The sequence below is a fragment of the Glycomyces lechevalierae genome (assembly GCF_027622945.1).
In the GTDB taxonomy this organism is placed as follows: Bacteria; Actinomycetota; Actinomycetes; order Mycobacteriales; family Micromonosporaceae; genus Glycomyces; species Glycomyces rutgersensis.
This window is the reverse complement of sequence record NZ_JAPZVQ010000002.1, coordinates 1-41203: the sequence shown is the minus strand read 5'-3', so window position 1 is coordinate 41203 and position 41203 is coordinate 1. Positions and strand designations below refer to the sequence as shown.

Sequence of the window (41203 nt, the reverse complement as noted above, 5' to 3'; positions counted from 1 at the left end):
CGCCCCCTCGGCGCCGCCCCGCCCCCCCGGCCTCCTGCCGCCCCCGCGGCCCCCCGCGGCCGTTGCTTACGAGTGAGCTTAGTCGCGACCGGCGTGAGGCGGAAGGCCTAACCGCCGTAGGGGGCCTGCGGCGGCTGCTGACCCTGCTGGCCGTAGCCCGGAGGCGGCGGCGGGTACGCGCCCGGCTGCTGCTGGGGCTGCTGCGGACCGGGCTGGCCGTAGCCGGCGGGCGGCTGCTGGCCGTACGGCTGCTGCGGGTACCCCGCCGGCGGGTAGCCGCCGGCCATGGCCGGGGCGCCCTTGATGTAGTCCTTGACGGCCTGGTCCTTGAAGTAGATGAAGGACGCGTAGCCCAGGGTGCCGGCGAGGATGAGGCTCTGGATGAGCGAGACCGCGCCGGCAGCCGGCACGAGCGCCATGGTCGCGAACGACGTGAAGAGCCCGATGATCGAGAACCCCGCGCCGATCATGATGAAGACGATGCCGGTCATGCGCAGGCCGCCCGAGGTGATCGCGCCCTTCGGCAGGAACCAGCCGTACGCGCCCCACACGAGGGCGAGCAGGATGCCGACCACCGAGAAGCCCGCGCCGAGCGGGTACATCGCGATGGAGACGATGTTGGCGAGCACGCCCACGCCCGCGGCGATGAGCACCATCAGGCCGATGCGCTTGATGCCGTCGGGCGCTTCACCCTGCGGCACACCCGGTTGCGGCTGCGGGAAGCCGGGCTGCTGCTGGGGCGGCGGGCCCGGGAACGGCTGCGGCTGCTGGCCGTACGGCTGCTGCGGCTGCGGGATCGGGCCGCTGCCGAGCGGGTTCTGCTGCGGGGGCTGCGAAGCCGGCTGGAAGCCGGTCTGCGAACCGCCCTGCTGCGGCATGACCGTGGTCTCCGCGAAGGAGGCGACGTTCGGGTCCGCCGGACCGGTCGGGTTGCCGAGCGGCGACGGCGGCGGCGGCGGAGTCGAGGCGCCCGCGGGGGCGCCTCCCTGCCGCTGGATCTTCATCGTGCGGTCGAGACCGGACTCGTCGGCCGGCGCCGGCGCGGGTGCGCCGCCCGCCGGGCCTGCGGCGCCGGGCTTCAGCTTGAAGGTGCCGCCGTCCTCGTCGTCAGGTCGTTCGTTCTCTGGGGGAGTCATTGCATCCACGCTCCACGGGCCGGATCGGTTGTGACTGCTCTCGCCTTCACCATACCGACCGAGGCTGAAGGCCGGGGAAACCCGTCCAGCCCGGAGCGTGATCGTCACGCGCCCACAGGGATCGCTACGAGCAGGACGCCGCCCGCTCAGAAGCGCCCGTGTCCGTCAGGTGCTTGACGAGCACCGCCCGGTGCGTCGGCTTGGCCGCCTCGAACCGCTCGCGGCCCGAAGGGGTGAGCATGAGGAAGTTGGCGCGGCGGTCGAAGTCGCACGCGGCGCGCGTCACGAGCCCCGCCTTCTCCAAGCGGGTGACGGTGCGGGACAAGGCGCTCTGACTGAGGTACATCTCGGCCTCGATGTCCTTCATCTTCGCCTTCCCCTCTGCCTGGTCGCCGCACGTGCGGCCCAGGATCAGCAGCACCTCGAACTCGCTCAGCCCCAGCTCGTGGCGGGACTGCAGCTCGTTCTCGAGCTCGCAGGACGTGTTGTGGTACACGCGGAGTGTTTCAGACCACTTGGCGCATACGTCGACTTCAGATTCAGCCTCCATGACCAGGAGATTACCATGTCAAGACATTTAATGTCCACTCATTAGATGCGTTGACATCCAATGCGCGTGCATGTATGGTTCTCGGCATGACGATCACCGAAACCCAACCCCGCACCGACGACACCACCCCCGGCACCCCCGATCCCGAACCACATGCCCCGAGCAGATGGGGACCCAAGCTCTGGGCGGTCCTCTTCGTCGCCGGCCTCGCGATGTTCCTGGACGCGCTCGACGTCTCCATGGTCGGCGTCGCGCTCCCCTCCATCGGCGCCGAACTCGGCCTCGAGACCAGCTCGCTGCAGTGGATCGTCAACGGCTACATCCTCGGCTACGGCGGGCTCCTCCTCCTGGGCGGACGCATGGCCGACCTGCTCGGACGCCGCAAGGTCTTCCTGAGCGCACTCGTCGTCTTCGGCGTCGCCTCCCTCGTCGGCGGCCTCGTCGACCACGAGGGCCTGCTCATCGCCTCGCGCATCGTCAAGGGCGTCGCCGCCGCGTTCACCGCCCCGGCCGCGCTCTCGATCATCACCACCACCTTCAAGGAAGGCCACGACCGCAACAAGGCGCTGTCCTTCTTCACCGTCTTCGGCGCCACCGGCTACGCCTCGGGCCTCATCGTCTCGGGCGTGCTCACCGGCATCGACTGGCGACTGACGTTCTACGTGCCCACGGTCCTCGTGGTCGGCGTGATCATCCTGGCCTTCTTCGTGGTCCCCAAGAGCGAAGGCGAGCACGGCCGCATCGACTTCGGCGGCGCCGCGCTCCTCACCGGCGGCATGCTCGCCGCGGTCTACACCATCGTCACGGTCCCTGAGACCGGCTTCACGCCCGTCACCATCGCCACCACGGCCGCCGCCGTCGTCCTCATCGCCTCGTTCCTGGTGGTGGAGAACAAGATCCGCGAGCCGTTGATCCGGCTCGGCATCCTGAGGGTCAAGTCGATCGTGCGGGCGAACCTCGCCGCGATGGCGATCTTCGGCTCCTACATCTCCTTCCAGACGATCGTGTCCCTGTACCTGCAGAACACGCTCGAATGGGGCCCGCTCCAGATGGCGCTCGCGCTGGCTCCCACCGGTGTCATCGTCGCGATCCTGTCCCCGCAGGCCGGCAAGGTCATCGACCGCTTCGGCACCACCCCTATGATCATCGCCTCGATGACCTCGTTCGTCCTCGGCTACCTCTGGTTCATCCTCCGCGCCGGCGACCCGACCCCCGCGTACTTCGTGGACTACCTGCCCGCGTTCCTGCTGCTGGGCCTCGGCTTCGCCATCGGCTTCTCGGCCACCATGGTGCAGGCCACCGAAGGCATCGCGGACGACGAGCAGGGCCTGGCCTCCGGCCTCGTCCAGACCTCCGGCCAGATCGGCGGCGCGGTCGTCCTGGCCATCGCCACCGGCCTGATCTCCGGCGGCGTCGCCACGAACCTCGACCAGTACCGCCCCGGCCTCTACCTCGTCACGGTCGTCGCGATCGTCGGCCTGGTCGCCAGCGCCACCGCGCTGCTGGGCCGCCGCGCGGCCATCGAAGCCGCCTAACTCCATAAGCACCGTCAACACCCACACACCGTGGGGGCCACCGATCTCGGTGGCCCCCACGGTGTTTCCCGGTTCCCTGGATTTCAGTCGACGGCCGCCAGCAGCATCGTCGGCGGCACCTGCAATGCCTGGCGGGTGGGGATCGCGACGGCGGCGTACGCGATGAAGGTGGTGATCACGGCGACCGCGGGGATCACCCACAGCGGGCCCTGCGGCCACGGCCGCCCCATGAAGCCGATGCCCAGCAAGGACATCGGGAGCACGGAGATGAGCAGGCCCGCGCCGACGGCGATCGCGGCGGTGATCGCGGCCTCCCGGCGGACCATGTGGCGGATCTGGTGCGGGGTCGCGCCGATGACGCGCAGCGCCGCGAACTCGCCGCGCCGCCTGGTGGTGGCGGCGGCGAGGCTGTTGCCGACGCCGAGGAGCACGTACCCGGTCATGGCGAACATGACCAGGAGGTTGATCCACTGGTCGGGGCTGAACCCGGTGGGGGCGCGCAGCGCGGTGTCGCCCGCGGCGGCGCTCACGCCCGGTTGCGTTGCGGCCCAGGCGGTCGCGGCCTCGGTGTCGCCGTCGACGAGGACGGTGTCGTAGAGGCGCGGTCCGCTGTGCGCGGCGAGGAGGTCGGTGGAGGCGATGAGCCCGCCGAACCCGAAGCCGCGTTCGTAGACGGCGACGACGGCGGCTTCGGCGGTCGCGCCGTCGGCGAGCACGAGTTCGAGCCGGTCGCCGACGCCCACGTCCCAGAGGCCCGCGGTGGCGGTGCTGACGGCGACGGTGTCGCCGCGCAGGTCGGCGAGGCTGCCTTCCGTGACGCCGGGGTCGATGACGCGGTCGGCGCCGGGCCCGAGCGCGAGCGTCGGGGTGACCTCGGCTTCGGTGTCGCCCATGACGTCGTACTCGCGGATCACGGTGGTCGCGACGAGCGGCACGGCGGCGTCGACGCCGTTCTGCGTGGCGAGGTCGGCGATGTCGTCGGCGGTGACCGGGCCGGTGACGGTGGCGTCCGCGGCGGTCCCGGCCGCGAGTTCCCCGGCGATGGTCCGCGAGAGCGTGGTCTGGCTGTACAGCTGGGTGGTCGTGAGCCCGATGGCGAGCGCCAGGACCGTGACCTGCCCGGCGGTGCGCAGCGAGAACGCGTGGCTGTTGTTGACCGCCAACCAGATCGGCGCGGGCGTGGCCCCGGTGAGGCGCTTGCGGACGACGCCCGTGACGCCGCGGACGATCACCGGTCCGGCCAGGGCCAAGCCGATGACGGCCATCATCGTCGCGGTGGCGGCTGAGATGAACGCGGCCTCGTTGCGCACGAACAGCGGCAGCGCCGACTGCGCGAGCGCGATGCCCAGCAGGGCGAAACCGGCGACGGTGCGGCCCGCGCCGGGGCGGCGCGGTTCGGCGCGGGACTCGGCGACGGCTTCGGTCGCGGACATCTTCGAGGCCCGCCGGGAGGCGCCGCGCGCCGCGAGCTGGACGGTGACGAGCAGCAGGACCGCGGCGGCGACGCCGCTGATCGGGCTGAGCGCCAAGGGAAGCGAGTTCGGGACGATCCCGGCTTCGGTGAGGACCGCGATGAAGCGTTCCGCGACGACGTAGCCGAGGGCGACGCCGGGAACGAGCGCGACGAGCGCCGCGGCGCTGGCCTGCGTGGCGATGAGCCGCCGGACTTGGCGCGGGGTGGCGCCGACGGCGCGCAGGAGCGCGAGGTCGCGGCGCTGGTTGGCGACCGAGACGGAGAGCGCGCCGGCGGTGATGAAGCCGACGAGGAGCACGACGGTGCCGCTGAGGGCCCCGGCGAGGGCGATGAGTTCGGCGAGGGCGGTGCCGCCCGCGATGGTCTCGGCGTCGCCGATCGCGTCGCCGGTGATCACGTTGACGCCTCGGCCCGCAAGGGCTTCGCGGAGGTCCGCGGCGACGGTGTCGAGGTCGCCGTCGACGGTGACGGCGATGAGGTCGACCCCGCCGCCGGGATGCGCGGCGAGCGCGGTCGCGGTCGCGGGGTCGAAGTGGACGCCGGGCGCGTCGACGAGGCCGGTGACGGCGTAGTCGCCGGTGTCGGACGCGGTGGTCACGGTGACCGTGTCGCCGACCGCGAGGTCCTGCGCTGCGGCCGTCTCGGTGTCGAGCGCGAGCTCGCCGGGCCCGTCCGGGGCCTCGCCGTCCACAGGGTCTGTGGACGAGGTCTGCCAGTTGTGGCCTTCGAGCGTCGAGCCGCCGAGGTCGACCGTGAAGGAGAGGTCAGGGACGGCCGAGGCGACGCCCGGCACGGCCGCGGCCTGCGCCGCGAGGTCGGCCGGGACGGGCACGCGCTCGCCGAACGGCAGGTCGGGGTTCTCGGGCAGCGGGTAGGCCTGGTCGGCCGCGATGATGAGATCGGCGGCGGCGAGCCGGTCGGCGGGCAGGTGTGAGGACACGCCGGTCTCGGCGAGGACCGCCGTGGCGGTCACCATCGCCGCCCCGCCCATGACGGCGCAGGCGACGGCGATGAGGCCGCCGATCCGCTTGCGGGCCATCGAGAGTGAGGGGCCGAGCATCGGGAAGGCGGGCGAGGCCTTCCGGGGTTCGCGTCGAGTGGTCGGCACGGTTCAGCGCTTCCGCAACCCGGCCAGGAGCGCCGCGAGGTCTTCGGCGCCGGCGCCGGGCAGGTAGTGCTCGATGCGGCCGTCCGCGACCACGGCCGTCGCGTGCGCGCGGGCCGCCGCGGCCGGGTCGTGGGTGACCATGACCACGGTCTGTCCCGAGTCGTCCACGAGCTCGCGCAGCAGGTCGAGCACCTCGGCGGCGGTGTCCAGGTCGAGCGCCCCCGTCGGCTCGTCCGCGAACACCACCTCCGGGCGCGCCGCCAGCGAACGCGCGATCGCCGCCCGCTGCTGCTGGCCGCCCGAGAGCTCCCCGGGCCGGCGGTGCAGCAGATGCGCGATGCCCACGCGCTCAACGAGGTCCAGGAGCCAGCGGCGGTCCGCCGGCGTCCCGGCGAGGCGCAGCGGCAGCGTCAGGTTCTCCTCCACCGTCAACGACGGCAGCAGGTTGTACGACTGGAACACGAACCCGATCCGGCTGCGCCGCAACCGGGTCCGCTGGTTCTCGCCGAGCTTCGCGATCGCGGTCCCGCCGATCAGCACCTCCCCGGAGGTCGGCGTGTCGAGCCCGGCCGCGCAGTGCAGCAGCGTCGACTTCCCCGACCCCGAAGGGCCCATGATCGCGAGGAACGAGCCGCGCCGCACCTCCAGCGAGACCCGGTCGAGTGCGTGGTGCGCCCCGTCGTACGTCTTGGTGACCTCGCGCAGCAGCAGCGCCGGCGGGCGGCCCGTGTCGGTGCGCAGGTCGGGGCGAGGGGCGGTGAGCATGCTCATCGGCGTCCCCGCATCTTCACGGCCCGCACGATGAGCGCGATGCCGCAGGCCACGGCGACCGCCCCGAACGGGACGGCCACGAGCGGCAGCCCCACGGCCTGCAGGCCGGTGTTGAGGACGGCGCCGGCGACGACGCCGATCCACAGCACGACGGTCATGATCGTGAAGTGCCCGACCGCCTGCTGTTGCGGCGGCGTCTCGGTGATGCGGTACTGGTCGTTCATGATGGTTCCCCCCAACGGGATCGGTTGAGGAGAACGCTATGGCGAAACGGCCTCCCGCCCAATGCGGCTGGCTTGCCGATCGCAGGTGGGGCCTGGTGCAGGCCCGGTGGTACAGCCAGCTCTACCGACGATCCGGGCGGCGCCGGGTAGCTTTCAGAGTCGACCGGACGACCTGGGAAAGGGGGCGTGGATGATCCGCGAGCGGATGCGGCGGGCCAAGGCCTGGATCGACGCGCAGGTGCGCCCCGAAGGCGAGGCCGCGGACCTGTGGGCGCTGCTCCTCGCGGCCCTGCGCGCCACCGGGTACGGCATCGTCGGCGCCGGCTTCGCGTTCCTCGCGCTGTACACGATCCCCCTGCTCCTGCTCACCACCGTGCTCGCGTTCCTCGGCATCGGCCGGTTCCTCATCCGCCCCATGGCCCGCTGGGTGCGCACCGTCGCGGGGCTCGAACGCGCCCGCCTGCGCCGCCTCGGCCACGAGGTCAAGACCCCCTACCTCGGGCCCTACATCGACACGCCGCGCACGTTCCGCGAGCTCAGGGCCGACCCGAGCGTGCGCCGCGACCTCACCTGGCTCGCCATCCACGGCACCTGGGGCCTCATCCTCGGCGCGCTGCTCCTCCAGATGCCCTTCACCGCCGTCCACGACGTCACCTACCCGCTGTGGTGGGTCTTCGCCCCCGACTCCGAGCAGAACATCCTCAACGGCCTGGTCTCCGCCGACACCGCGACCGCCGCGCTCCTCGGCTGCGCGACCGGCGTTGCCGTGTTCGCCCTCTGGATCCTCTACGGCACCAAGATCCTCGACCTCCAGGCCCGCCCCGGCGTCGCGTTCCTCGGCCCCGACCCCGGCATGGACCTCTCCGAGAAGGTCGCGCGCCTCACCGCCACCCGCGCCGCCGCCCTCGACGCGCACGCCGTCGAACTGCGCCGCATCGAACGGGCCCTGCACGACGGCGCGCAGAACCGCATCGTCGGCGTCAACGTCCTCATCGGCGCGGCCCGCCGCGAGATCGAACGCGACCCGAAACGCGCCGACCAGATCCTCGAACGCGCCCAGGACACCGTCGAAGGCGCGCTCGCCGAACTGCGCGCCGTCGTCCGCTCGATCCTCCCGCCCGTCCTCGAGGACCGCGGCCTCGCCGGAGCGCTCAGCGCGCTGGCCTCCGACTGCGCGGTGCCGTGCACGCTCGAGGTCGACGTGGAGGGCCGCTGCCCGGCGAGCGTCGAGGCCACCGCGTACTTCGTGGTCGCCGAGTCCCTGACGAACGTGGCCAAGCACTCCCGTGCGTCCAGTGCCTCGGTGGAGGTGCGGCGCAAGGGGAATACGCTCACGGTCACCGTGTCCGACGACGGCCGCGGCGGCGCCGACGCCGCCGGAGGCTCCGGCCTCGCGGGCATCGCGCGGCGCGTCGAAGCGCTCGACGGGACCGTGGCCGTCCAGAGCCCCGCCGGCGGGCCGACCGAGATCAGAGTGGAGCTGCCATGCGGATCGTGATCGCCGAGGACGACTTCCTCCTGCGCGAGGGCCTGAACCTCGTCCTCCAAGGCGAGGGCTTCGAGGTCGTCGCCACCGTCGGCGGGCCCGAGGAGTTCCTCGCCGCCGTCGAGGAGCACCGGCCCGAGATCGCGGTCGTGGACGTGCGGATGCCGCCGACCCACACCGATGAGGGCATCAAAGCGGCCGTCGCCGCCCGCCGCGCCCACCCGGGCCTCGCGGTCCTCGTCCTCTCCGCCTACGTGGAGCAGAGCTTCGCCACGGACCTCCTCGCGGACGGCGCGCGCAGCGTCGGCTACCTCCTGAAGGAACGCGTCGGCCGCGTCGACGCCTTCGTCGAGGCGCTCCACCGTGTCGCCAAGGGCGGCACCGCGATCGACCCCGAGGTCGTGGCCCAGCTGTTCGCGCAGCGCCGCGCCGACGACCCGATCGAGCGGTTGACGCCGCGCGAGAAGGAGGTCCTCTCGGTCATGGCCGAAGGCCTCGGCAACCAGGCGATCGCCCAGCGCCTCTTCATCACCGAGAACGCCGTCCACAAGCACATCCGCAACATCTTCCTCAAGCTCGACCTCACCCCGGACGACCAGACCGACCGCCGCGTCGCCGCCGTCCTCCACTATCTCGAACGCGCCTGACCAGGCCGTACCGACCACGGGCGACTCGGTGACTTCATGGGCGCATTGGAGTTCGATGAGATCGAAAGCCTGGATCGAGCGCTGCTGCTCAAGCTCGGCCTGTCCTGACCGGGGGCCGGCGGCTGCGCATTCGTTGTCATAGCGCTGTTCTCCGGGGGCACGCCGCTCGACCACGTGCGGGTGTTCCTCGTCGCGTCGCTCGTCGGCGGCATCATCGCGGCGGCGGTGCAGCCGTGGCTGTACGCCCGCGACCGTCGGAGTGCAGGAGCCGGCGACCTCCGAAGCCTGACGAACGCGAACGCGGGCGCTCCCTTTCCTCAAGGGAGCGCCCGCGTTCGCGCGTGCGTCAGTCGTGGGCCTTGGAGGCCCACATGCCGCGCCGCTCGGCCTTCGCCAGCTTCTCCGCCTTGCGCAGCGTGTCGCCGATGACGAGTTCCTGGTGGCGCAGGATGTACGTGTGCGCCATGCCCTCCGCGACCGCGAGGACCGCGTAGTTCATGCCGTTCTCCATGACCACGTGCATGAGGAGGCGGTCGTACTGGTCGTAGGCCGGGTCGCCCGGGTCGGTGAAGAGGTGCACGGTGCGGCCCTCGAGCTTGTTGCGCGCGTAGACCTTCGCCTCGGCGCCCCAGTCCTCCTCCTCGCGGAAGCCGCCGGACTCGGGGGAGTTGATCCCCATGATGCGCACGCGGACCTTCTCGCCGTCGATGACCGCGCGGAACGTGTCCCCGTCGACCACGTCGACCACGTCGACCGTCGCGTAGAAGTCGCCCGGACCTTCCATGTGCTGCCTCCTCCCGGCCGGCCCCAGTAGCCGGACGTTCGATTGCCATCCTCGCATTCCGAAGCCGTGGACGGGAACCGTCCTCCACGTGCCCGGCTGTGACAGACTGGTCGGCGTGGAGCGACGACCGAACCGACGCCCTGGCAGAGCAGGGTCCGCACAGCGGGACACCGTGCCGATCGACGGCTCGCAAGCGTCGCCGAAGGGGCGCATCAGCGACCCCCGCCGCGCGGACGGTGCGGCCGTGGACGCCCCGCCGCGCGGCCGCACGGCCCCCACCGAAGTCGTCGACACCGCCGCATACGCCAAGCGCACCAGGCCGAAACGCCCGCGAGCGCTCTTCGCGTCCGCGCTCGCCACGACCGTCTGGGCCGCCACGGTGGTCTTCACGCCGATCCTCGTGATCGTCATCCTCGGCTGGTGGCAGGCCGGCGCCGAAGGGTCCGTCGCCTCCGTCGCGGCCGCCGCCGGGATCGCCTGGCTCTCCGGGCACGGCGTGCCCGTCGACATCGGACCGCTCCACCTCAGCGTCGCCCCGCTCGCACTGACCCTGGTCGTGTTCTGGCGGCTCGCCAAGGCCGCCGCCGGGACCACCCGCGCCATCGGCGGCCGCGACGCCGCCGCCGTGCGCGCCGCCGCGGGACTCATCACGATCCTCTACACCGGACTCGTCGCCGGCGCGGCAGCCCTCTCCACCACCGGGCCTTTCGAAGTCGACCTGGTGACGGCGCTGCTGCACGCCGTGCCGCTCATCGTCGCCGCCACCGCGTTCGGCTCCGCCCGCGAAGCCGGGGTCCTCCCGTGGGACGCCGCCTCGGTGTGGATGCGGCGCGGCCTGCGCACCGGCATGATCACCGCCGGGGCGCTCCTCGCCTGCGGCGCCGCCGCGACCGGCGCCGCGATCGCGGTGCGGGGCCCGGTCGTCGCGGACACCTTGGGGCTCTACGGATCCGAGTCCTGGATCGTCGCGGTCCTCAGCCTGCTCTACCTGCCCAACTGCGCCGTCTGGGCCGCCGCGTACATCACCGGGCCCGGCTTCGCCGTCGGCGCGGGCACCGCCGTCCAGGCCTCCATGGTCGAACTCGGGCCGCTCCCGGCCTTCCCCGTCTTCGCGGCCGTCCCCGGCGGGCCGCTGCCCTCCTACGCGACCATCCTCATCGGACTCCCGCTGATGCTCGCGGCCGTCTTCGGCGTCATCCTCACCTACCGCTCCCCGGACCTGCGCGTCCCGCGCGTCACCACCGCCGGGATCGTCGCCGCCGGGACCGCCGCGGCCGTCCTCGGCGTCCTCTCCTATCTCTCCGGGGGCGCGGCCGGGGCGAACCTCATGGCCGACCTCGGGCCGGACCCGCTCGCGGTCGCCGGCATCGCCGCCGTCCAGTTCCTCATCGGCCTCGTCGGCGCGGCCCTCATCGCCCGCCTCTTCGCCGTCCACCGCCGCGCCGCCGAGGCCGAGCTGGTGCGGAGGGACACGGTGGTCATCCCCGAACCCGCGCCGAACCGCGACGACGCGTTACCGTACTCACGTGACCACTGCGCACGCTGCCCCGAAGCGACTCGTCGTCCTCGTCTCCGGCTCCGGCTCGAACCTCCAGGCCCTCATCGACGCCTGCGCCGACCCCGCCTACGGGGCCGAAGTCGTGGCCGTCGGCGCCGACCGGGACGGCACCTACGGCGCCGAACGCGCCGAGAAGGCCGGCATCCCCCAATTCGTTCACCGCGTCAAGGACTACCCCGACCGCGACGCCTGGGACCAGGCCCTCACCGAGGACGTCGCCTCCTACGAGCCCGACCTCGTCGTCTCCGCCGGGTTCCTCAAGCTCTGCGGCCCCCGCTTCCTCGCGGCCTTCCCCGGCCGCTACATCAACACCCACAACTCGCTGCTCCCGGCCTTCCCCGGCATGAACGGCCCGGGCGAAGCCCTCGCCGCCGGCGTCAAACTCGCGGGCGCGACCCTCTTCATCTGCGACGCGGGCGTCGACACCGGCCCGATCATCGCCCAGTGCGCGGTCCCGGTCGAGGACGACGACACCGTCGACACCCTCACCGAGCGCATCAAGGAAGCCGAACGCGCCCAGCTCGTCGCCTCCGTCGGCCGCATGGTCCGCGACGGCTGGAAGGTCGAAGGCACCCGGGTCCGCCTCGGCTGACCTGCACCGCTGATCGCCCTGGGCGAGCGGGCCGGGCTCGGCTAGGGTTCCGGGCATGACCCCTCCGCTTTCGATCAACGCGCTCGAGACGACGACCGTCCTGGCCTCGATCGCGCTGGTGCCGTTGGGGTTGCTCACCGCCTGGCTCCTCGCGTCCGTCCGGACCGGGCGCGGCGTCCCGCGCCGTTCCGCCTGGCGGTACTCCGTCGCGGAGGTCGGCGCCGTCGCCGGGACCTTGCCGTGGCTGTTCCTCGTGCTCACGCCGCGAGGCGGGGACGGCGGGCTGCAGCTCGTCCCGTTCGCCGACCTGCTCGAACTCGCCGGCGCGGACCCCCGCACGATCGTCGAGCAGCTGGTCGGGAACCTCCTGCTGTGCTTCCTCGCCGGGGTCTTCGTCCCGCTGCGCTTCCGCGTCGGGCTCCTCGCGGTGTTCCTCGGCGGGGCCGCGGGCGCGGCGCTGGTCGAGGCCGCGCAGTTCGCGTTCGGGACCGGCCGGGTCGCGTCGATCGACGACGTCCTGCTGAACGCCCTGGGCGCGCTGCTCGGCGCCCTCGCGTCCCGCCGCTGGTGGCGGTCCTCACCGGCGCGTTCGGTCGCGGAGGCGGACAGCGGAGCGGCCGTGTTACGCTCGGCTGGTCGCGACTGGCGAGTGACGTCTTTCGAGGTTTCCCGTGGCACGGACCGGGCAGCTCGTTGTTGAGGGGGGACCTTCTGAGACGTTCGCAGGTGGAGCACCACCAGGGAGCGGCACTGCTGAACCTGTTACTGCGGTCGAACGCCTGGGCCGCAGTCATTAGACCATCAGGAGCAGTGCATTCATGTCCGAGCGGAAGCGCATTCAGCGAGCCCTCATCTCAGTGTTCGACAAGACCGGCATCGTCGAACTCGCCGCAGACCTCCACAAGGCGGGCGTCCAGCTCGTCTCGACCGGCTCGACCGCCGCGCGGATCGCCGAGGCCGGGATCCCCGTCACCAAGGTCGAAGACCTCACGGGCTTCCCCGAGATCCTCGACGACCGCGTGAAGACCCTCCACCCGAAGGTCCACGCCGGGATGCTCGCGGACGTGCGCCGCGAATCCCACCGCCAGCAGCTCGACGAGCTCGGCATCGAGGCGTTCGACCTGTTCGTGGGCAACCTCTACCCGTTCCAGGACACCGTCGCCTCCGGCGCGGGCTTCGACGACATCGTCGAGAAGATCGACGTCGGCGGGCCCTCCATGACCCGCGGCGCCGCCAAGAACCACGCGAACGTCGCGGTCGTCGTCGACCCCGCCGACTACGACCTCGTGCGCACCGCCGCCGTCGAGGGCACCACCGCCGCCGAGCGGCTCCGCCTGGCCGCCAAGGCCTTCGCGCACCTCGCGACCTACGACGCGGCCGTCGCCACCTGGCTCTCTCAACAAATTGACGGCTCCGCAGGCTCCGCCGAAGCGGGGCAGTCCACTGAGGACGCACTGCCGGACTTCCAGGCCGTCCCGATGACGAAGCTCGCGGACCTCCGCTACGGCGAGAACCCGCACCAGGCCGCCGCCGTCTACGCCGCGCCGGGCGCGGCCGGGCTCGCGCAGGCCGAGCAGCTGCACGGCAAGGCCATGAGCTTCAACAACTACACCGACGCGGACGCCGCCTGGCGCGCCGCGCACGACTTCACCGAGCCGTGCGTCGCGATCATCAAGCACGCCAACCCGTGCGGCATCGCCGTCGGCGACTCGATCGCCGCCGCGCACCGCGCCGCCCACGAATGCGACCCGGTGAGCGCCTTCGGCGGCGTCATCGCCGCCAACGGCGAGATCGACGCGCAGGCCGCCGCGCAGATCGCCGAGATCTTCACCGAGGTCGTCGTCGCGCCGTCGTTCACCGAGGAAGCGCTGACGATCCTCTCGGCGAAGAAGAACATCCGCCTGCTCCGCGCCCCCGAATGGGTCCCGGCCGAGCTCGAGCTCAAGCCGATCTCCGGCGGCGTGCTCGCGCAGCGCCCCGACCGCATCGACGCCGGCGGCGACGACCCGGCCAACTGGACCCTCGCCACGGGCGATGCCGCCGACGACGCGACCCTCGCCGACCTCGCCTTCGCTTGGCGCGCCGTGCGTTCGGTGAAGTCGAACGCGATCCTGCTCGCCTCCGGCGGCGCCTCGGTCGGTGTCGGCATGGGCCAGGTCAACCGCGTCGACTCCGCGAAGCTCGCGGTCGAGCGCGCCGGCGAGCGGGCGGCCGGCTCGGTCGCCTCCTCCGACGCGTTCTTCCCGTTCGCCGACGGCCTCCAGATCCTCATCGACGGCGGCGTCAAGGCCGTCGTGCAGCCGGGCGGATCGGTCCGCGACGAAGAGGTCATCGCCGCGGCCAAGGAAGCCGGGATCACGATGTACCTGACCGGAACGCGGCACTTCACGCACTAGTCGCGCGCGCAGCACGCGCCAGTGACCTGCAACTCGTTGGCGGGCAAGGAATTACCACGATTCCCTGCCCGCCTGCGGCATCTTCGCCGACGGTAGCGGGCGTACGGGAAGGGAGAACCTTCGTACAGAAAGGCGTTCCCATGCGCAGAAGAGCGTTCGCCGCGGCCTCGGCCACCGCCCTCGCAGGAGTCGTCGGCGGCCTGGCCACCGCGTCCTCGGCCTCCGCCGACAACGGCTTCCCGGCCCAGCCGGCCGCCAGTCCGGACCTTCACGCGACCCAGACGCCGGTCGTCACCAACACGTACGGCCCGGGCGGCGAGGTCCACTACGACGTCGAACCCGTGAACCTGGTCCTGGGCGAGTTCAGCACCGGCGCCCAGCTCGAATGGGTCCAGTGGGGCCCCGATGTCGCCATCGCGACCGGGACCCTCCGGGGCCGGTGGATCGAGAACGAGGAGGGCCGGTACGACGGCGTCACGGTCACCCTCTTCAACGTCCAGGACGGCCACTTCACCGAGTGGTGGGCGACCGGCCCGTTCGAGCAGCCCGAGTACACGATGGACCGCACGCACGGGTACCTCCCCGGCTTCCTCGGCTAGTGCCCGGCCGGCCGCCGGGGCTTCCGGCGGCCGGCCCTCCCGCTCAGGCAGCCCAGGTCACGCAGGCGCACGTACCCGCCCGTCGCCCGCACCGTCGACACACGCCCGCCGACCGGCAGTCTCGCCGCAGGCGGTGAACGCCGCGCAGCGATGAGCGCCACCGTCATTCGTTGCACGCCATTTCAATTGCATTGGCGGGGAATGCCCGCATCAGGACGACGCCCGCATGCACTCCGAGCCGCCGTCGACCGCCGGACGCGATTCGTCGGGTTTCTTCCGCGAAGCCCCCCACCTGAGAGAACTCACAGGTGGAGAGCCCGGTTGTGGTTGGGCATCCAAGCGCGATTCACGATAGGTTGTTGTCATGATGCAGATGATCTGTCCGAAATGTCAGAACCCGATGCACCAGTACGAACGCAACGGCGTGGTCGTAGAGCAGTGCTCCGAATGCAAGGGCATCTTCCTCGACCGCGGCGAGCTCGAGCACTTGATGAAGTTCGAGCAGTCGTTCAACGCGGGTCCCGGTGCTCCCGTCGCCGCCGCGCCCGCCGGCCCGCCCCCGCGCGATCCCCGCTACGACGACCGCCGCCACGATGACCGCCGCCACGACGACCGTCGCTTCGACGACCGCCGTTACGACGACGACCACCGCCGGGACCACCACGGCGACCACCACCGCAAGGACGACTACTACTACAAGAAGAAGAAGCGCAAGAGCGTCTTCGAAGACCTCTTCGACTTCTGACCCGAAGCGGCACAGTGAAAGGACCGAGCGGCACGCCGCCCGGTCCCTGCCGTCTCCCCCTTCGCCGTCCTCTCCGGGGGCCGCTCCCGAGGTCCGCCACGCTGCGGTTTCGCCTGCCGCGCTTACACGTCCGCGGGCTTCGTGCTGCGGGCGTTTCGAGCGGAGCTCGGGTATCTTTTGACTGGTTACCCCACCGGCACAGGACTGGAGATGCGATGGCTGCGGGTTATCCGGACACGAACGCGATCAGCGAGATGCTCGGCCAGGCGATCGAGGCTGCGAAGGAAGGCCAACGCGCCCAAGAGGACGCGGCGGGCCAGACCGTGGAGAAAGAGGCCGCCAACGGGCAGGTCCGCGCCACCGCGACGCTCGCCGGCAACGTCACCGTCCAGATCGTCGACCCCCGGGCGATCCGGCTCGGCGCCGAAGTGCTCGGCGAGGAGATCACGAAGGCGGTCAACGAGGCGCTGACCGCGGCCCGTGAGCAGGCCGGCCTGCCGGGCGCCATCGACCTCGGCGGTCTCGCGGAGAAGGCCGAGGAGATCCAGAAGCAGTCCGTGGCGCAGTTGCGCTCGTTCATGACGAGCCTCACCGAGGCCCACACCAGGGTCATCCAGTCCACTGACGACGGCCGCGATGTCGATGAGGAGCGCCGCTGATGAGCCAGTTGGACATCGACCCGGAGGGCCTGGATTCCTCCGGCTCGCAGATCGAAGGGGTCGCCGAGCGCTTCTTCAGCGCGCTCGAGCAGTTCAGCGCCAAGATCGAGGGATTCAGCGACGCCTCCGGCGGCGATGAGATCGGAGGACTCATCGGGATGGCCCACCAAGAGGTGTTCGCCGCCGCCCAGGAGTGCTTCACCGAAGCGGCCCAGTCGATCGCCGACGCGGGATACGACCTGCGCGATTTCGCCAAGCAGCACACCGACGTCGACGACGAGATCGCGGCGATCTTCGCGAAGCTGGAATCCGACCTCGGCGGGGGTGCCTGATGGCGCTCATGCTGCCGAGCGAACTGGCGTCGCTGCTGGGCATCCTGGGTTTCGACTGGCCGGAGTCGAATGAGGACGCGCTCATGGAGGTCGGGCAGGCCTGGCTCGACTTCGGGCAGGAGCTCGGCGACATCGCGGAGGAGGCGACGGGCGGGGCCGCCTCCGCCTGGACCGCCCAGATCGGCAAGGACATCGACGCGTTCAAGACCTGGTGGGAGTCCGAGGACGGCCCGCAGCACATCATGAACTCGGGCTCGATCGGCGCGATGATCGCCGGGGCCGGCATGATGGTCTGCTCGGTGATCGTCCTCGTTCTGAAGGTCGCGGTCATCGCGCAGCTCATCTGGCTGGCGGTGCAGATCGCCCTCGCGATCGCCGAAGCGGCCGTGACGTTCGGCGCCTCGCTGCTCCAGATTCCCATCGTGCAGCAGTTGATCCGCACGATCGTCGGCAACCTCTTCCAGGAAGCCGTCTTCAAACTCCTCGAAGCGTAACGGCAGGGCAGAACATTGGCTACCTCTCGCACTGCGAGGAACAACATCGTGCGCGCCGCGATCGGCAAGTTCGTGCGCTCGACCAAGCGACGCAATCGCGGCCGGCCCGGCGTGAACCGGCGCCCCGGACCGCACAGCACCAATACGACTCCGGCGGAGACCATCAATCCGCTGACCAACAAGAACAAGTTGCGCAAGGACCCGCCCCCGGTCTACAACGGCGGTTCCTACAAGGACTTGAAAGGGTCGGACGGGAAGAACATTCCCGGAACGCAGATCAACCACATTCCGCCCTGCGACACGATGAAGCAGATTCCGGGCTGGAAGTACGACGCCGGCGGTGCCATGCAAATGGACTACATCGACCACCGCGCCGTGCACAGCACGGGCAGTGCCGCGGACTCGCTGCTCCACCGCGCCCACCAGAACCAGCTCGTCGCCAACGGGCAGATCAGGGACGCGATCGCGCTCGACATCCAGGACATCACGCGCCGCTTCCCCGGCAAGTACGACGATTCGCTCCGGGAGATGATCGACAAGTGCTATCCCGAATACGGCGACCTCAAGGACATGCTGAATTAAGGACGCCGGCGCGGCGCCGCGATTCGGTGATTCTGATTGGGGCGCACGGAATTCGCGATCATATGGGAGAAACGACGCACGTGATAGGATCGGCCCATGTTTGAGTTTCCCATTCGACTGATTCCCGGAGTCGGCATCGACGGCGCCCACTTCGGTGAGCCCCGCAGTGCTCACCGGGAATCGCTCGGCGATTTCGACAGCTTCAGGCGCGGGAATCCCGAGGTGCTCGTCGACATTTATGTGCCGAGCATGGTCACGCTCGAATACGACGAGAACGACAATCTCAAGTACCTCCAGATCGCCAACAACCAGGCCCAGGTCTACTGGGAGGACGTGCAGCTCTCCGACGAGCCGGTCGAGCAGGTGCGGGCGGCGATGCGGGCCCGGGGCCACGAGCCGGTGACCGTCGTCAACGTGGACTTCTATCCGAAGCTCGGTCTCCGTCTCGGTGTGGAGTGGACCGACTTGGGCGGCCCGAACGAGGACCGCGAAGGCGAGCTCGTCCGCGAGATCAGCCTCATCAAGGAGGAGACGGAGCTCGCGGAGCTGCAGCGCAAGATCCGCGAGATGGGCGCCTGAGCCGCTGACGCGACGAGAACGAATCGAGGGGCCGACGCCCGGCGTCGGCCCCTTCCTCGTCTCATGCGCGCGACAGCGGGAACGTCGCCTTCGGGGTCCACGGGATCGGGGCTCCGGCCAGGGTCTCCCCGGTCCACGCCCCCGGGCTCGGGTGCGTGTAGAGCGTGAAGGCCTCGACGCGGAACTTCGCCTCGAAGCCGGACATGCTGGTGAACGCCGCGTCGAGCGCGGCGTGCGGCACGTTCTGCGCGATCGTGATGTGCGGGTGGTACGGGAACGAGCGCTCGCGCTGCGTCGGGCCGGTGCGGATCGCCGACTCGAGCTGCTCGCAGACGGCGATGCCCTCGGCGACCGCCACGAAGACCACGTCGGTGACCGGCCGGAAGGACCCGGTGCCGCGCAGGTGCAGGTCGAACACCGGGCAGGCCGCGGCGACCGCCGCGAGGTGCGCCTTGAACGCGTCCAGGGCGGCGGCCGGGATCTCGGTGGGGCCCAGCAGGGTCAGGTGGGCGGGGACGATGCCCCCGAGGGGGTCGCCGGAGGCGATGCGGGCGTCGTCGAGGACCTCGCGCCACGGCGAGGGCACGGGGATGGCGACGCCGACGGTGACGGCCCGGGCGGGGCGGTCCACTAAAGCGCCACCGGCGGGTAGAAGCCGACCTTCTTGTAGGCCTTGGTGATCGTGCGGGCGGCGAGGTGGCGGGCCTTCTCGGCGCCGGCGGTGAGGATGCGGTCGAGCTCGGCCTTGTCGGCCAGGAACTCCTTGGTGCGGGCGGCGATCGGGCCGAGCCTGTCCGCCACGACCTCGGCGAGGTCGCCCTTGAAGTCGCCGTAGCCCTTCCCGGCGTACTCGGCCTCGAGCTTCTCGATGCTGGTGTTGCCGAGGGCGGTGTAGATGTTCATCAGGTTCGACACCCCCGCCTTGTGCTCGGGGTCGTAGCGGACCTCGGCCTCGGAGTCGGTGACGGCGCTCTTGATCTTCTTGCGCATCTGGTTCGGCTCGTCGAGGAGGTAGAGGCACCCGCGCGGGGACGTGGAGGACTTCGACATCTTCTTCTCGGGCTCGGCGAGGTCCTTGATCGTCGCGGTCTCCTTGACGATGTAGGGCTCGGGCACGACGAACGTCTGGCCGTACGTGGTGTTGAACCGGCCCGCGAGGTCGCGGGAGAGCTCGAGGTGCTGGCGCTGGTCCTCGCCGACGGGGACCTGGTCGGTCTGGTACAGCAGGATGTCCGCGGCCATGAGGATCGGGTAGGTGAAGAGCCCCACCGTTGTGCGTTCTTGTTTGGCCGACTTGTCCTTGAACTGGGTCATGCGCGACGCTTCGCCCATACCGGTCTCGGTGCCGAGGATCCACGCCAGCATCGCGTGCTCGGGCACCTGGGACTGGATGAACAGGGTGCACCGCTCGGGGTCGACGCCCAGTGCCAGGAGTTGAGCGGCGCTCACGCGTGAGCGCTGGTGCAATACCTTTGGGTCGTGATCGACGGTGATCGCGTGTTGGTCGACGACGCAGTACAGCGCGTCCGTGGAGTCCTGCATCGCCACCCACTGCCGCAGCGCGCCCAGGTAGTTCCCAAGGTGGAAGGAGTCCGAGGTGGGCTGGATCCCCGAGAAGACGCGGGGTTTGCGGTCGGCAGTGCTCATGGACCGATTCTGACATCCGGGCGGAGAAGGCGGCCACCCGGTATTGCGGCCCCGCCGATCCTGATGTTTAATTGTGTTGGATCTTGAGCTTTATGGCTCTCGAAACATGAGGAGGCGGCATGCTGGCGCAGCAGCGACAGAGCCGGATCGCCGAACGCGTCCACCGGACCGGCGCGGTCCGAGTGGCGGAACTGGTCGAGGAGTTCGGCGTGTCCGACATGACCATCCGCCGCGACCTCGAGACCCTCGCCGACCGCGGCCTCGTCGCCAAGGTCCACGGCGGCGCGACCGCCGTCGACTTCGGCTCCACCACCGAACCCGGCTTCGCCGTCAAGCAGGTCCGCCAGGAAGCCGAGAAGCAGGCCATCGCCGACGCCGCCGCGACCCTCGTCGGCCCCGGCCAGGCCATCGCCCTCTCCGCCGGCACCACGACCTGGACCCTCGCCCACAAGCTCACCGACGTCCCCGACCTCACGGTGGTCACGAACTCGGTCCCCGTCGCCGACGTCTTCTACCGCGCCGGGCGCACCGACCAGACCGTCATCCTCACCGGCGGCGTCCGCACCCCCTCCGACGCGCTCGTCGGGCCCTTCGCCGTCGCCTCCCTCGAGCGGGTGAACGTCGACACCGTCTTCCTCGGCGTCCACGGCATGTCCCTCCGCGCCGGGTTCACCACCCCGAACCTCCTCGAAGCCGAGACCGTCGCCCACCTCGCCTCCAAGGGCCGCCGCCTCGTGGTCGTCGCCGACCACACGAAGTTCGACGTCGTCGGCATCGCCACGATCGCGTCCCTCGACGACGCCGACGTCATCGTCACCGATTCCCTCCTCGACGAGGAGGCCCGGCGCCAACTGCGCGAACACGTCGACCAGGTCGTGCTCGCACCGGTCCCGGCGGCCGCACCCGGCCCCGGAAAGCAACGCACTACCGAGAAGAGACCATGAGCGCGTTCCACATGGAGTCCGGCAGCCTCGCCGACGGCCGCCAGATCCTCTACTACTCGACCGAGCCCGAAGCCGGCCGCGCCGGCTACGCCGACAAGCGCGACCTCGGCGAACGCGGCCGCGCCGGGCAGGTCCGCTACGACCGGCTCCGCGACGAATGGGTGGCCGTCTCGGCCGGGCGCTCCGCCCGCCCGCAGCTCCCCGTCGCCTGCCCGCTGTGCCCCTCCGAAGGGGACGAGCTCACCGAGATCCCCGCCCCGGACTACGAGGTCGCGGTCTTCGAGAACCGCTTCCCGAGCTTCGGGGGCTTCGACGAGCCCGGCCCGCTCGCCCCGACCGAGGTCGGACCTGAAATGGAGATCGCCGTCCCGGCCTCGGGCCGCTGCGAGGTCGTCTGCTTCTCCGACGACCACGACTCCGCGCTCGTCGACCTCAGCCCCGAACGCGTCGAGCTCGTCGTCAAGGCCCTCGCCCAGCGCACCGCCGAGCTCTCCGCGCGCGGCGACATCGCCCAGGTCTTCTGCTTCGAGAACCGCGGCGTCGAGATCGGCGTGACCCTCCACCACCCGCACGGCCAGATCTACGGCTACCCGTACGTCACCCCGCAGACCCGCAAGTTCCTCGCGGCCGCCAAGCGCCACAAGGAGACCACGGGCCGCGACCTCTACGAGGACATCCTCGAGTCGGAGTCGAACGGCCCGCGCGTCATCGCCGAGAACGAGCACTGGATCGCCTTCACGCCGTACGCGGCGCGCTGGCCCTTCGAGGTGCACGTCTACCCGAAGGAGCGCTTCGCCGACCTCGCCGAGCTGCCCGAGGAGCACATCGCCTCCTTCGCGCCGCTCTACCTCGAGGTCCTCAAGCGCTGCGACCTGGCGTTCCCGGGCGAGCCGATGCCGTACATGTCCGGCTGGCACCAGGCGCCCGTCGGCGAGGGCCGCGAATGGGGCCGCCTGCGCCTCGAGCTCGTCTCGATCCGCCGCGGCCCCGGCAAGGTCAAGTTCCTGGCGTCCTCGGAGTCCGTCATGGGCGGATGGGTCCACGACCTCGGCCCCGAGACGTCGGCAGACATTCTCAAAGGAGCACTGTGAAGTACCTCGTCACCGGCGGCGCCGGTTACATCGGCTCGATCGTCGCCACGATGCTGCTCGAGGCCGGCCACGAAGTGGTCGTGCTCGACAACTGCTCGACCGGCGCCGCCGAGCGCGTCCCCGCCGGGGCGACCTTGGTGCGCAAGGACATCCGCGACGCCCGCGAGGTCCTGGACGCGACCTTCGACGGGGTCCTGCACTTCGCGGGCCTCATCGCCGCCGGCGAGTCGATGGCGAAGCCGGACCTCTACTGGGAGGCCAACACGGCCGGCACGTTCGCGCTCCTCGACGCCATGCGCGAGGCGAACGTGAAGACCCTCGTGTTCTCCTCCACGGCCGCCGTCTACGGCAACCCGCTCGAGGTGCCCATCAAGGAAGACGCCGTCAAGGCCCCCACCTCCACGTACGGCGCCACGAAGCTCTCGAGCGACATGGCGATCGCCTCCGAGGTCACCGCCTACGGCCTCGCCGCGGTCTCCCTGCGCTACTTCAACGTCGTGGGCGCCTACCAGGACCAGGCCGGCGTGTGGCACGGCGAGAACCACGAGCCCGAGACGCACATCATCCCGATCGCGTTCGACGCCGCCGCCGGCAAGCGCGCGTCCTTCGGCCTCTTCGGCGAGGACTACCCGACCCCGGACGGCACCTGCATCCGCGACTACATCCACGTCGCCGACCTCGCCGAGGCGCACCTGCTGGCCCTCGCGGCCGCCGAGTCGGGCGAGCACAAGATCTACAACCTCGGCAACGGCAACGGCTTCTCCAACAAGGAGGTCGTGGCCACCGTCAAGCGCGTCACCGGGGTGGACTTCCCGGTGGAGATCGGGCCCCGCCGCCCCGGGGACCCGGCCGAACTCGTCGCCTCCTCGGAGCGCGCGAAGACCGAACTCGGCTGGAAGCCCAGCCGGGACAGCCTCGACCGCATGGTCGCCGACGCCTGGAAGTACTACCAGCATGCCCACTCCTGACCTGCACGCCGTCGAGCTCGCCGAGACCGCCGCGGCAGCCTTCCGCGAGGTGTTCGGCGCCGAGCCCGAAGGCCTCTGGGCCGCCCCCGGCCGCGTGAACCTCATCGGCGAGCACACCGACTACAACGAGGGCTTCGTGATGCCCTTCGCGCTGCCGTTCTACGCGGCGGTCGCGGTCGCCAAGTCGGAGACCTGGGAGTTCCACTCCACGTACGGCGAGGGCTCGACGGTCCGCGCCGACGCCCTCGAAGGGGTCGAAGGCTGGGCCGCCTACCTCGCCGGGACCGCCTGGGCGCTCAACGAGTCCGGCTACCCGGTCGGCCCGGTGCGCGTCGCCGTGCACTCGGACGTGCCGCACGGCGCGGGCCTCTCGTCCTCGGCCGCGCTCGAGTGCGCGGTCCTCATCGCGCTCGCGGACCTGTACGGCCACGAGATCGACCGGGCCGAGGCCGCGCGGATCGCGCAGAAGGCCGAGAACGAGTACGTGGGCGCGCCCACGGGCGTGCTCGACCAGTCGGCCTCGCTGCTGTGCACCGAAGGCAACGTCATGTTCCTCGACTGCCGGGACTTCTCGCGCGAGCAGGTGCCGTTCGACCTGGCCGCCGAGGACCTGGTGATGCTGGTGATCGACACGCAGGCCCCGCACCGGCACGTCGACGGCGAGTACGGCGCGCGCCGCGCCGACTGCGAGGAGGCGGCCCGCCGGCTCGGCGTCCCGTTCCTGCGCGACGCGCCGAAGGACGCGACGCTCGACGACGAGCGCCTGAACCGCCGCATGCGCCACATCCTCACCGAGAACGACCGCGTCCTCGAGACCGTGGCGATCCTCAAGCGCGGCAACGTGGCCGGGATCGGCGACCTGCTCACCGCCTCGCACGTCTCCCTACGCGACGACTACGAGGTCTCCTCGGTCGAGCTCGACTCGGCCGTGGACGCCGCACTCGGCGCGGGCGCCCTGGGCGCCCGCATGACCGGCGGCGGCTTCGGCGGCAGCGCCATCGCCCTCGTCGAAGCGGCCGCGGCCGCGAAAGTGGAGGCCGCAGTGGTCGAAGCCGCAGCGGACAAGGGCCTCCCGACCCCGCGCGTCTTCTTCGCCCGCGCCGCCGCGGGGGCGCACCGCGTCATCTGAGCAAGCGCGAACGGCCGGGCCCTTCGAGGCCCGGCCGTTCGCGTGCGCCGTCCGACGCGCACCATGCGCGCATGGCCGCGGTGCTCACGCCCATGATCGCGAGCACGTGGAGGGCGATGCCGAGGAGGCCGTGCCCGCTGCTCAGGACCGGGACGTCCGCACCCGGGAGCAGCGGGTCCGCGGCCAGGTACACGCAGAAGGTGATCGCTCCGGCCTCGAGCGCCACCACGCCTTTCCGGGCCCAGCCGCGCTGCCACCGCAGATGCAGTGCGAGCACCACGTGCAGCACCGTGGCCGTCCCGAGAGCGGCGCAGTAGCCCGCGCTGCGGGCGATCTGGTCGGACGGGACGTCCACTGAGGCCAGGTCGAAGGCCAGGATCGCCGCGGTGACGACGAAGCCGGCGCAGAGCGCGGTCGCGAGGAGCCACAGCACGGCCGTGACGAGCCTCCCTTCGAGCGGCATCGCCATGGGCGCGTAGTCGTCCTCTTCGGGCTCGACCTCGCCCGGCGCCGCGGCCTCGTACTCGTCCGGCCCGCCGTCGGGCGCGGCTTCGAAGGACGGCGCCGGTTCGGGAGCGCCGCTGTCGGGGGTGCCGCTGTCGGGAGGTGCGAGTTCGGGCATCGGATGCTCCTCGGGGGTGGGGTCCGATCAGGATATCGAGGCGGCCGCTCATCTGCGGTCCTCAGCTGTGACCGGGACCCCGGACGGGCCGCTCGCTCGAGCCCGGTCCCGCTCTCTGGAATACTCCGCGGCATGGACTTCGTTCACCTGCTGCTGCGCTACCTCCACCTGCTCGGTTTCGCGGCCGTCTTCGGCGGCTGGCTCGTCTCCCTGCTCTCCAAGCGGTTCAACTTCAACGCGGCGATGCTCTACGGCATCGCGACCCAGCTCGCCACCGGGATCGTCCTCTACGGGATCGTCGCGGCGGACGGCGACGCCAACCACGCCAAGCTCGGCGTGAAGTTCCTGCTCGCCCTGCTGCTGGGCGTCATGATCGCGATCCCGGTCTGGAAGAAGCGTGAGAAGGTCGCCGCGGGGCACTTCTACGCGACCGGCGCGCTCATCGCGGCGACCGCCGCCGTGGCCGTGTTCTGGACGTAGGACCGGCCCGGGGATTCACTCACTTGCGATCCGTTTCGGGCTCCCGGAGCTGCAACCGCGCCGTAGCCCGAGTGAAACACCAGTTCACCGCTGATCTCAGTCATAGGATGTTTCGGTAACGAAATAGTCAAGGTGAGTGTCAAAGGCCATGCAGTGCGGCCATGATTATGCGGGTATCGACTTACCCCCTTGAAACGTCAAAGGAGACCGAGATGGCTGTCAAGCCGTTCAAGCTGGCCCTGGCGGGCTTCTCCGCCGTCGGCCTCGCCGCCCTCGCCGCTTGCGGCGAGGCACCGTCCGACTCGAACGGCGGCGACAACGCCGACGCGTCGTTCCTCGCGTGCATGGTCACCGACTCCGGTGGCGTGGACGACAAGTCCTTCAACGAGTCCTCCTGGGCGGGCATGGAAGCGGCCGCCAAGGCGAACGACGACATCGAAGTCCAGGTCAAGGAGTCCAGCTCCGAGACCGACTACGACCCGAACCTCCAGGCCACGGTCGACGACGGCTGCAACTTCATCGTCGGCGTCGGCGGGCTCATGACCGAGAACGTCAACACCATCGCCACCGCGAACCCGGACATCCCGTTCGCCACGGTCGACGGCTTCTCCGAGGTCGAGAACGTCTACTCGATCCAGTTCGACACCGCCCAGTCCGCGTACCTCGCCGGGTACGTCGCGGCCGCCCAGACCAAGACCGGCAAGGTCGCCACCTGGGGCGGCATCCAGATCCCGCCGGTGACCATCTTCATGGACGGCTTCGCCGAGGGCATCGCCAAGCACAACGAGGACAAGGGCACCAACGTCGAGCTCCTCGGCTGGGATGAAGAGGCCCAGACCGGCACCTTCATCAACGGCTTCGAGGACGCCGCCGCCGGCAAGAGCACTTCGGACACCTTCATCACGCAGGGCGCCGACATCCTCTTCCCGGTCGCCGGCCCCGCCGGCATCGGCGCGCTGACCGCCGCCTCCGAGAACGACGACGTCTCCGCGATCTGGGTCGACACCGACGGCTTCGTGTCCACCGAGTACGGCGCCGAGATCCTCACCTCCGCCGAGAAGGGCCTCGAGACCGCCGTCAAGGACGCCGTGGACGCCGCTTACAAGGCCGCCAACGGCGGCGACGCCATCACCGGCTCGTACGTCGGCACGCTCGAGAACGGCGGCGTCGCGCTCGCCCCGTTCCACGACTTCGACTCCGCCGTCTCCGCCGAGACCAAGGCCGAGATCGAGGCGCTGACCCAGCAGATCATCGACGGCACCATCGTCGTCGAGTCCCCGGCCAGCCCCGCCGCCTCCTAGTCGGGCGGAACGAAGCTAAGGACCAGAATTGCGACTCGAACTGAAGGGCCTGACGAAGAAGTTCGGCTCGTTCACCGCTGACGACGACATCGACCTCGTGGTCGAGCCCGGCCAGATCCACGCCATCCTCGGCGAGAACGGCGCGGGCAAGTCGACGCTCATGAACATGCTCTACGGGATCCTGACGCCCACCAGCGGCGAGATCCTCATCGACGAGGAGCCGGTCTCCTTCAACGGTCCGGGCGACGCGATCGCCGCCGGGATCGGGATGGTGCACCAGCACTTCAAGCTCGTCGGGCCCTTCAGCGTCGCTGACAACGTGCAGCTGGGCCGGGAGCACACCCAGGGAATGGGGGTGCTCTCGGCCAAGGCCGCGCGGAACGCCGTACGCCAGGTTTCGGAGGAGTACGGCCTCAAGCTCGACCCCGACGCGATCTGCGAGGAACTGCCCGTGGGCGTCCAGCAGCGCGTCGAGATCGTCAAGGCCCTCTCGGGGCCGAAGACGGAACTGCTCATCCTCGACGAGCCGACCGCGGTGCTCACGCCCGCGGAGATCACCGAGCTCCTGCAGATCATGCGGAACCTCGCGGCCGCCGGCACGTCGATCCTGTTCATCTCCCACAAGCTCAAAGAGGTCCAGGCCGTCGCGGACACCATCACGGTGATCCGCCGCGGCAAGGTCGTCGCCGAGCTGGAGCCGACCGCCTCGGAGGCCGAGATGGCCTCCGCGATGGTCGGCCGGGCCGTGACCCTCCAGGTCGACAAGACCCCGGCCGAGCCGGGCGAGGCGCGCCTGGAGGTCAAGGACCTCACCGTCGTCTCCGACGCCGGCGTGAAGGTCCTCGACGGCCTCGGCCTCACCGTCCACTCCGGAGAGATCGTGGGCCTGGCGGGCGTGGAGGGCAACGGCCAGACCGAGCTCGCCCGCTCGATCCTCGGGCTCGTCAAGCCCGACGAGGGCCACATCTCGATCGACGGCAAGGACATGCACGGCACGAGCCCGGCCGCCCGCATCGCGCACGGCCTGGGCTACATCCCCGAGGACCGCGGCCGCGACGGCCTCGTCGCCGAGTTCTCGGTCGCCGAGAACCTCGTCCTCAACCAGTACCGCGAGACGCCGTTCAGCAAGCGCGGCGCGGTGAACGCGGGCGCGGTGCGCAAGCGCGCCGTCGACTCGATCGCCGAGTTCGACATCCGCACCCAGTCCCCGGAGGAGCCCGCCTCGGCGCTCTCCGGCGGCAACCAGCAGAAGGTCATCATCGCCCGCGAGTTCTCCCGGCCCCGCCGGTTCCTCGTCGCGGCGCAGCCGACCCGCGGGGTCGACGTGGGCGCGACCGAGTTCATCCACTCGCGCCTCATCGCCGAGCGCGACACCGGCACCGGCGTCCTGCTCATCTCCTCCGAACTGGACGAGATCTACGCGCTCGCCGACCGCATCGCGGTGATCTACAACGGCCGCATCGTCGGCGAGGTCGCCCCGGACACGCCCCGCGAGGTGATCGGCCGACTCATGGTGGGCGGCGACATCGCCGCCCCGGACGACGCGCCCGCGGCTCCTGAAGCCGAGGCCCCCGAAGCCCCCGAGACCGATGCCCCTGAGACCGACGAGGAAGCCAACGGAGGTGACCGATGAGCACGGATACGAAAGCCCCGGCCGCCGACCAGCCTGATGCGGGCGAGACCCCCGAAGCGAAGCCGAGCTTCATGCGGCTCTTCGGCCGCTACCTGACCGAGGCCAACTCGGTCATGGTCACGATCTACTCGCTCATCCTGGCGTTCCTCATCGGCGCGATCCTCCTCATCGTCTCCGACGAGTACGTGCGCTCCACCTACACGTACTTCTTCGCCCGCCCCCAGGACGCCCTGTCCGCCTCCTGGTACCTCGTGCGCGACTCCTACATCGCGCTGTTCGAGGGCGCCGTCCTCAACCTGAACACGCTCGACCGGTTCGCCGCCGGGACCGCCGAGTTCGGCGACCTGCTGCGGCCGCTGTCCGAGACGCTCACGTACGCGACCCCGCTGATCTTCACCGGCCTCGCCGTCGGCCTCGCGTTCCGCGCCGGGCTGTTCAACATCGGCGCCCAGGGCCAGATGATCTTCGGCATGCTCGGCGCGCTCATCATCGGCTTCAGCTTCAGCCTCCCGGCCGTGATCCACCTGCCGCTGGCGATCATCGCCGGCGCGATCGCGGGCGCCGCGTTCGGCGCCGTGCCCGGCGTCCTCAAGGCGACGACGGGCGCGCACGAGGTCATCTCCTCGATCATGCTGAACAACATCGCGGGCCTGTTCCTGGTGTGGGCCATCGGGACCGGCTTCCTCCACTCGGAGACGAAGTCGGACCTCATCACCAAGCCCGTCGACGAGTCGGCGGTCATGCCGAAGCTCCTGTCGGGCCTCAGCGAGAGCCTGCGCGTCAACTGGGCGCTGCCGCTCGGCATCGCCGCGGCGGTCTTCACCTGGTGGCTGCTCTCGCGCTCCACGTTCGGCTTCCGCATCCGCGCCGTCGGCTTCAACGAGCACGCCTCCGCGACCGCCGGCATGCGCATCGGCTCGACCTACGTGACCACGATGGCCGTCGCCGGCGGTCTCGCCGGCCTGGCCGGCGCGGCCCTGTCGCTCGGCGTCGGCTCCTCCGGCATCACCACGAACACGGCCCTCGAATACGGGTTCGACGGCATCACCGTCGCGCTCCTGGGCCGCGCCAACCCCGGCGGCATCGTCGCGGCGGCGATCCTGTTCGGCGCGCTCAAGGCCGGGGCCCTCTCGGCCCAGCCGGACGTGCCGGTCGACATCTCGACGCTGCTGCAGGCGATCATCGTGCTCTTCATCGCCGCACCGGCCCTGGTCAAGGCGATCCTGCACCTGCGCACGCCGCGCGGCGGCCTGGTCACCCTCGAAGCGAAAGGCTGGTGAGCCCCATGGCAGTGGACACCATGACCTCCTCACCGGCGGTCGTCGACGAGAGCGTCCCGACCCGGTTCATCAAGCCCGGCACCGCCTTCAGCGTGCTCGGCCTGCTCCTGATCGTCATCGCTTTCGCGGTGGTCTCCACGGGCGACACGACCACGATCGCGTTCGACCGGACCCTCACCGACGTCGAATGGGCCCTGCCCACGACGGCGTGCGTAGCGGTCCTCGGCGCGATCGCGGCCGCCGCGGGCGCCTGGATGCTCGTCGGGCTCCCCAAGCGCCGTTTGAAGCTCGTCTCCGCCGTCGCGGTGACCGCGTTCGTCCTGGGCCTGCTGTTCTGGGCCTACTCGCAGCCGGGCACCGTGTTCCGCGCCGAGTCGATCCTCGCCGGGGCCCTGTTCCTCTCGCTCCCTTACCTGTTCGGTGCGCTCTCGGGCGTCGTGTGCGAGCGCTCGGGCGTCATCAACATCGGCATCGAGGGCCAGTTCCTCATGGGCGCCTTCACCGGCGTCCTGGTCGCGAACGTGACCGGGAACGTCTACGCCGGCATGGTCGGCGCGATGATCGCCGGTCTCCTCTCGACCATGCTGCTGGCCCTGCTGGCCACGAAGTACCAGGTCAACCAGGTCGTCGTGGGCGTCATCCTCAACCTGCTGGCGCTCGGTTTCACCAGTTTCATGTACGACCAGCTCAAGAAGGCCGAGGGGCTCAACAGCGCCTTCTCGGTGCCGACGCTCTCGTGGGGCCCGCTCGCGGACATCCCCGTGCTCGGCCCGGTCCTGTTCCAGCAGAAGATCTTCGTCTACATCGGACTCGCGCTGGTGTTCGTGGTGTGGTTCCTGCTCTACCGCACCCGCTGGGGCCTGCGCACCCGCGCGGTCGGCGAGCACCCGGCCGCCGCGGACTCCATGGGCGTCAACGTCAACCGCCTGCGGTTCTGGAACGTGACCCTCGCCGGCCTCATCTCCGGCTTCGGCGGCGCCTGGTTCACCATCGCGAACTCCCTGGCCTTCGGCAAGAACATGACCGCCGGGCTCGGCTTCGTGGCGCTAGCGGTCATGATCGTGGGCCGCTGGAACCCGCTCGGCGTGCTCGCCGGCGCGCTCATCTTCGGCTTCACCACCCAGGTCGCCCGCGACCTGGACGCCTCGGGCGGCTCGGTCGTCCCCGGCGAGTTCCTGCAGATGCTGCCGTACGTGGTCACGCTCGTGGTCGTCGCCGGACTCATCGGCAAGGCCAAGGCGCCCGCCGCGGACGGCGTGCCGTACAACCCGGGGGATAAGTAGCCATGACCGACATCGACTGGGACACGTTGCGGGACAAGGCCCGCGAGGCCATGGGCCACGCTTACGCCCCCTACTCGAAGTTCCCGGTCGGTGTCGCCGGCCTCGTCGACGACGGCCGGATCGTCTCCGGCTGCAACGTCGAGAACGCCTCCTTCGGCCTGACCCTCTGCGCCGAGTGCGGCATGGTCTCCGAGCTCGCCGCCACCGGCGGCGGGCGTCTGGTCGCCGTCGCATGCGTCGACCGCGCGGGGGAACCCCTCACCCCCTGCGGCCGCTGCCGCCAACTGCTCTACGAGCACGGCGGCGCCGAGTGCCTGGTGGACGCCGCGCCGGAGCCGACCACCGTGGGAGCCCTGCTCCCGGGCGCGTTCGGCCCCGAATACCTGTAGGGCGAGGGTGGGACACAGTGTCAATTTATGGCTCGCAAGCAGCGCCAAGAGTGTCCCGCCCTCCTCGAATTCCATTGTCTGTGAGGGAAACCCAATGATCACCGCTGTAGACGTCATCCGCACCAAGCGCGACGGCGGCGAACTCTCGACCGCCCAGATCGACTGGGTCATCGACGCCTACACCAAGGGCGTCGTCGCCGACGAGCAGATGTCGGCCCTCGCCATGGCGATCTTCCTCAACGGGGCGAAGCCGCGCGAGATCGCCGACTGGACGGCCGCGATGATCCACTCCGGTATCACCCTTGACCTCTCCGAGGTCGGGAAGCCGTGCGTGGACAAGCACTCCACCGGCGGTGTGGGCGACAAGATCACCCTGCCGCTGGCGCCGCTCGTCGCCGTCTTCGACGTCGCGGTCCCGCAGCTCTCGGGCCGCGGCCTCGGCCACACCGGCGGCACGCTCGACAAGCTCGAGTCGATCCCGGGATTCCAGGTCGACATGACCGAATCCGCTGTCGTCGACCAGCTCAAGCGCATCGGCGCGGTCATCTGCGCCGCCACCGGCGACCTCGCGCCCGCGGACAAGAAGCTGTACGCGCTGCGCGACATCACTTCCACCGTGGAGGCGATCCCGCTCATCGCCTCCTCGATCATGTGCAAGAAGATCGCCGAGGGCGCTGACGCGATCGTGCTCGACGTCAAGGTCGGCTCGGGCGCGTTCATGAAGGACTTCGCCCAGGCCCGCGAACTCGCCGAGACGATGGTCCGCCTCGGCAAGGACCACGACGTCGACACTCGCGCGCTGCTCACCGACATGTCGATCCCCTTGGGTCGCACTGCGGGCAACGCCCTCGAAGTGCGCGAATCCATCGAGGTCCTCGCCGGCGGCGGCCCTGAAGACGTCGTGGAGCTCACGGTGGAGCTGGCCAAGGAGATGCTCGCCGCCGCGGGCCGGATGGACGTCGACCCGGCGGCCGCTCTGAAGGACGGTCGCGCGATGGACGTCTGGCGCAAGATGATCGAGGCCCAGGGCGGCGAGGTCGACGCGCCGCTGCCGACCGGTCTCGAGTTCGAGGAGATCAAGGCCGACGTCGGCGGCTATGTCTCGGAGATGGACGCCTACGCGGTGGGCGTCGCCGCTTGGCGCCTCGGCGCGGGCCGCGAACGCCAGGGCGAGCCGGTCCAGTTCGGTGCGGGCATCGAGATCCTCAAGACCGTCGGCGAGCCGGTCAGGGCCGGAGACACGGTCTTCCGCCTCCACACCGACACCCCCGCCCGCTTCCACGCGGCCATGGAGACCCTTGAGGGCCAGTGGAAGATCGGCGCGGAGCCCGCAAAGCGAGGCCCGATCATCCTGGATCGCATCGTCTGAGACCCATCGTCTGAGACCGCATCATCTGAGCCGGACGAACGGGCAAGGGCAGCAACGTTATTGATCCGTGGCTCTGGCTGGTCAGAGCAGGAGACTCATTATCCCTGGGCCACCACGGGAACATGTCCTGCTTTGCCCTACAAGTAGAAGGCCCCGCTCGCGGCGGGGCCTTCCTCATTCCCGAGCGACCCGTCGAGACGCGGCCAACTTGGCTTCCAGTCCGAACTCGGCCCAAATGACCCCAAGCCAAAGCGAGCGGCGACCGTGAGATGGCAGGAGGACTCGGGTCGATCTTGAGCTGTTTGGTTCGATAGGGCCCAGCTTCAATCGGGCGGCGACAACGAGGTGGCAGTAGGTGCCGGGTCGCCTTCCGGCTGCCCGGCCCGGTGGACTCCCGGCTCAAACGGGCAGTGACAGCAGGGCCTCAGACAGTCCTGGCCGGTCTCGGGCTGGGTCCGATCGGGCGCACCAACGAACCGGCAGCAGGGAACTGGACTGCTTCCCCGCTTTCCGGTCCTATTGGGCCCGACTCCAATCAGGCAGCGACCACAAGGCCTCACTCGGTCCTGGTTGGTCTCCGGCCGACTGTTCCGATCGCCTCGGGGTTTAACCTGGCAGCGACAACGAGGTGGCGGCGGGGCGCGGGTCGCTCTTCGGCTTCCCGGTTTGCTTGGGTGCGAGTTCAATCCGGCAGCGACAACGAGGCAGCGGCGGGGCGCGGTCGTTCTGCGGCTTCCCGGTTTGCTTGGGTGCGAGTTCAATCCGGCAGCGACAACGAGGTAGTGGCAGGGCGCGGTCGTTCTGCGACTGCCCTGCCCGATCGGGTCCTGGTTCAACCCGGCAGCGATGGGAGGGTGTTGGCAGGGGTTGGTTTCCTGCCTTGGGCATGCCGAGGGGCCCGAACCTCAAGGGGAGGTTCGAGCTGCGCTGCGTGGTGTTGCTTTGCGGCGCTTCCCCCAGCAGTCTGCCTGCTGGGGCAGCCTAAGACCGGTATCGGGGAGGGCGGTTTCGGTGCCCTGAACTTCGCTCGGCATCTTGCCTTGGCGGCCCGCATGGCTTGGATCGCCCGGTCTCTGTCGATGGCCTCAGCCATCCCATCCAGGTCGGGCTTCATTGTCTCGGACCATTCGGAGCGGTAGAGCCCGGTGGGGAACACATCCCAGTCCGAGTCTTGGTGTTCGGTGTCCATGTCGTGGTCGGTGCGCCAGTCCGAGCAGCCACAGCCGCCCCCGCTGTCGTTGCCGCCTGGGCCTTCATGACCGTCATGGTGGGTGATGATGGCCTGGCCGGGCCCGGTCTTCTCCACGCTCCAGCCAGTCGTGTGGATCCGCCCGTGGTGGAACCGGCACAGCAGGATCAGGTTCTCAGCGGCCGTCACGCCGCCGTCAGCCCAGTGCTGGATGTGGTGCGCCTCGGTCCAAGCGACCGGGCGGTCGCAGCCGTGCCAAGCGCACCCTTCCGGTTGCTCCAGTTCCAGCTTGCGGCGGAGGGAAGCGTTCGGGAGGCGCATCGCCCTGCCGAGTTCGACGGCTTCGCCGGTGGTGTAGTTGAAGACTGAGGGGATGACCCCGGCCTCGCAGGCCAGCAGGCGGGCACGCGCTACCGAGATCGGCTGGCCTTCCAGGAAGGGGAGGCGGCCGGTGTCCTTGCCCTGCAACGTCTCGATGTCCACGACTAGGTCGAGGGTGGCGGTGTGGCCGTGGCGGGTGGCGGCTTGCGGGGAGGACCCGTACCCGGCCAGGAGCTGGTGGAGTGCTTCGGCGTTCCGGTTCGCCTGCGCGGGCAGCAGGCCCTCGCTGTCGTCTTCGCTGTCGGCCTCGGTGTCTTCTTGGCGCGGGGGCGGGCAGGCGGTCTTCAGGTACTTGTCGAGGAGCCTGCCGGTCGCATCCGAGAGCGTGCCTTCGAGGTGCCACATGCCGTTGCCGGTCTCGGTCAACTCCAGGCGCTGGAGGGACTGTTCCCCGAGGCCGTCGAACAGTTCGGTCTCTTCGGCGATCGAGGCCCACAGCTCATCCAGGTGGCGGCGCAGGTCTTTGAAGGAAGCGTGCTGGCAGTACTGGGCGACCATCGCTTCTGGTGTGGCGCAGAGGATCTGGGGGTCGAAGGGGGAGGGGGCCGGGGTCCTGAAGGGGGTGCGGGCGAAGAGTCGCATGGCGGGGGTCTGGTCGAGTTGGCGGACGGCGTAGGCGACCTGGTCGATCCGTGCCGTTCCTGTCGTTGCCGCTTTGGCCAGGATCCGGAACTTCCCTGAGAGTCGGGCGATGGCCGCGATGGATCCTGCCGTGTTGTAGGTGAAGTCGAACTGGGAGAGCAGGAGGTCCCTGAGGGCGGAGAACCCGAACTCGGAGCGGTGCAGGCCCTGCTCCTTCATGGCGATCACGGATGAGAGGACCTGGGTGTGGAAGGCATTGATACCGGCGGCGGCTGCATCGAGCAGGGAACGAACCTCAGCAGCCTGAGAGCGGCGGTCAGCAGAAGGAGAGAGGATCGAGGCGGGGGAGAGGGCCGGAGTGGTGTGGGTGTCGCAGTGGGCCATGGGTCTCGCCTCCTCACCTGTTCTCGAATGATCTGGCTGTTTTCGCTTTCTTGTTCGTAGTTCAATGATGACACGACTCTGTTATGGTGTCATCACCCGATAGGGTGAACATTCCATAGAGGACTATCAATGCCCGCCCTACCTGCACCCCCAACCTCCTTGGGGCACACTGCAAACCAGGAGAGAGTCGGCCCGCACCCCGCGCTGCCTGTCAGCCGCAGGGCACACCGCAACCTCCCTCAGACCTCTTTGTCGCTGCCCGCCTGAACCCCTACCCATCCAACCTCTGAATTCGACGACCGGCCCTTGCCTTGCCTACCAGGACTGTCGCTGAACCTCCGCTTGGGCGACCGCGAGCAGCGCACGGGCGCGGTCTTCGCCGGGTTCCATTGCGAGCGCCAACCGTTCGGCCCGCGCCGGAGCCGATTTGCAGAACTCCTCCACGAGTGCGGCCTGTGCCAGCAGCAGCTCCTCCTGATCGCTGATCATCGAAGTGAGCTTTTCCGCTCGACGCGGATCGGAGGGGGCCATCGCTATGGCCGCCTTGCGGAGATCCGGGTTGCGTCCACTCCAATCATCAGCGATGGCCTCTGCAATCCGTTCCGCTCGCGCTGGCGCGATCGCCGCCCAGCCGATCATGACTTCACTCAACAGACGGGTCCGACGGTCGTCGTCGTCGTCGGCGTTCGCAGAAGCGCAAGCCTCGGCTCGCGTGAGCAGTTTGGACGCACGAAGTGACGCGGTACCGAGTTTGACATAGGCATCGGCGATGTCGCAGAGCAGCGAGCCCTTGCGACAGTCGTCGTCCATCGAATAGGCAGTTCGTTCTGCGAGCTCGAGCAGAGCTTCAGCTTCGTTCGGGTCCTGTTCGATGATCGCCTTGCCCACGCTGCATAGAGCGGTGATCCGAGCGTAGGGGCCCTGGGGGCTGTCCGGAATCTGCTGGGCGATCGCAGCTCCTTGCTCGGGACTGCTCGCCATGATGATGCGAACAATCTCGAGGAGAGCGTGGCTGCCGCTGAGATCGTTGCCGGCTTCGAATGCGAGATCCGCAGCTCGCTCCGGAGCCGTCGAGGCCAGAGTTATGGCGGCTTGCGCGATGACGGAGTTCTTTTCCCGCGAGCCCGGCAGCTCCTCCACTTCTCGCAGGGCCCAGTCGGGATCGACTTTTGCCACTCCCTCATAGACATCGGTCACCCACCAGGTCTCGGTTCCGTCACCGGGGTCGAGCAGGTCGACGAGGGTTTCGATCCGCTCTGGGAAGGCTGCCGCGAATATTGCGGCAACGTTCGTGATCGCGATCGAATACTCAACAGCGATGGCCGGCATTGACATGAGCAGCTGAATCGCGCGATCGGGGTCGATCGCAGCGAAGGCTTCTGCGAGGTCGACGAGTTCACGAGCCTGTTCGGACTCGTCGAGGATCGAAAGGACCAGCCGTTCGGCGGCGGCGGCCAGGTGCCTCGCGGCGGTCATGTCGACGGTGGCGGTCTGCTTCGCAGCCCTGATCAGGTTGCGGCGCATGCGGTCCTCGTCGGGATCGAGCCGCAGGAGACGACCTACCGATTCCGGAGCAGAGGTGACCAGGGCTTCGGCGGCAGAGGCGAGCTGCCACCATTCGTCGTCCGTCACCCTGTCGCTCGCCCTTTCCACCATTGAGATCAGGTGGGCAGCATTGGCCTGGTCGGGACCGGGGGAGGCCCGAAGCAGGTCGATCAGGGTGTCGAAGAACTCAATCCAGTCCTCTTGGGATCGGCATCGCCGCTCTGCGATCTCAAGGAGGCGGTGTCCGGTCGACGCGTCGATCGCGAGTATCGCCGCTGCGCCGCGGGTGATGGCACGTATCGGCAATCGCTTGAACGCGGTCTCGTGGAGCAGGTGTGCGTCGAAGAAGAAGAGATGCCTCGCGGCTCTGGCATCGAAGAGGGCGTAACGGAGGGCCGCGTCGGCTTGGATCGGCATCCTGATCGCCTGGTCCTGTTCCTGCCCTATCGAGGCGTCCAGTGCTTCCGCAAGCGTGATCCAGATATCCGGGTTCGCCTCGGCGAGGCTCTTCGCGGCCCAGGCCAGTCCCGCTTCGGAGTTCGATGACTCCGGGTCGTCGAGGTGACATCGGAGTTCCAAGAGCCGCAGGATCATCTGGGACTTCCGCACATCGCGCCCCCGGACTGCGGAGCTGATCGCCTCCTCGAGCAACGACCTTGCCAGGTCCTGCAGAGCTTCGGGAAGTGCGGCAGCGATGGCGAGGCGGGCTCCCGTGAACTCGGGGGTCGAGATGGCGAATCCGCGGGCGAATTGGAGCGCTTCGGAGATGTCCTTCTTCACCAGCCCTCTGGCCAAGGCCTCAACGATTACTTGTCGGCCGGGTCCCTCACCGCTCCGCTTCAGGACCGCCATCGGCCAGCGCACGTCGAGTGGAACCGCCGCTTCGATGACCTCGGCGAGGAGTTCGCCCGTCTCCTCGTCGCCGTCCCCCGACAGCGAGGATTCCGCCGCTTCGTTGAGGAGTTCCCATAGGAGGGTTCGGGGTTGGGGCAGCGTCAGTCCGGCTGGTCCGGGTTCTGGGGCCGCTGCGGGGGCTTTGGCGACTGGTTCGCCGATCGCGCCGGGGAGAGCGATCGCGGGGAGCACGATTGCGGCGGCGGCAGCCGGTGCGGCAGGTTCCTGGCGGGGGAGCCGCTTGGCGAGGGCGATCGCGCCTTCGCCGTCGAAGTAGAACTGAGGGCTGGCGTTGCCCGCCGGGCCCAGTTCGGTTTCGACGTAGTCGTAGAGGCTCTGCGCGGTGAGGTGGTCCTCGGCTTGGGCGAAGCGGAGGCCCGCTACGAGCGCGTTCGTGAACGGGCTCGTACCGCCCGGACCGAGTGCGTCCAGGGCGAGTTCGTTCGCGCTGGCGCTGGTGATCACGCAGCGGCCCTTGCCGTTCGCTTTCACTTTCAGCTCGCCGCCTCGGAAGGCGCCGCTGTGGCAGCAGTCGAGGATGGTGACCGTGGCGGGCGCGGGGGAGGCTTCGATCAGGCCGTCGATGTCCTCCTTGTACCGCAGCGCGGTCACGGGCAGCGCGTTCACGCGAGTGTCACTGGCGCACAGGTGGAGTCGGCCGAGCAGGTCCAGCTTGCCGTGGCCGCTGTAGTAGAGGAACAGGACGTCGTCGCGGGTGGCGTCTTCGATGAAGAAGCGGTGCAGTTCCTCGCGGAGGTTCTGGACGTTCCGGTCGATGAGCGCTTCGACGTCCTCGGCGGCGAAGAGGCCCGATTCGTTGTCGGACAGGGCGTCGAACAGCGCATCCACGTCTGCGCGCGGGCCCTGGAGCTTCGGGAGGCCTTGCGGGTCTCGGCGGAAGACGGCGTTGCCGATGAGGAGGGCGCGGTATCGACGGTCGGGCATCAGCGGCCTTCGATCATCCGGCCGATCGATTCGCTCAATGCGGTGAGCGACTGCTGGTCGATGTTCTCTCCGGTCAAGGTGAACCGTCGCTCTTTGCCGTCCTCGTCGGTCCAGGTGGCGGTGATCGTGCGGGTCTTGTCTCGGCCGAGCCAGGAGCGGACGATCTCCACGGTCGCGACCAGGGCGCCGGAGGTGCCGAGAGCCAGGATGACGTCCACAGCCGTGCCTTTGGTCCCCGGAACTGGCGTGGATTCCATTGTGACAGCACCGGTTTCGCGATGCAGCTCAGTGTGGAGGGCCGCGACTTCGCGTTGCCACTGAGGGCTGTCGGGGGCGTATTTGGCGGTCTCCGTGGAGATCGCGACTTCGACGGTAGGGGACATGGCCACCTCTCAGACGAGTGTCGCTCAATGATATTTGCCGGACGCTCAGCGTGGCGGCCCGCAGGCCGGTGGATCGGTGCGAAGCGGGTCGAAGCGCGGTGGCGGGGCGTCGAGCTGGGCGTCGGCGGTGGGTCCGGATCCCTGTGAAGTTTTGTTTCACTGGGGGACTTCTCAACGAAAGATTTCTTCGATATGGTTCCGTTACACGACATTTGTCGCGTCGATCACCCCTCGGTGCGAACCCCCTGGAAGGGACCAAAAAGATGACCTCCCAAGACACACCCGACACCCACTCCCGCCGCCGGTTCCTGCGCCGCGCGCTCCTCACCGCGGGCGGGATCGGCGCCGTCGCCGTCCCGTCCGTGCTCGCGATGGGTTCGGCCTCGGCCGCGACCGCCGTCGACATGGAGCTCGTGCTCGTCGCCGCGATGGTCGACCCGCCGAAGACCGGCACCGGTACGACGCTCACGGCCGGACCGCACGTCCAGGTCGTCGAGCAGGCCCTCGACGCCAAGAACTTCCTCGCCGCGAGCTCGGTGGACGGCCACTACGGCACCACCACGATCAGCGCCTACTCCGCGTACCAGAAGTCGCTGGGCTACAGCGGACTCGACGCGAACGGCGTCCCCGGCCCGACCTCCCTCGCGAAGCTCGGCAGCGACACCGGCCTGTTCACCGTGACCCGCGCCGTGAGCGTCGGGTCGAGCACGGACTCCTACGGCGGCAAGCGGGTCAACACCCGCACCAAGAACATGCTCGCCGCCGCCGACGGCAAGCTCTCCTGGAGCATCACCCTCACGCAGGGCTCGTACACGACCGGCAACCCCGACTCGGCCGGGACGCACGACGGCGGCGGGGTCGTGGACATCAACGTCGGCTCGATGACGACCACGCAGCGCTGGCAGACGGTGAAGGCGCTGCGCGACGTCGGTTTCGCGGCGTGGCTGCGCACGCCCGAGCAGGGCTTCAGCTACCACATCCACGCGAACGCGGTGTGCGACACGGACATGTCGGCCCCCGCGCAGCGGCAGATCCACGACTACTTCTTCGGCAAGAACGGCCTCGCCAGCCACGCCGCCGACAACACCCCGGACGCCTACAAGGGCAGCTTCACCTGGTGGGAGAAGTACAAGCGCGGCTAGAAGCGCCGCCGCACGAGCCGAGCCGGCCGGTCTCGCCCCCGTGGACCGGCCGGCTCTCCCTCTGTCAGGGAGGCCTCGATCACCGCAAACCGGGGGAATGCCGACGCCCGGCGACTCGTTGTGACCAGTCATGAGCACCATCGGATTCATCGGCAGCGGCCACATCGGCGGCACCATCGCGCGCCTCGCGGTCAACGCGGGCCACAACGTCGTCCTCAGCAACCGGCGCGGGCCCGACTCGCTCGCGGACCTGGTCGCGGAACTCGGGCCGAACGCCCGCGCCGCGACACCCGCCGAGGCGGCGGCCGCCGGTGACATCGTCGTAGTCACCGTCCCGTTCTACGCGTACCAGACCGTCCCGGTCGAGGAGCTACGCGGCAAGGTCGTCATCGACACCAACAACTACTACCCGCAGCGCGACGGGCAGATCCCCGAGCTGGACGACGAGTCCACCACCGTCAGCGAACTCCTGCAGGCCCACCTCCCGGAGTCCTCGGTCGTCAAGGGCTTCAACAACATCACGGACAAGCACATCGCCGCCCTCGCCCGCCCCAGCGGCGACCCCGAGCGCTCGGCCCTCCTGATCGCGGGCGACGACGCCGCGGCGAAGCAGGCCGTCACGGCCTTCCTCGACTCGATCGGCTGGGACGCCTACGATGCGGGCCCGCTCGCCGAAGGCTGGCGCTACCAGCGCGACACTCCCGCTTACGGCCTGCCCTACTTCGCCGAGAAGCCCACCGCCGGCGGCTCGTTCGACGTCCCCGGCAGCCAGGCCACCGCGGCCGACCTCGAGGTGGCGCTCAAGGCCGCCAAGCGATACCGCGATCTGTAGGCGCAGGTAAGCAGCAGGGCCGACGCGTTCACGCGTCGGCCCTTTCCCGTGTCAGGCGGGGTGTCAGTCCGGCGACAGGTCTGCGACAGCGCGGCCGACGATGCTTTCGGACATGAACGAAACGCAGTTCGCGGCCCCGAAGGCCCGCCCCACCAACCGACTCGCCGCCAAACTCCTCGCCGACCGCCACTCGATCCCGCTGTCCATCGCCCTCCACCTCGTCCCCGGCGCGCTCATCGTCGCCGCCTACGCCTGGATCGGCGCCCCGATCAGCCACGCCGTCGGCGCGCCGATCTTCGCCGCTTGGGCGATCGCCCTCATGATCGTGCTCTTCCCGCTCTGGTTCGGCCTGTTCTGGCTCGGCAAGCAGGCCACCGGCAAATACACGATGCGCGGCGGCGTGGTCCGCTATCGCGACAAGCCGTTCTCGCGGGGCAAGATCACGCTGATCGGCATCGGCTTCCTGCTGTACATGGCGATCGTGTCGCTCTCCCTTGCGCCGCTTGACGCTTGGACGTACGACACCTTCTTCACCTGGG

37 protein-coding genes, 3 pseudogenes and 1 riboswitch are annotated in these 41203 nt (G+C 69.7%); of the genes and pseudogenes, 28 read left to right on the top strand and 12 right to left on the bottom strand.

The window, feature by feature from the left end; translation table 11 throughout:
* Nucleotides 1-107 precede the first annotated feature (107 nt).
* Together O2L01_RS03850 and O2L01_RS03845 are read right to left on the bottom strand one after the other, a co-directional pair.
* Nucleotides 108-1136: a hypothetical protein gene (locus O2L01_RS03850; RefSeq protein ID WP_270120531.1), complete on the bottom strand. Its 1029-nt coding sequence runs from the start codon at nucleotides 1134-1136 to the stop codon at nucleotides 108-110.
* 124 nt (nucleotides 1137-1260) lie between these two features.
* Nucleotides 1261-1686 (bottom strand): MarR family winged helix-turn-helix transcriptional regulator, encoded by a 426-nt coding sequence (locus O2L01_RS03845; RefSeq protein ID WP_270120530.1) that lies wholly within the window; start codon nucleotides 1684-1686, stop codon nucleotides 1261-1263.
* An 86-nt stretch (nucleotides 1687-1772) separates the two neighbouring features.
* Between O2L01_RS03845 and O2L01_RS03840 the strand changes: the two genes are divergently transcribed.
* Nucleotides 1773-3221: an MFS transporter gene (locus O2L01_RS03840; protein ID WP_270120529.1), complete on the top strand. Its 1449-nt coding sequence runs from the start codon at nucleotides 1773-1775 to the stop codon at nucleotides 3219-3221.
* Nucleotides 3222-3304: 83 nt separating this feature from the next.
* Here the strand turns inward: O2L01_RS03840 and O2L01_RS03835 are convergent, their stop codons facing one another.
* The 3 genes from O2L01_RS03835 to O2L01_RS03825 are packed head-to-tail and all read right to left on the bottom strand — an operon-like array spanning nucleotide 3305 to nucleotide 6798.
* Nucleotides 3305-5803 (bottom strand): FtsX-like permease family protein, encoded by a 2499-nt coding sequence (locus O2L01_RS03835; RefSeq protein WP_270120527.1) that lies wholly within the window; start codon nucleotides 5801-5803, stop codon nucleotides 3305-3307.
* Between the two features lie 3 nt (nucleotides 5804-5806).
* Nucleotides 5807-6568, bottom strand: a complete 762-nt coding sequence (locus tag O2L01_RS03830) for an ABC transporter ATP-binding protein (RefSeq protein ID WP_374727670.1) — start codon at nucleotides 6566-6568, stop codon at nucleotides 5807-5809.
* 2 nt (nucleotides 6569-6570) lie between these two features.
* Nucleotides 6571-6798, bottom strand: coding sequence for a hypothetical protein (locus O2L01_RS03825; protein ID WP_270120525.1), 228 nt, complete (start codon nucleotides 6796-6798; stop codon nucleotides 6571-6573).
* 190 nt (nucleotides 6799-6988) lie between these two features.
* Between O2L01_RS03825 and O2L01_RS03820 the strand changes: the two genes are divergently transcribed.
* Both O2L01_RS03820 and O2L01_RS03815 read left to right on the top strand, forming a co-directional pair.
* Nucleotides 6989-8296: a sensor histidine kinase gene (locus O2L01_RS03820; RefSeq protein ID WP_270120524.1), complete on the top strand. Its 1308-nt coding sequence runs from the start codon at nucleotides 6989-6991 to the stop codon at nucleotides 8294-8296.
* Complete coding sequence (locus O2L01_RS03815; protein WP_270120523.1) at nucleotides 8284-8931, top strand: response regulator transcription factor; 648 nt, start codon at nucleotides 8284-8286, stop codon at nucleotides 8929-8931. Before O2L01_RS03820 ends, O2L01_RS03815 begins: the two co-directional genes overlap by 13 nt.
* Before the next feature lie 346 nt (nucleotides 8932-9277).
* On the opposite strand, the gene O2L01_RS03810 is transcribed toward O2L01_RS03815, so the two are convergent.
* Nucleotides 9278-9715, bottom strand: a complete 438-nt coding sequence (locus O2L01_RS03810) for a thermonuclease family protein (protein ID WP_270120522.1) — start codon at nucleotides 9713-9715, stop codon at nucleotides 9278-9280.
* Between O2L01_RS03810 and O2L01_RS25630 the strand changes: the two are divergent.
* From O2L01_RS25630 to O2L01_RS03755, 11 genes and pseudogenes are all read left to right on the top strand, one after another.
* Nucleotides 9714-11069 (top strand): annotated as a pseudogene (locus O2L01_RS25630) (cell division protein PerM); the annotation flags it as partial. The gene O2L01_RS03810 and the pseudogene O2L01_RS25630 sit on opposite strands and share 2 nt — an antisense overlap.
* A 172-nt stretch (nucleotides 11070-11241) precedes the next feature.
* Nucleotides 11242-11865, top strand: coding sequence for a phosphoribosylglycinamide formyltransferase (purN, locus tag O2L01_RS03800; RefSeq protein ID WP_270120520.1), 624 nt, complete (start codon nucleotides 11242-11244; stop codon nucleotides 11863-11865).
* Between the two features lie 55 nt (nucleotides 11866-11920).
* A pseudogene (locus tag O2L01_RS03795) lies at nucleotides 11921-12412 on the top strand (VanZ family protein); the annotation flags it as partial.
* Nucleotides 12413-12493: 81 nt separating this feature from the next.
* Nucleotides 12494-12657, top strand: a riboswitch (ZMP/ZTP riboswitch).
* Nucleotides 12658-12683: 26 nt separating this feature from the next.
* Nucleotides 12684-14261, top strand: a complete 1578-nt coding sequence (gene purH / locus O2L01_RS03790) for a bifunctional phosphoribosylaminoimidazolecarboxamide formyltransferase/IMP cyclohydrolase (protein ID WP_270120517.1) — start codon at nucleotides 12684-12686, stop codon at nucleotides 14259-14261.
* 140 nt (nucleotides 14262-14401) lie between these two features.
* Nucleotides 14402-14860 carry a hypothetical protein gene (locus O2L01_RS03785; RefSeq protein WP_270120516.1) on the top strand — a complete coding sequence of 153 codons (459 nt, stop codon included), beginning with the start codon at nucleotides 14402-14404 and terminating at the stop codon, nucleotides 14858-14860.
* 364 nt (nucleotides 14861-15224) lie between these two features.
* Nucleotides 15225-15605, top strand: coding sequence for a TFIIB-type zinc ribbon-containing protein (locus O2L01_RS03780; RefSeq protein ID WP_270120515.1), 381 nt, complete (start codon nucleotides 15225-15227; stop codon nucleotides 15603-15605).
* A 215-nt stretch (nucleotides 15606-15820) separates the two neighbouring features.
* On the top strand, nucleotides 15821-16264 hold the full coding sequence (locus tag O2L01_RS03775; protein ID WP_270120514.1) for a YbaB/EbfC family nucleoid-associated protein: 444 nt from the start codon (nucleotides 15821-15823) through the stop codon (nucleotides 16262-16264).
* The gene (locus O2L01_RS03770) at nucleotides 16264-16596 is read left to right on the top strand and encodes a hypothetical protein (RefSeq protein WP_270120513.1); all 333 of its coding nucleotides are present in this window, start codon (nucleotides 16264-16266) and stop codon (nucleotides 16594-16596) included. The genes O2L01_RS03775 and O2L01_RS03770 overlap by 1 nt, the downstream gene beginning before the upstream one ends.
* Complete coding sequence (locus O2L01_RS03765) at nucleotides 16596-17090, top strand: hypothetical protein (protein ID WP_270120512.1); 495 nt, start codon at nucleotides 16596-16598, stop codon at nucleotides 17088-17090. Before O2L01_RS03770 ends, O2L01_RS03765 begins: the two co-directional genes overlap by 1 nt.
* Before the next feature lie 48 nt (nucleotides 17091-17138).
* The gene (locus O2L01_RS03760) at nucleotides 17139-17672 is read left to right on the top strand and encodes a hypothetical protein (protein ID WP_270120511.1); all 534 of its coding nucleotides are present in this window, start codon (nucleotides 17139-17141) and stop codon (nucleotides 17670-17672) included.
* Nucleotides 17673-17768: 96 nt separating this feature from the next.
* A complete protein-coding gene (locus O2L01_RS03755) occupies nucleotides 17769-18251 on the top strand; it encodes a hypothetical protein (RefSeq protein WP_270120510.1) in 483 nt (160 codons plus the stop codon).
* A 61-nt stretch (nucleotides 18252-18312) separates the two neighbouring features.
* Here O2L01_RS03755 and O2L01_RS03750 read toward each other — a convergent pair whose 3' ends face one another.
* Both O2L01_RS03750 and trpS read right to left on the bottom strand, forming a co-directional pair.
* Nucleotides 18313-18882, bottom strand: coding sequence for a 2'-5' RNA ligase family protein (locus O2L01_RS03750; protein WP_270120509.1), 570 nt, complete (start codon nucleotides 18880-18882; stop codon nucleotides 18313-18315).
* Complete coding sequence (gene trpS, locus O2L01_RS03745) at nucleotides 18882-19898, bottom strand: tryptophan--tRNA ligase (RefSeq protein ID WP_270120508.1); 1017 nt, start codon at nucleotides 19896-19898, stop codon at nucleotides 18882-18884. Before trpS ends, O2L01_RS03750 begins: the two co-directional genes overlap by 1 nt.
* Before the next feature lie 119 nt (nucleotides 19899-20017).
* On the opposite strand from trpS, the gene O2L01_RS03740 reads away from it, so the two are divergent.
* From O2L01_RS03740 to galK, 4 genes are read left to right on the top strand one after another with little or no spacing between them, the layout of a single operon-like run.
* A complete protein-coding gene (locus tag O2L01_RS03740) occupies nucleotides 20018-20842 on the top strand; it encodes a DeoR/GlpR family DNA-binding transcription regulator (protein ID WP_270120507.1) in 825 nt (274 codons plus the stop codon).
* Entirely contained in the window at nucleotides 20839-21933 is a 1095-nt protein-coding gene (gene galT, locus O2L01_RS03735; protein ID WP_270120506.1) for a galactose-1-phosphate uridylyltransferase, read from the top strand. The genes O2L01_RS03740 and galT overlap by 4 nt, the downstream gene beginning before the upstream one ends.
* Nucleotides 21930-22901: a UDP-glucose 4-epimerase GalE gene (galE, locus tag O2L01_RS03730; RefSeq protein ID WP_270120505.1), complete on the top strand. Its 972-nt coding sequence runs from the start codon at nucleotides 21930-21932 to the stop codon at nucleotides 22899-22901. Before galT ends, galE begins: the two co-directional genes overlap by 4 nt.
* On the top strand, nucleotides 22888-24030 hold the full coding sequence (gene galK, locus O2L01_RS03725; protein ID WP_270120504.1) for a galactokinase: 1143 nt from the start codon (nucleotides 22888-22890) through the stop codon (nucleotides 24028-24030). The genes galE and galK overlap by 14 nt, the downstream gene beginning before the upstream one ends.
* Here galK and O2L01_RS03720 read toward each other — a convergent pair.
* Complete coding sequence (locus O2L01_RS03720) at nucleotides 24023-24652, bottom strand: hypothetical protein (protein WP_270120502.1); 630 nt, start codon at nucleotides 24650-24652, stop codon at nucleotides 24023-24025. The genes galK and O2L01_RS03720 overlap by 8 nt on opposite strands.
* Before the next feature lie 132 nt (nucleotides 24653-24784).
* On the opposite strand from O2L01_RS03720, the gene O2L01_RS03715 reads away from it, so the two are divergent.
* The 7 genes from O2L01_RS03715 (at nucleotide 24785) to O2L01_RS03685 (ending at nucleotide 32387) form a co-directional block, all read left to right on the top strand.
* Nucleotides 24785-25132: a hypothetical protein gene (locus O2L01_RS03715; protein WP_270120501.1), complete on the top strand. Its 348-nt coding sequence runs from the start codon at nucleotides 24785-24787 to the stop codon at nucleotides 25130-25132.
* Nucleotides 25133-25344: 212 nt separating this feature from the next.
* The gene (locus tag O2L01_RS03710) at nucleotides 25345-26433 is read left to right on the top strand and encodes a BMP family lipoprotein (RefSeq protein WP_270120500.1); all 1089 of its coding nucleotides are present in this window, start codon (nucleotides 25345-25347) and stop codon (nucleotides 26431-26433) included.
* A gap of 28 nt (nucleotides 26434-26461) precedes the next feature.
* Complete coding sequence (locus tag O2L01_RS03705; protein ID WP_270120499.1) at nucleotides 26462-28066, top strand: ABC transporter ATP-binding protein; 1605 nt, start codon at nucleotides 26462-26464, stop codon at nucleotides 28064-28066.
* Nucleotides 28063-29346 carry an ABC transporter permease gene (locus O2L01_RS03700; RefSeq protein WP_270120498.1) on the top strand — a complete coding sequence of 428 codons (1284 nt, stop codon included), beginning with the start codon at nucleotides 28063-28065 and terminating at the stop codon, nucleotides 29344-29346. The genes O2L01_RS03705 and O2L01_RS03700 overlap by 4 nt, the downstream gene beginning before the upstream one ends.
* 5 nt (nucleotides 29347-29351) lie before the next feature.
* Entirely contained in the window at nucleotides 29352-30629 is a 1278-nt protein-coding gene (locus O2L01_RS03695; protein WP_270120497.1) for an ABC transporter permease, read from the top strand.
* Nucleotides 30630-30631: 2 nt separating this feature from the next.
* The gene (locus O2L01_RS03690) at nucleotides 30632-31018 is read left to right on the top strand and encodes a cytidine deaminase (protein WP_270120496.1); all 387 of its coding nucleotides are present in this window, start codon (nucleotides 30632-30634) and stop codon (nucleotides 31016-31018) included.
* 94 nt (nucleotides 31019-31112) lie between these two features.
* Nucleotides 31113-32387, top strand: a complete 1275-nt coding sequence (locus tag O2L01_RS03685; RefSeq protein WP_270120495.1) for a thymidine phosphorylase — start codon at nucleotides 31113-31115, stop codon at nucleotides 32385-32387.
* A gap of 832 nt (nucleotides 32388-33219) precedes the next feature.
* Here O2L01_RS03685 and O2L01_RS03680 read toward each other — a convergent pair.
* The 3 genes from O2L01_RS03680 to O2L01_RS03670 form a co-directional block, all read right to left on the bottom strand.
* A complete protein-coding gene (locus O2L01_RS03680) occupies nucleotides 33220-34923 on the bottom strand; it encodes an HNH endonuclease signature motif containing protein (RefSeq protein WP_270120493.1) in 1704 nt (567 codons plus the stop codon).
* Nucleotides 34924-35238: 315 nt separating this feature from the next.
* Nucleotides 35239-38307: a caspase family protein gene (locus O2L01_RS03675; RefSeq protein ID WP_270120492.1), complete on the bottom strand. Its 3069-nt coding sequence runs from the start codon at nucleotides 38305-38307 to the stop codon at nucleotides 35239-35241.
* On the bottom strand, nucleotides 38307-38690 hold the full coding sequence (locus tag O2L01_RS03670; protein ID WP_270120491.1) for an effector-associated constant component EACC1: 384 nt from the start codon (nucleotides 38688-38690) through the stop codon (nucleotides 38307-38309). Before O2L01_RS03670 ends, O2L01_RS03675 begins: the two co-directional genes overlap by 1 nt.
* Before the next feature lie 263 nt (nucleotides 38691-38953).
* On the opposite strand from O2L01_RS03670, the gene O2L01_RS03665 reads away from it, so the two are divergent.
* The 3 genes and pseudogenes from O2L01_RS03665 to O2L01_RS03655 form a co-directional block, all read left to right on the top strand.
* Nucleotides 38954-39832, top strand: coding sequence for a peptidoglycan-binding domain-containing protein (locus O2L01_RS03665; protein ID WP_270120490.1), 879 nt, complete (start codon nucleotides 38954-38956; stop codon nucleotides 39830-39832).
* Between the two features lie 130 nt (nucleotides 39833-39962).
* Nucleotides 39963-40664 (top strand): NADPH-dependent F420 reductase, encoded by a 702-nt coding sequence (locus tag O2L01_RS03660; RefSeq protein WP_270120489.1) that lies wholly within the window; start codon nucleotides 39963-39965, stop codon nucleotides 40662-40664.
* 112 nt (nucleotides 40665-40776) lie between these two features.
* Nucleotides 40777-41203, top strand: a pseudogene (locus O2L01_RS03655) (CPBP family intramembrane glutamate endopeptidase); the annotation flags it as partial.

What these genes read in the sequence shown, in the direction of transcription:
- O2L01_RS03850 (WP_270120531.1), bottom strand. Translation starts at nt 1,136, where the DNA reads ATGACTCCCCCAGAGAACGAACGACCTGACGACGAGGACGGCGGCACC.
- O2L01_RS03845 (WP_270120530.1), bottom strand. Translation starts at nt 1,686, where the DNA reads ATGGAGGCTGAATCTGAAGTCGACGTATGCGCCAAGTGGTCTGAAACA.
- O2L01_RS03840 (WP_270120529.1), top strand. Translation starts at nt 1,773, where the DNA reads ATGACGATCACCGAAACCCAACCCCGCACCGACGACACCACCCCCGGC.
- O2L01_RS03830 (WP_374727670.1), bottom strand. Translation starts at nt 6,568, where the DNA reads ATGCTCACCGCCCCTCGCCCCGACCTGCGCACCGACACGGGCCGCCCG.
- O2L01_RS03825 (WP_270120525.1), bottom strand. Translation starts at nt 6,798, where the DNA reads ATGAACGACCAGTACCGCATCACCGAGACGCCGCCGCAACAGCAGGCG.
- O2L01_RS03820 (WP_270120524.1), top strand. Translation starts at nt 6,989, where the DNA reads ATGATCCGCGAGCGGATGCGGCGGGCCAAGGCCTGGATCGACGCGCAG.
- O2L01_RS03815 (WP_270120523.1), top strand. Translation starts at nt 8,284, where the DNA reads ATGCGGATCGTGATCGCCGAGGACGACTTCCTCCTGCGCGAGGGCCTG.
- O2L01_RS03810 (WP_270120522.1), bottom strand. Translation starts at nt 9,715, where the DNA reads ATGGAAGGTCCGGGCGACTTCTACGCGACGGTCGACGTGGTCGACGTG.
- purH (WP_270120517.1), top strand. Translation starts at nt 12,684, where the DNA reads ATGTCCGAGCGGAAGCGCATTCAGCGAGCCCTCATCTCAGTGTTCGAC.
- O2L01_RS03785 (WP_270120516.1), top strand. Translation starts at nt 14,402, where the DNA reads ATGCGCAGAAGAGCGTTCGCCGCGGCCTCGGCCACCGCCCTCGCAGGA.
- O2L01_RS03780 (WP_270120515.1), top strand. Translation starts at nt 15,225, where the DNA reads ATGATGCAGATGATCTGTCCGAAATGTCAGAACCCGATGCACCAGTAC.
- O2L01_RS03775 (WP_270120514.1), top strand. Translation starts at nt 15,821, where the DNA reads ATGGCTGCGGGTTATCCGGACACGAACGCGATCAGCGAGATGCTCGGC.
- O2L01_RS03770 (WP_270120513.1), top strand. Translation starts at nt 16,264, where the DNA reads ATGAGCCAGTTGGACATCGACCCGGAGGGCCTGGATTCCTCCGGCTCG.
- O2L01_RS03765 (WP_270120512.1), top strand. Translation starts at nt 16,596, where the DNA reads ATGGCGCTCATGCTGCCGAGCGAACTGGCGTCGCTGCTGGGCATCCTG.
- O2L01_RS03755 (WP_270120510.1), top strand. Translation starts at nt 17,769, where the DNA reads ATGTTTGAGTTTCCCATTCGACTGATTCCCGGAGTCGGCATCGACGGC.
- trpS (WP_270120508.1), bottom strand. Translation starts at nt 19,898, where the DNA reads ATGAGCACTGCCGACCGCAAACCCCGCGTCTTCTCGGGGATCCAGCCC.
- O2L01_RS03740 (WP_270120507.1), top strand. Translation starts at nt 20,018, where the DNA reads ATGCTGGCGCAGCAGCGACAGAGCCGGATCGCCGAACGCGTCCACCGG.
- galT (WP_270120506.1), top strand. Translation starts at nt 20,839, where the DNA reads ATGAGCGCGTTCCACATGGAGTCCGGCAGCCTCGCCGACGGCCGCCAG.
- galK (WP_270120504.1), top strand. Translation starts at nt 22,888, where the DNA reads ATGCCCACTCCTGACCTGCACGCCGTCGAGCTCGCCGAGACCGCCGCG.
- O2L01_RS03720 (WP_270120502.1), bottom strand. Translation starts at nt 24,652, where the DNA reads ATGCCCGAACTCGCACCTCCCGACAGCGGCACCCCCGACAGCGGCGCT.
- O2L01_RS03715 (WP_270120501.1), top strand. Translation starts at nt 24,785, where the DNA reads ATGGACTTCGTTCACCTGCTGCTGCGCTACCTCCACCTGCTCGGTTTC.
- O2L01_RS03710 (WP_270120500.1), top strand. Translation starts at nt 25,345, where the DNA reads ATGGCTGTCAAGCCGTTCAAGCTGGCCCTGGCGGGCTTCTCCGCCGTC.
- O2L01_RS03700 (WP_270120498.1), top strand. Translation starts at nt 28,063, where the DNA reads ATGAGCACGGATACGAAAGCCCCGGCCGCCGACCAGCCTGATGCGGGC.
- O2L01_RS03695 (WP_270120497.1), top strand. Translation starts at nt 29,352, where the DNA reads ATGGCAGTGGACACCATGACCTCCTCACCGGCGGTCGTCGACGAGAGC.
- O2L01_RS03690 (WP_270120496.1), top strand. Translation starts at nt 30,632, where the DNA reads ATGACCGACATCGACTGGGACACGTTGCGGGACAAGGCCCGCGAGGCC.
- O2L01_RS03685 (WP_270120495.1), top strand. Translation starts at nt 31,113, where the DNA reads ATGATCACCGCTGTAGACGTCATCCGCACCAAGCGCGACGGCGGCGAA.
- O2L01_RS03680 (WP_270120493.1), bottom strand. Translation starts at nt 34,923, where the DNA reads ATGGCCCACTGCGACACCCACACCACTCCGGCCCTCTCCCCCGCCTCG.
- O2L01_RS03675 (WP_270120492.1), bottom strand. Translation starts at nt 38,307, where the DNA reads ATGCCCGACCGTCGATACCGCGCCCTCCTCATCGGCAACGCCGTCTTC.
- O2L01_RS03670 (WP_270120491.1), bottom strand. Translation starts at nt 38,690, where the DNA reads ATGTCCCCTACCGTCGAAGTCGCGATCTCCACGGAGACCGCCAAATAC.
- O2L01_RS03665 (WP_270120490.1), top strand. Translation starts at nt 38,954, where the DNA reads ATGACCTCCCAAGACACACCCGACACCCACTCCCGCCGCCGGTTCCTG.
- O2L01_RS03660 (WP_270120489.1), top strand. Translation starts at nt 39,963, where the DNA reads ATGAGCACCATCGGATTCATCGGCAGCGGCCACATCGGCGGCACCATC.